Here is a 57671-nt window from a genome sequence, read left to right on the forward strand (position 1 = left end):
AGATAAAGATACTAATTCTTGCAGATATAAACAAGAAATAATCAAACTAATATATTGTCAATCAAATAAATGAAATGCTTTTAAGGATAGACTAAATAATGAAGATTTCGAAAAATGGATGCAAAAGTTATCCAAGAAATTGGACGATATAGGTCAAGACCTGAAATCGTTCATCAACACCAAAGAGGTATTTGACGGAGATGAGGAATGATTCTGCATTTTATGTTTTAAGCAGAATAAAGCAAATGATGAAGGCTTGCTTTTGGTTTACGCCTCTTGTAAATAGCTCCGCATTTAGAAGAAACTGGACTTCGTTCTGTTCTTCCTCTTACCCTGCGGGGCAAATTCTTTAGTAACTGAAACAATGCCATAAACTCCCACTTAAAGCCACTGGTCTCGATTTCTCAAAACCTCTCACTCCTTCATCTATATTTGTCGACAGAACGTATAAAACCGAATGAATATGGATATTATCGCAATAGAAAAAGAATCTTTTGATTCCTTCAAAAAGAAACTGGAACGGATAACCTCATTAGTTCCAAAGCAACCATCCAATAATACTCTGTGCATAGAACAGGAGTGGATAGAGGGCAAAGAACTGGCTGCTTCTCTTAATCTGCCGCCTCGCCGACTACAACATCTTCGGGAAAGTGGTACACTATCATTCTCTACCATCGGGAAGAAAATCTATTACCGAATTTCCGAAGTTAAACTCCTGTTGGAACAAGGCAAAATCAATTCTAAATAACTTTTCCATGCAACTATATACCAATCAAGATAGCCAGGAACTATTGCAAGCATTAAACAATGCTTTGCCTTATATCGAACACATCCTGAAAACGCATAAGCCGTTATTTGACGGTGAACGTTATCTAACAAGCGAGGAGCTCTGTTCTATTCTTAAAATATCTCGACGCACTTTACAGGATTACCGGAAGAACGGAGTTTTGCCATTTATCCAATTGCCGGGAAAGGTTCTGTTTCGTGAATCGGATATTCGAAAGGTTTTGGAAGAACGGTTTCGTCCCGCTTATGATGGTTCTTTATAAGCGTTGTTCTTAGGTTATCTGAACGGCTGAACATTCGTGAATGAGTCAGCCGTTTCTTCTTTCATATAACCTACTTCGCAAAACTTTCTTTTACCCCTTGCATATCCCGGAGAATACTTTGGTCTAATACCTTTGCATAACGTTGTGTCATTCGGGTATTCGTATGTCCAACCATTTTTGCGATGTTTTCCAACGAAACATTATTAGCCAGTGTAACCACTGAGCAGAACGTATGTCTCCCTGTGTGCGTGGAGAGATTCTTTTTAATTCCGCAGCAATCGGCAATTTCTTTCAAGTAAGCATTACACTTTTGATTGCTTAATACGGGTAGTAAAATACCTCTCTTTTGGCAAAGCGGATGATCTTTATATTTCTCAATAATCCCCAATGGAACATCAAGCAATGGTACGTTACACATGATTCCGGTTTTATGCCTTTCCTTTCGTATCCATAGGTTTCCGTCATTATCAGCAATGATATGTTCTTCTTTTAATTCGGATACATCTATGAAGGCGAGTCCAGTATAGCACTGCACTAAAAATACATCCCGCACCAATTCCAATCGTGGAATCTCAAATTCTTTTGTGCGAAGTGTTTCCAGCTCCTCTTTTGTAAGGAACTCTTTGTGTACTTCCTTCTCGTGGAAACGGATATTGCCGAATGGATTCTTTTGTATCCAATCGTAGTTTACCGCAATGTTTAATACCTTCTTTACTACCTTCATGTAACGAATAACTGTATTTTCTTGCAATCCCTTTTCGGCTTTTAGAAAGTGGATGTAATCATGAATCATGCCGTTGGTGACTTCTTTTAACGGAATATCTTTCCGCTGATATTGGGTTACACTCATTTCCCGAAAATACTTCAAACAAGTATCAAAACGGGAGATCGTTACTTTTGCATAATCCTTTCCGATCAACTCCCTACATTTGTCGTTATGCTCCTGAAATACCTGAAAGAACATTTTGTGCTCTTCATCCAGTCCGAGAAATTTCCGCTTGATTTCCATCGGATTGATTAGTTTGCCGTCTTCCTCCATCTTTCGGTGGATTTCAAATAGGCGAAGTTTCACCGATTCAAGGTAGCGGTTAATCTCTAAAGATGCAGAATCCTTACCTGTACAGCGCTCTTTCGCTTGATTCCAAAGGTTAGGCTTTACGTCACGTTTAAGTTGCATTTCGACCAACTGTCCTTCAATGGTGATGCGCAACATGATTGGTGTATCACCTGTTTTCTTCAACTTTGTTCTTCTCACAAAGAAAAGCACATTAAAAGTCTGTTTCATACTCTATAAATTAATGGTTTAAAGATACTTGAACCATGCTAAATAGAGAACATTGAACTCTAAGACAATCAGTGACTTACAGTGCTATTCGTGGTCATTTTTTTACGTGGATAAAATTGACCACGATTTAGCCCGAGGGAACTGCTTGATTTTGCTAAAAATGGAGGATTTCTTGGAAAAAGAAAATCCCTGAAATGTTTTATTTTCAGGGATTTACCAAATTTGAAGTCTTTTAAAAGTGGTGCCACCAGGAATCGTCATTTTGATTTAAGTGGCTGTATTTCTTATAGATATATTTTCAAAAAAGAAGTAATCTCCCGCTATTGCTCCACCAAATTTTTGCACTACTTTGCGGCGAAATTCTTCACATCACATTTCCTATTACAAATATACGAGGAATCGTCATAATTTGGAAATTTATGAGATTCTTTTTATGCGTTCAATATTGCAGACCTATTCTGAATAAGTTGCTTATACTCTTCTTTCATCTGTTCAGGCAAGAAAGATATATCTATAAAATCATACCATTGAGGTAGTATCTTCCTGAATTTCTCATATACATTTTCAATCGTCTTTTCATCTACTTTAAAGGATTTCAGAAGATTATCGAAGTCAGCCCTTTTCAGTTTCCGTTTTTTACCGTTCAAGGTCAAAGCCAGTTCTTCATTATCTTCCGGTATAACTAATTTAGTAGATAACAAATCATAAGCAGGAGCAAAGGTATATTCGCCTGTACCTTTGTAAAGAGAGAAATTTTTCAAGTGCATATCTGCATTTCCTGTCAAATAGCAAAATAGTAGAACTTCAAAATAATTAATCAAGTCCAATACAGGATAAGCTGAATACTCTATAATTTTTTTTGCTATTTGTTCGTGCGAACCTTTATATTTCTGTTCTGTTAGCTTCTCCGTCAACTGACACATATCTTCCATTGGTATTTTTTCACCTTCTTTATCTCGGTCTATCCGTTTTGTAATATAAGCCAATGAACCATCCTTGAACCGTATTAAGGAATGGGGAACGGTTTTTATCTTTGTCAACTCAGCCAAATGCATGGTTAAATCCTCATTTTCAGGAAGATTATCATATTCTTCGGTTTGAGGTTTTAGGATATAACCACCCCATAAACCGACTATTGTAAAACGCTTTTCTCCGCTTTTCTCTTTTTCCAAATCAACAGATAACTTCGGCTGTACTCCTGTAATCGTTATTTGCGAACGAACAACCTCTAAAGCTAACGATTCTATATCTGCTTTGCTATATGGAAGAACAGGAAGCGTTGCTGTTCCAAATATTTTCTTTGAACATTGCGGATGAAAATCAGTTTGCCCTTCGTCAAGCGACTGATAACAATATAAACACCTTTGCATAATACTCATGATTAAAGAGGTTGAACACTCACAGCACCGATACAATCTTTACAGCAGGCAAGCAGCAAAGACATTCTATCCCGATTGTTTATTTTCCAGTTCTTTTCGGCAATATCTAATAGCCACCCTTCGGGTATCAGTCCGTCAAAGAATGGATGCAATACATTACTTAGATAAGGCTTATCTGTCAGTGGTAAAGTTAAGCTGATAGCTTCTGCCTTTTCACTGGCTAAATAATCAGAATCATACTCAAACTTATATCCGTTTTCGTCTTCTGTCAGAATGCCTGCAAATGTACTGTACATGTAAATTTGGGCTTGTTTCATGCTTCTATCAAATTAGTTCTGTTCATTGGTATGGCACCGAGTTGCATACCAAACAGTTTTAATACTTGGTTTACTTTATCCATTTTCAGGGTTTCTTTCCCTTGTTCCAGTTCACGCAAGAAACGAAGCCCTACACCCGCTTTTTGTGCAAACTCTTCTCGTGATAGCCCAAGTGCTTTACGCTTGGTTTTCACATACTCATTCAATGGCAGATCATTCATATTCGATACCTTTTCGGGTACAAATATAAGAATATTATTCAATAAATACCCGAAAGGGTGCTAAAAAGGTAGGTAAAGCAAAATAATACCCGAAGAGGTGCTAACAATGAGGCTGCATAAAATATTTCTTGAAGTACAAAATTTGATTTTTGACTATTGAATATCAGGACTTTAAGAAAGGAAAATAAACAATAGGTAACGATTTAGAAATGAGCGAAAGACTTTGGTCTGCTTTGTATTTCCATTGTTTCAAATAACACCACAAAGATAGTGAAATATACATTATTAGAGAAAATAAATACAATTAAATCTCGGTTTTAATGTGTATGTTTGCCAAATATTCAATCCTTAGAAATAAAACCCATTAAGATGAAACAATTTGTATATAAAAAGATAAATGCTTTTTCTACAATCAAATCTGGCGGAAATCCGGCGGTTTGTCTTTATTTGGATAAAGAGCAGCAACTATCCGAGGTTGAAATGTTATCCATAGCTAAAGAACATAAAGGTTTTGCTTCGGAAGTTATTTATTGTACTCCTTTGTGCGAAAATTCATTTCGGCTCAAATACTACTCTTCAGAATGTGAAGTTGAATTTTGCGGACATGGCACAATTGCGTGTATGTATGAGTTGATAAAAAATAATGAAACGTTGATAGCCCTGCCAGTAATTACAATCTTTACCAATAAGGGCGAATTGATAGTTTATAACGAACTTGAACAGCTTAATGCTGTATTTATTACAGCACCTAAACCACAACATCTTATATTTTCTGCAAAACTGGATGATATTACAATTAGCCTGAATATTTCTAAAGATGAGATAAACTATAACTATCCCATTGAACTAATAGATGCAGGACTTCGAACATTGATTGTTCCTGTAAACAGCTTAGAAAATGTGATTGGAATGCATCCTGACGAAATAGAATTGAAAGAATTTTGCCTGACTAGTGGAATAGATATTATCCTTGTGTTTACAACATCTGTAACTGACATGAATAATATTGCAAGAACAAGAGTATTCGCACCTAAATTCGGCTACCTTGAAGACCCTGCTACTGGATCAGGTAATTCCGCATTTGGTTATTATATGATAAAACAACATCTTTGGCGTGGTAATCCTATTTCTATCGAACAAAATGCAGAACTTAACGATTATAATATTGTCAAGTTAAAAACCGTAGCAGAAAGAGTATTGTTCGGTGGAAGTGCGGTTGTTAAAATCGAAGGAAAATATTTCCTGTAAGAGTTTTCTATCTACATATAGACAGGTAATTTATGTCAAAATCAGACATTAGAAACGAAAATAAATACAGTTTTTCGCTTATATTTATGTGTAATTTTGCCTGAAACTATTAACAATGAATCATATGAATTTTTTGGAACTTATTAGAAAACGTAGAGCAATACGACAATTCGATTCTAAAGAAGTGGAGCAGGAAAAACTGGATTATATATTGGAATGTGCCAGATTTGCCCCTTCTGCTGTAAATATTCAACCTTGGCTTTTTTTCATCGTGAAAAGTGAAGAGAAAAAGAAAGATTTGCAAAAAGCATATCCCAATAGGTGGATAGATTCAGCTCCTTTTTATATTGTGGCTTGTGCTGATTCAGAACAGTCATGGAAACGCTCATATGATAGTAAAAACCATGTGGACGTTGATCTTTCTATTGCCATTGAGCATATTTGTCTTGCAGCAGCGGAACAAGGACTTGGAACTTGTTGGGTGTGTAACTTCGATCCAATTATTTGCTCTCAGGCATTGGAGTTATCAGAACATATACATCCTGTGGCAATAATACCCATAGGTTATCACAGTTCAGTAGTAAAGCCCCAAGTTCGGAAGCCAATTAAGGAAATCGTAAAAACAATATGATTAAAAAAGTGAGGGAAAGAAAGTGTAAATTCTAATCTTTCTTTTCTTCACTTTTATTCTGAACCAATCTAAAACTACCCGGACTAAGCCCTCTATACTTTTTGAATAGCTTATACAAATGGCTTTCATCAGTAAATCCAAATTCATTAGCTATCTCATTAATACGCATATCACTATACAATAGTCTGCTCTCAATCATGCTTAGTTTATAGTTGATTATATATTGTTGCAGTAATACGCCTGTATGTTTCTTAAAATAACGACCAAGATACAATTCAGAAATACTAAAGGAAGATGAAATATTTTTAGCAATTAGCTTTTCGGGATTATGGATGTTAGAGTGGATGTAGTGTATGATTTCCATTATTCTTGAATCAGAATAATTATTTATTGTTTCAGGTAAAGAGAGCGATAAATTTCGGGCAGCAATTATTATCAATGTGTTTACTAATTGTCGAATAAATTCTTTATCATATAAATCTGTTTTTTCATTCTCGTTAAGGATTGCTTCAACAATAGGTCTTATCAGCTGAATATCTGTTTTGTTTTTCAAGATACATCCACAATACTTGTCTGCATTGTTAAGGATAAATTTCAATCTTTTAGCACTCTCACTTGAAAGTGCATCAGAATTGATATGGTTTTCATGGAAGCGAACAATGAAAAATTCCGTCTTGGTCTCTACATCAAAAGCATGATGGTCTTTAGGTGTGATTAAAAAGAAATCCCCTTTACGATACCCGAACACATTACCATTTATGTTTTGTGTCCCTGAGCCTGAAAGAATATAAAGTAGTTCAAAGAAAGAGTGTCCATGTACATCCAATGGACATTGGTTTGTATTTAAGTAAACGATCTCGTAAGGTTGAAGCAGATTAACTTTTTTCATAGCACAAAAATACACTATTTCAACAAATAAATACAAGTTGAATATCTGTTTTATGTATATCTTTGCCTTAAAAATAGTTATTATGGATAAATATAAGCTATATCAAGTCGATGCATTTACAGAAAAGTTATTTGGAGGAAATCCTGCTGCGGTTTGTCCGCTGAATAAATGGTTAGATGATAGCCTGTTGCAAAAAATAGCAATGGAAAACAATCTTGCCGAAACAGCATTTTACGTTAAGCAGGATAACCAATACGAAATTCGTTGGTTTACTCCTAATGTCGAAGTCGATTTATGCGGACATGCTACATTGGCGGCAGCATACGTCCTGTTTTATCATGAAAACCATGCAGAAAACACTATCGTATTTCATTCTCCCAGAAGTGGTGAATTGAGGGTAAGTAAACAAGCGGATAGATTGATGCTTGATTTTCCTGTTGATGAATTTTGTGAAATACCGATATCAAGTGAAATAACAAGCTGTTTTGACAGAATGCCTATTGAAGTATATAAAGGCAAGACAGACTATATGTTGGTGTACGAAGAAGAAATAGACATCACCAATATTAAACCACAATTTGAATTTATTGCGAAGCTAAAAGCAAGAGGCGTTATCATTACAGCAAAAGGTAGAAGTGTCGATTTTGTTTCAAGATTTTTCGCTCCCCAATCAGGAATAATCGAAGATCCCGTAACAGGGTCAGCCCACACGACTTTAACTCCATACTGGGCAGGAAAACTAAATAAAACAGAATTGTCCGCCTTGCAATTATCTGAACGTAAGGGATATCTATATTGTGTACTCATAGGAAAAAGGGTAGAAATAAGTGGACAGGCTAAATTATATTTGAAAGGTGAAATTTTTATTTAGGAAAATTTCACTAATCATTCAGCATAAAACAGGACTTCGGTCTGATTATTAATATTCACTTTAAAATTTTATGCTCATGAATGAAATCTTAAAAACGAGGTTTTTCAGTCTATTGTCTGAATCCTCACAAGTCACAAACGAAGAAATGCAAAGTGCCTATGGAAACTTCATCCAACATGTAAAGGCGGTTAGTTCCGAAAATGATTACGCTGCAATCTATCGGAATTTGAGTAATACTCGTATTGAGTTATCAGCCTTAGAACTCCTAAATCGGTACGAGCAGGGGGGAAAATGCCCTGAAATTTGCCTATCTACAAAAGGCTTTAGCCATTGTCAATGCTGAATTAGAACTACTTAACCTCAAAATTCAACATCCGAAACAGTTTTATCAATCCAACCAACCAGCGTTTGAATCCGAACTATATATAATCCCTAAGTCAAAAGACTTCGGGATTGTTGCTTTAGCGGAAATCGTAATCACCCTTTTCTTTTCAAAGAAAGTATTCCAACGGAACGGAAAACCCGCACACCTGAACCAAATTGCAGATGCTTTTGAAAAGGTTTTTAATTGTAGTTTTGGCAGTATCTATGACCAACAGAAAAAGGTATTCGACCGTAAACCATTCAATCGGACAAAAGCCCTCGACTTCCTGCGTAACCTCATAATCCGAAAGGATAAAGAGGACAGAAATAAACAAGATGAAAAATAACCGTTTTGTAATATATTAAATACAAGTATGTTACAAAAAACTTTCGGGGGAGTAGTTAACTACTCCTCTTTTTCTGTTTCTCCATTCTGCCGAGCTTTGCTTCGTCAATGCATTGGATATAAGAAGTATTAATCTGTAAAACGAAGCAAATCATGTATATCAATAATGAAGATTTTGAAATGTGGATGCAAAAGCTATCCAAGAAATTGAACGATATAGGTCAAGACCTGAAATCGCTCATCAACACCAAAGAGGTATTTGACGAAGACGAGAAACTGCTCGATAATCAAGATTTAGCCTTTCTCCTAAAAGTATCTTACCGAACATTACAGCGGTATCGTTCCAGTAAAAAACTACCTTTCTTTATGATTGCCCACAAAACCTATTACCGCACTTCTGATGTTCGGGAGTTTGTGCGAGCGCACATGGATTTTCAAACCTATCAGGATTTTGAAAAGAAGCACCCAAAGCCCAAAGACAAGGATAAAAAAGACGAAAAAGAGGAATGATTCTACTTTCTATGATTTAAGCAGAATAGAGCAAATGAAAGAGGCTTGCTTTTGGTTTACGCCTCCTGTAAATAGCTCCGCATTTAGCAGAAACAACTTCGTCTCTCGGCTCTGCCTGTTTCGCTAAATTAAGCAAGAGGGAACTGGACTTCGTCCTGTTCTTCCTCTTGCCCTGCGGGTCAAAGCCTTCGGCTTTAGCGGTTTAACATAAACCGCTATAATTAGTCCAATAATTAGCCTTTTGTGTTTATCGCTAATTATCAGACTTTTAATGACATGAAATTCCATTAAAAAGTAATTATCATGAAAGATGAAGCCCCAAAGATTATATATACTACTGTTTCCATAGACAAGGAAACAGGACGTTTAGTAGAAAAGATATGTAAACGCTATTCGTTGAAAAAGAGCGAAGTTGTAAAGCTGGCATTCCTGTATCTGGATAAAGCACATATTAACCCTGCGGATGCTCCCGAATCGGTAAAATCAGAACTTGCCAAGATTAATAAACGGCAGGATGATATTATCCGCTTCATTCGCCACTACGAAGAAGAACAACTCAACCCGATGATACGAACAAGCCATTCAATAGCCGTTAAGTTCGATACGGCTGTCGGAATCCTGACGGAAAAAGTAAATTTAGAAATAAACACCTCAAAAGATAACCTTGTCAATGTACTGAAAAAGTTGGACGAACATTTCGGTAAAATAGCAGTAGTAATAAATAACCAGTCCGCAAGCCTTGATAAACTATCTGCTACTATTGACAATCATTCCAGGACGATTAATAGCTAAACCCAGGTACAACAAAGGAATAATCAGAAGCTATTGAAATTAATCTCCCTGTATTCGGAGCTTGCCACTTGTGGAGTAATGGACGGCAAGCGTAAAGAGAGCCTAAGAGCCGAGATTAACGACTTGATAAACGAGTAACCCATGAATATAGATTTCCCGCCACCGTCCAAAGGCACATACAACAATGCAGGCAGTAGCAGAAAGCTATGCAACTATTTAGAACATGAGGACTTAGAGCGCATGGAGCAGGGAATCTATACCGAAGGATTCTTCAACCTGACAGATGACAATATCTACAAATCACAGGTTATAAAAGATATAGACAGCAATATCGGGCAACTTATGAAAACGGATGCCAAGTTTTATGCTATCCATGTCAGCCCATCGGAAAAAGAACTTCGGGCAATGGGTAACACCGAACAAGAACAAACCGAAGCCATGAAACGGTATATCCGTGAAGTGGTTATTCCTGAATATGCCAAGAACTTCAATAAAGGACTATCGGCAGATGATATAAAGTTTTACGGCAAGATACATTTCAGCCGGGACAGGTCAAGTAACGAACTAAATATGCACTGTCATTTGATTGTCAGCCGTAAAGACCAATCCAACAAAAAGAAACTATCTCCACTTACCAATCACAAGAATACCACGAAAGGAACGGTTAAGGGTGGTTTTGACAGGAAGAACCTGTTCCAACAAGCAGAGCAAGGATTTGATAGGCTATTCGGCTACCAACGGCAATTAACCGAATCCTTTGAATACTACAATACCATGAAGAACGGAAGTATCTCTGACCAACTTAATATGCAGGAACGCCAGATTTTCGATGAAAGAAAAAATACAGATATGCAGACTGGCTTGTATGCAGATAAGCAAGGCGAACCGAATGAAAACAAGGTTGCATATAAACAAGACGACAACCTTTCAAACGATATTGAAAATAAGCAAAGTTTCAATCTCCCTGATTTGGGTTTATCCTCTGCATTAGGTTTGCTTACTCCTGAACCGAATAATACAGAAGAACAACAAATTCCCGTGAAAAGAAAAAAGAAGAAACCAAATAAGAGAATAAGAAGAGGATAAAAAACTATAAATGAATACTATGTGCGAATATGAAGAAATACGGGAAGCAATAGATAGCTACCTGATGGAGCAGTTCAGATACCGCCGTTCCTTTGTCCGGCTTACACCTGATAATATCGTAACCACCCGAAGAAATAGCCGGATAGACCTCTATTTGCGTATCAGGAGAATAGAAAGCCTATTTCCGCCCAATTGCCTTATTATAGCCCGAATCGGCTTTCAAAAAGAACGCATAGGGCATGGCTCTCATTTCGTCAGGTTTTTAGCAGAAATAGCCATAAAATATGGTTTTAAGTATATTGGAATTGAATCAACCAATGAGAAAAGCAGTTCATTTGCCAAGAAATTGGGTTTCTACTCAATAGACGGTTTAAACTATGCAATATCAGTGAAGAATCTCCTATCATATTTTCAAGATAAGAGATAGTATAATTCTTTATTTATTTGATTTACAAAAGTACATTCCGGTAATAGAACGCCAACACCAAGCCGCAAGCGGTTTTTAGAAATTTCTTCCTTTTCATGCTGAAAAGAGTAAATTTCTAAAAAGTGTTGTCTTATCTATTCCCTGCATGAATGAGATGTATATCAATTAAAAAAAGAAAAAAATATGTGTAGGGGATTAAGTATTTACGCCAGACACAGCCACTTTCAGCCATTGCACCCCATTTCGTAAAACCTGCCTGAAATCTACTTTCCTTTGCCTGAAAATCATTGCAATGAGAATAATTTCAGTAATCAGTAAAAACAGATTTTAATATGGATATAGTAGCAATCGAAAGCAAAACGTTCGAACAGATGAGAGGACGTTTTGAGGATTTTGCCCGACAGATAAAAATCCTTTGTGGGGAGAATCAGGATAAAGAACAATGGTTAGGCAACGATGATGTTTGTAGCCTTCTGCAAATATCGCCGAGAACATTACAGTCATACAGGGATAACGGTATTCTGCCTTATTCGCATATTGGGCGTAAATGTTATTACAAGGTATCGGATATTGAGAATTTAATCAGTCAGTCACAAAGAAGCAAAGAGCAAAAATGAAAACAGAAAATGTCAATTTAGATAGGTTGGTTGGTAATTGGGAGAGCATAAATTTGAATCCGACAGTTATTATATACCGAAGCGGAGAAAGCTATTTACTTAGTGTTATCCACATGAACGAAACAAGCAAACAGGCAAGCCCTGCTACCTACGAGATACAGAAAGATGAAGACGGCTTCTTTATCAACTATAACCTGAAACGGACGGCTATCAGCTATGATATAAAACTGGGTATATTAACTATCTCCGCATTGGGCGACTATATACGGAACTAAAAAAGATACAACAATGGAAATATTAGATAAGAAATCAACGGAAATAACTTCTTTCTTCACGGGATTGGATGAGTTACTGGATACTATCGGGCAAGCCCTTAAAAGCCGAACTCCACACCTGAATGGAGAAAAACTCCTGTCAAACCGTGATATCTGTCGGATGCTTCACGTTTCGTTCCGGACGTTACAGGATTGGCGGGATACTGGCAAAATCCCATTTATTCAGATTAAGGGAAAGATTTTGTATAAGGAATCGGAGATACTGAATTTGGTAGAAAATAATATCATTAAGTAAACAAAATCTATACTAATAAAGCAATTGAAAAGACCTGTAAGAAGTAGCTTGTAGGTCTTTTCTGTAACTATTTGAGAAGACTATTGTAGACTTTTCTTGCATTATTCCAGAATTCACTCGCTTTTTCTCGTTTAAATGAAGTAGTTGGTGCATAATATACTTTTTTATTACCTTTAGTACCTTCTATATTTCCTGTATTAATAACCGATACTTCAAATATTTTAGGACTACCTTTGAATTCTGCTTTTATAATTAGTAAAGCAGAAGTTCTAATGCTTTTGAATTCGTAGGTCATTGCAGTAAAGACACAACCGCTATTTTCTGCTTGCCGAACAAATGAATGTTCCCTTAAATTTCGACCATCCAAAACCGCTTGGCTAATTCCACCTAAGTCCTTTTCACTTACTTCCTCTAAGGTCTCTTCCTCTCCCTCTTCTTCTATCTCTAGAACATTTCCTCTTCTCTTAAATGTTAGCTGTTTGATATCTAACAAAGCCCATTCTTTTTTGTCAAAACCCTCTTTTGCTAATCTATCAAAAAAAGTAATAACATCTTGCTCTTGTAGGTCATCGATTTTCAATGTCGCTATTTCAGCAGATTTTGCTCCAATAACCATTTGCATGAGTTTTAGAACCTCTTTCCCGTCAGAAGAACTGGAACCATCAACTTCTACTTGCCAAGAACCATCAGGTAAATTAAAGAAAAAGAATTCTGTATTATATTTTTCGCCTTGTAAAAATTCAATTTTTCCCGACTTGTGTTTAGTATATTCAATTTCGCCTTTACAACATACTATTTCCTCGCTTCTTTTCTCTCTAGACAATGTCTTAAGTTGATAGCCTTTTGATTGCAATTGCCCATATTCTCTCAAACGATTATACAAAGATTCTAAATCAAAATCCGTGTCTTTAGGCTTAATAGTAAAACCACTTAGAGATTGCTTATTTGATGTTTGGTACGAGGCTTCCCTTATTTCCTCTAAATCAGACAATTCGTATAATAGGGATGAGAGTTCTTTTACTAAATCATCCTTACTGGCATTAGTTAAAATAAGACCTCTTGATTGAGCAAACTTATTGATAAAAGCTCTCGTTTGTGCACTAAGAACTTCATAAATATCATATGTGGGAGGGTATTTTGTTATCATTTTATATTCGTTATAAATGCAGGCAATTCTCGACAAGAATCCATATCTTTTATTTCAAAGTCAATATTATCTTCTTTATACAGTTTTATTATATCCGGTTCTATTTTACGGAATTCTTCATCTCTGTGATATTTATATATAATCAATTTCCGTGATTCATCTATAAATAAAAAGGAAAGCAAAACTGATTTTAATAGCCTAAATGACTGCGTGTTTAACTCTCCAAAGTAGAAGACTATATTCAATTCAGCTCCTGAATTATCTTTAGATTGTCCCAGTATGAATTTTGAAAAAATATAGTCTAAAGATAAAATAGACGTCCTTTGAACTGCTCTGTTATTTATAAATGAGGAAGGATAATAAAACTTAAATTCATTAAAATCTTTAATCACCGAATGTATTGAGCAAAGTTTAGATATTAAGTCATTATCAATTATATATATCTTATTAAAAATAGAACTTTTTAAAGGTTTGGTAGATACTGTAATATTTTCAACCATTTCTCGAAAACGAGGACGAAAAGATTTATATTCATCAGTGTTACTAAACCAAATGAATATTATACCAATTTTCAAATCTGATATTTCTTGAAATATAGGATGTCTATCAAAGAGTTCTTTAGAGCCTCTCAATGTTGATATCTTTAAATTCAATCTATCAACCCAAGCTTGTAATGCTGATTGACTAAGACTAGTTGTCAAATAACATTTAGCTTCAATTATCAGACTTTCTGGAATATCTTTAGCCGGATTTTTTATACTGTACAAACAGTCAATCCCATACTCCACGTTGTCAGTACCCTCAACATCCATACCACTGTCGCCAATTTTTTCCCATGAAAGCAGATTTAATAAGGCTATAGCCTGTTGAGTCCAAAGTTCTCCCTTATATTGTGAATCTTCACCCATGTATATTGTCTTTTATGTTTTCTAATATAGGATAAAAATCATCTTCTTCACATTTTATACTTAGTGTATTTGAAGAGATAATTAAATAATAATCTTTCTGGCTAACGATATTGATTGAAACTTTCAATACGTCATTTGCATAACTATTGATAAGCTCTTTACCTATAACTTGATTTGATATTTTTGCTATGTATTTTCCCAGAACTCCGTCACTATATTTAAAGTTTTTAATAATAATTTCTTCAATATTAAATGATTGATTATTACATGAGATCTTTCTCATAATATCAACAGGAGTAAAGCCAAAATCATTATAAGAGAGAGGGGTTTCAAGAGTACTTCTTAACGCACTTTTTATCTTATTATGATTTGCATTTGCTCCAAAAGAGTACAATAGGTTTTTATTAAAATCCATACAGAATGGAATTTTCTCATAAATAGGTATTTCAATTTTTTTTAAATCATTTATATCTGGATTAAAACCTAGAATAGACGTAATAGTCCGTTTTATTAAAGTAGAATATAAAATGCCTTCATTGATTTCAAGATCAGAATAACCAATACCATTGTCTTCTGTGTATTCTATATCTTTTAAGATATGAAATATGTCTTCCATAAGAGAATTGTCTTCTATAGAAAAACGACTGAACATTATGTTGGTTCTCTTTTTCATAACTCCTTGATTTTCTACAAAGATACAATCTTTATAGAAATATAAATAATTATTCCTAAAAAAATAGACATATATAGTCTTGACTTTCAGGCAAAACATTATATCTAAGACTCCTTATTGTCGATTTCTCCATATTGATTTCCTGCAAATAGCATTTTGAAGTAAAATAAAGGTACTAAATTTAAGAAAAAGCACCTTTCAACCCTTTTAATATAGGAATATTACAAGGATGTAGAAACGTTTCCAACTTTCTGCATATCGTTCAGAATACTTTGATCAAGTACTCGTGCATATCGTTTCGTCATACTGATATTGGAATGACCAAGCATTTTCGCAACATTCTCGATGCTTACACCGTTGGCTAGGCACACTGACGTAGCATAGCTATGGCGCGCTGTGTGTGTCGAAATTTCCTTCTTAATTCCGCACAAATCGGCGATTTCCTTCAAATAACTATTCATCTTTTGATTACAGGGTACAGGCAACAATACATTCCGTTTTTCACAAAGAGGACAGCCTTTATACTTCTCTATAATTGCTAAAGGTACATCCAACAGCGGGATATTACACATGTTTTTTGTCTTTTGCCGAGCCTTCCGAATCCAATAATTTCCCTCTCGGTCGTTTACTATATGCTCTGATGTCAGTTGCTTTACATCTATGAATGAGAGTCCAGTAAAAGCACAAAATATGAAAATATCACGAACCAAATCAATACGAGGCAACTCAAACTTTTTGTTTATAACTGTTTGCAGTTCATCCCAAGTAAGAAACTCCCGATTTACTTCTTTCTCATGAAATTTTATTCCCATAAACGGGTCTTTGCTTATCCACTCATTGGCAAGAGATAGATTAGTAATCTTTTTAAGGCACTTCATGTAGCGGATAACGGTATTTTGAGCACATTCTTTTTCAGTTTTCAAGTAGAAATCGAAAGCCCTAATGAATTCTCCGTTCACATCTTTAAGCGGAATATCTTCTTTGTCGAACTTTATTTTTATAAGTTCAACTAAATAACGTTTGCAACTTTCGTAACGGCGTACAGTTATTAAAGCGAAGTCTTTACCTACTAATTGCCGGCATTGGTCGTTATGCTCTTGAATGGTAGCTATAAGGGTTCTTGGTGCTTCCTTCTCTTCCAATCCAAAGAACTTATCCCGGAGAATAATTGCTGTAATGGGTAAACCTTCCTGCCTCAAATCGGAATGAATATTATACAACTTGATTCGAGCTTCTTCAATAAACTTGTTTAAGTCGTTTGACTTGCGGTCTTTGCCACGAGAACATTCTTTCGCCTGATTCCAGAGGGAAGGACTAATACTTTTACGAATGTTCGTTTCAGCGCGGACATTGTTTACTGTAATTCTCATACATACAGAGGCTTCACCATTCTTCAATAGTTTTGTTTTCTTTAAGAAAAACAAAACACTAAATGAATTTCTTTCCATCATTTTTCTACTTGTTTTAAGTGATACAAAATTATGAAAAAGTGGAGAGAGTTTCGCTACGCAACAGGCTGACAGTCAATGCCAATTAAGGTCAAAAGGTGGAGATAAATATCTCCTGAGTTTGCTCCACCTTTTGCTCCACCAGAGTAGGTCGAAATTTGCTGTTTTTTGCGTAGTGGGTAAAAATGAAAAACTCCCGATATTCGTTGAATATCAGGAGTTTACTTCTTTTTGCTTTCTCTAAAAGTGGTGCCACCAGAAAGAGAACTGTTATTGTATCTCTATTGATAGTCAACCTTTTATGTTTTCTTAAATTTGGAATCCCACACGATTTAGCACACGATTATTTTTCATCGTTCTGCTCGCTATGAGCATGGTGCTTGTACAAAGGTACAAATTATTATAAATTTAGAAGCCATTTCCATGCAGGAATAACTTCAATTGTGTTACCATCTATTTCCAACATCCGTTCGGTATCGCGGGTGATAATCATCAACTTTTTACACTCTAACACACTCGGAAGTTTCAATAATGCTTCAACCTCTCTATCAAATGTACCATCGCTATTGTCAAGGTCATAACACGCTTGAATAGCAATAGCTTCATCAGGGATATAAAAATCTACTTCAACTCCTTTATTGTAGAAAAAAACCGCATCATTGCGTCCATATTTACGCAACAGGTTAATAGCTATCAAATTTTCCAATAACGAAGTATTTCCATCCAATAAGAAAAGATTCAGAATACCATTGTCAGTAAAATAATACTTTGGATTCGTTTCCTTTTCAACCAGCTTGCCTGCTATATTTTGTAGCGAAGAAATCAGCCAAGCATCTTTTGCATATTCTATATAGTTGATTATAGTCGTTTTGCCTACTTTCGCTCCGGTCGATGACACGATGTTGGTTACTCTAGAAAATGACACAGGCTGTTTTACGCTTTCGGCCAGTTTTTTGAACATGATACGCAAGGCAAACGTGTTGTCTACTGAATGACGGGTAGCAATATCTCCCAAATATATTTTTTGATAAACACTTGTCAAATAATCTCGTTTGGCAGTGAATTCTGCACTCTCTGGGAATCCTCCGAAATAAAAATAATCATTGAATTTTCTTAGAACTTCAGCCTTCCCTTCCGTTGAAAGCAAAGATTCTTCATTGAACTTGATTTCATTTGCAGTCAGAAATTCCTTGAAATTATATGGAAAAACATCTATGGGAATGTAACGTCCCCCAAGAATGGTCTGGATATCCTGACTTAACATTTTGGCATTACTTCCGGTAATATAAACCCGATGTTTGGTATCAGCCATACGGCGGGCGAATTTTTCCCAACCGATAATGTTCTGTATCTCATCAAGAAAAAGTATCGGCTTCTTTCCATACATCTCTAAATGGACTTCTAAAAGCAAATTCAAATCTTCCAAAGACATACCAACCAGACGTTCATCCTCAAAATTAACATATAGCATCTCATCCCACTGTACGCCTTGCGCAAGTAACTGCTGCATTCGTTGATAGAGCAAGAAAGACTTTCCAGCTCTTCGAATACCCACAAAAACGTAATTACCAAATTCTTCAAAGATGAAATCTCTTGGAATTACCTTGTATTTAGGCACTTCTATCTGATTGTCTGCAATAACTGTTTTCAGTATGTTTTTATCCATAATTATTCCGTCTTGTCAACAGGACAAATATAGTACATTTTCGTCTTGCAAACAAGACGATTTGATGGTTTTTTTCTTCTAATTTAAAGTTGGTATGTCTTAAAAAGCAATTTCATTCTACAGAGAAGGGCTTTACTTTGGAACTTATCGCAATAGTCCATCAACAAATCTTTGTTCAAATCGTCATTCAGATAATCCTCGTCTAAGCGTAATTCTTCCAACTCCTGTCCACTATAAACGGATAAAGATACAGCAAATCAAGCAATGCTTTTTCGGGTGTAGCAAACTGTATGGTACGACTGTCTGCCATTGGTTTCAACTCGTATCCGAACATCAGGTTATCTTTGACCCTTAAATTCCAGAAAAGTCTTTTTCTATTTTGTTTCTATTATGCTGCAAGTATAGTGCGTTTTGGAAATAAAATAAAATTCTTGTGATAAACAAACCTCTTCACCAAAGTCTTTCAAATTAGAAAAATGTAACTTTGCAGAATAAGAATTATTATCATGAATACTATCTCCGCACCAATACTTGATGGACTTATTACTAAGGCTCAATCTTGCCCTGATTTATTGAGTCAGACGGATAAGGAAGTTTTGTTATGTATATTAGAGAAGATGCAATGTGTTGCTATTTGTGGAAATGACGAACGCAGAGAGCTTTGGCTTACCACTGATCATGGCTCTATCGAGGATTTTGGCGATTACGATGATTATTTGGAAAATGAGATAGTGGAAAACAGAGATGACTTCGAAAAGATATGGAAAGAAGAGTATCCTGATCTAATTAAATGGTATCTCTTTTCTGTTACTCACTATAACGGGGAGTATTTCTTCTTTGTTGACAATAGGCTCACTCTGCATATAAAAAAGGAAGAACCTTACTCTACTGAATCACTCAACACCCAGCTTATTTCATGGCTCGAACAAACTGTTGATAAGTGTCTTGACTGGCTCAAAAAAGATACAGCCGGATATAATGAATATACCAATCAGCATCTCCCATATACAAAACGTACAGGGCGCATCCTCCGCCAACAATATTGGGATATTGACCCAGAAGAAAAAGAGTGGATGTTGAAAGGACTAACTAAAGATGATATTGATACGCTAAAAGCAATAGTAGAGTTATCAGAAGGTGATGACATGCTTATTACATCTGATAAAATGACCTCCGGCTTCTTTTTTAATTGTTGCAAGCTGGGATATGACGCGAATGGTTATTCGTACGATGCAAATCTATCCTTGCCTGATTTATATCGTAAATTTGCTGATGGAAGAGATTTTGTGCTTACTGAACTTGATATTAACTCCCCAAAAGCTTTCAAAGAATGGTTCGATAAACGCGAATGGCAATTCGGCCATCCATGGGAAGTTTGCCGAGGTGGAAATTCTACGCATATTTCATTGTATGTAAATAAGAGGGGAAATGGTTGGCAGTTATCTCTTGCTGGGAAAAGCAGTAGCCGAGTTGCTGAAACCGTTCGGTTTGCCATAGCTCTGTATAAAAACAATATTCCGTTTAAACTATGGGATGCTAAAGAGATTCTGGCAATGGTGTCCGGAACTGATTATATCGGAATTGTGCCGGAAGGGGTTACGCCAGTTTATTGTCAGTCCTATTTCCCCCAAGAAGATCATATTATTGATTTTATGAATTTGCCAGTGGAGAATAGAAATAGGGTAATTGAGGAGGCTTATTGGTCTTCAGAGAACGTGGTCAGGTTAGCTGAAAATTGTGAGTCAAATAAGTAGGAGCTTTCTCACAAATTATTAACCGACATCTACCTTATTAAGGCTTCTTGATCTAACCCTTTTTTATATGAATGTATTATCCTGACTAACTCAAGTAGTTTTTCGTTAGTAATTTCTTTGGTGTCAAAATGAGTAATTTGATTATTATATCTTTTTGAATTACCGTATTTTTCAATCAAAGATTCTATATTTGGCGGGATAAAGAAATGCGCCTTATCCCCTAAATGCTGGAAATATTCAAAAAGGAAAATCCGGATTCCTGCCAAATCAAAATCTCCGAAGTGCAGATATGGATTGTCAATAATTTGTAACCAGCGAATTAAATCTTTGTATTGATTCTGCGGATAACGGCTCACGAAAAGTGGTTTTATATGTTCAAACAAATAATGCTGTTTTTCTATCTGTCTAAAGTTTTCGGCATTCTCAACTCCGACAACCGTTACGCCTTTATCAATCGTAAAAGTCTCAAAGTCGTAGATAAACTGAAATGTTCCGGATGCAGGGTGAATAACAATCTGTTCATTGTTCAATGTGGCTGAAATTGGCTCATAACTATTTACCAGAAAGCCTTTGAAGCTTCTTACTGTACGGGCTTTTGAATCGGATGAAGCAAGGACAAGTTCAGATTTTGTTATTTCTTCTTTTTTCAATGCATCAACATATACATATAAATCATGTATCCCAAAGCGATTAGATAAGTATGTATAAAAACTTTGAGGATTACGCAATTGATAAACGCTTTTCATTCGTCCTTGCCGAATTTCGGTCAGAATGTTTTCCGCAAGTAGTTCTTTTACTTCAGGATATTTCATCTGACTTGAAGGCATTTTTTCGCCCTCAAGTAAACGCAGAAGTTTTTTGGCAAGACCTAATCTCAGCATCTCAGCTTATTTTTTTGATTAAACGATGCACAGTCGTCACGCTTCGCGTGTCTTTGCCTAATTTGTATGTGTATTTGTAATCGGTGGCATTGTATGATGTTGGTGAACTGTTTATCAGTAAGATATTCCGGCTATTGGCAAAATCCAATATCCCCTTGATGTTGGTCGGATGTAATTTTCCAATTTCGTCCATCATGCAATGTAATTTGAAGTCGTTGAATCGCTTCGAAGCATGCTCTTTGAATACATTCAACAGCATAATGTTTATCATAGCTTTTACCAACACATCCGTTCCGTCGGAACCAACATTTGATAGTTTTTCCACCCAACCGCTATCGTTGTCGTTTTCCACAATTTTGAATTGCAGTTCGAACGAATCGGACAGGGTTATTTTATCTTCTTTGTAGATGCCGATTTCTCGCACAAGCAATTTCAGCAGTTCTACTGATTTTCGGTTCAGACTTTCTCGGTTACTTGAGCTGAAGAGATTGTCTTCGCCGATTTCAAACGAATGTTCATCATTGAATTTCTTTATCTGCATCATCCATTGCACCACTTTGTTTCCACTATCAACAACTCGCAGTTCAATACTTTTGATAACGCCTGTAAAAATTCGTTCGACAAAGTCATCATTGATATTTTTAATAATCCGCTGAATATCACCCGAACGAGAAATGAGTTCCGTCGTTTCTTTTCCAATTTGCCGTATAATATCGGTATAAAGTTGATTGACACGCTGCTTGAATGTCTCAATTTTATCTTCTTCAATAAATTCTTGCAACTCTTCTGCAAATCGGACAAATTCTTCACTCTCAATCAAATGAGTTTTAAAGTTGAATATATTGTCTTCTTTGAAATTGCCAAGAAAACGGTTGATAGACTCTTTTAGGTCTTCATATCGTTTAATGGTCGTATTGTTGTTAACATACATGAAATTAATTAATTCCGAACAATTTTTGTCGGTCTTTTCCTGTTTTGTTTGTCCTTCTACGAATGTCCAGCAATCGGTCAATTTGAAATTTTCAACATTCTGAAGGTCAGTTTGCAGTTTTTCAATATTTTTTCCAAGAAGAGCGATAAGGTCGTCTATTTCTGTTATTTCATGTTTGATTTTTTCTTTTTGCAGTTTGTATTTGTCGGCTTCCGTTTGTAGCTGACTCTCCAATAATTGCTTCTTTGTATTGAAATCATCCGTTTTGTCGAAAAGTTCACGTTTATCTTTTTGATAATCGGATACCGTATCACGATTTTCTTCGATGTATTTCAATTCTTCGCCAATTTGAGCCAAGGACATGTCAATAGTAGCCAATCGCTTGGTATCAACGCCTTTTCCTAATAAATCGCTTTGTTGCTTTGCCTTCGCTTCTGTGAATTTGGTTTGGAATACCGATTCATTTTGGCGAATGGCTTCTTCTATGCATTTTGTTTTTTGTCGGACAGCGTCTTCTTCTTCCTGAATTTTCTTCGTTTTTTCTTTGTGCTTTTTATCTAACTTCTTTTCTATATCTTCTTTTATTTTACGCAAATTCTCTTCTGATTTACGTTTTTCTTCTATTAACTGATTGATAGCAAGAGTCAATTGTTGCAAAGCAGTTGCCTTTTCTTCCTCGGCTTTTCGCTGCCAATCGACAAGCTTTATTTCTGACTCTTCCTGTTTCAGTTTTCCCTGTTCGACTAATATTTTGTTCGTATTTATCGTCTCTTTCAGCGTTCTGATCTTAGGATTATATTTCTGCTTGATTTTCTCTAAATTGATTAACTGCGTTTTGTTTAATTCGTTTTGTAGCGTTTTGTTTGCTGCAATCTCTTGTTTCAGATTATCCTTTTCGACTTCATAATCCGATACGGTTTTTACCTCCCGTTCGATTTCGGATAAATCCAGACGAATCCCGTAAAATTCCAAATCAGCACCTTGCACTTTTTGGGGACTTAGCCCACCATGAAAGAGAATATCCTCGTCAATCACTTTACCAATGGTATTTTCCCATTCAGGGTATTCTTTGTTGAGCCACTCATAAAACGAGTCTTTGCAATCTTCCAATTTTTTGTCGATAGCAGAAATTTTTCGGTTCAGTTTTTCCAGCTTTTCTTCTACTTTTTCTTTTGAGGCATCATACTCCAAATGACAACTTTTTGTTTCCAACTCCCATTGTTTCTGAAGTGTTCCGATTTCTCCTTCCGCTTTCGTTCGGATGTTTTCTGCCAAACGGATTTTTTCTTTCCACTTGTCCGCCTCCTGTTTGCAAGTATTAATTTCCGACAGAAGAAACGGTTTGTGTTTCGTTTCAGCTTCTTTTACCCGTAAATCCTGAATATTCCGTCCTTTTTCTTCCAACAAATCTTGTGCTGCATCAAGTTCCTGTTGATATTTTTTTCTGATTTCATCGAAATAGACTTCATATTGTCCTGCTAAATCTTCTTTAAACTTTAAGAAATCAGCCTTGATACTTATTTTTTCTTTATTTCTGATATTATTGAAATCATTTTTCTGATTTTCAAACTGTTTGAAAATGGCTTCGTATTTTTGATTGACCTCCTCGAACTTTGATGTCAGCAACCGTTGTTCTTCTTCCAGATTTTGCTTGTTTTTTTCTTGTGTTCCTTTTTGAGAAACTCGACGCAGTATTTCGGTAATATTTAATCCTTTGTAATATTTTTCTTTCTCTTTAATATCTTCTAATTTATTGGCTAAGACGCTGATTTCTCCGTTCAACTTGTCCTTTTTGGACTGAAAGCGAGCATCTACTACGCTCTCCTTTTTCTCAACCGTTTGTTTTCTCTCAATTTCCGACTCTTGCTTTTTCATCTCTTTTGGAAGCATAATGACTGCACCTTCCCATGCGAAATTGAATTCCGCAGTCAATTCCGTCATTTCATGTTCCAAAAAACGAATGGAAGAAAGCGCATTTGTTATCCGTTCCGCTTGTTTACGGATAATAATTTCACCTTTTGCATTTTTATCCGACCATTTTCCAATGTCATTCAGTTTAGCCTCAAAGTCTTTCAGGTGATTGGCGTAATTCGTCAAATCAACTTCCACATCCTCTTCATTCAACGATTTGATAATGGTCTGTTTGATAAACTCGGCATCTAATTTAGAATTGAGGAATACATTCTGAATCGTTCGTGGAACGTTCTGATAATTCTTGCTTTCCAGCAATGCATATTTTTTGAATTCGGAACGAAGTCCTGCATTATTGCCGTAAAGAATATCCTTGTATTCTTCATAACGGTCTATTTTTCTGGTTGAACGAATGTTTTTTCCTAACGATTCCCGAATATAGTCCCAACTGCCAAATACTTGTCCGCTACTGTCAATAAAATGTTTTTTATCGTAAACCGTATCAAAGAAACGGAAACAAACACGCCCTTGTTGTTTGTAAGCCAATACGCAATAAGCTTCCGTCTCCTTTTCTACTTCGTAAATAATATAAGAGTTAATATATGGGAAGTAATATTCGTCAAAATTTTTCTTTTCGCGCGAAATGCCTAACTTTAATTTATCTGCATTATAAAAGAACAGAATTGCACGTAATAATGTGCTTTTTCCAACTCCCTGCGTGCCGATAAAATGGACATTTCCATCCAGGCTTATTTCCGAATATTTTACGGAAGCGCTATTGATAAATATGATTTTATTCAGGTATCTCATATTTTACTTCCTCAGGTATATTGATAGATAAAACCAACTGCTCCAAATAATGGAAAGCGGCTGTTACTTTATACATTCGTGATATGGGATTTTCCTCCTCCACGAAACCTTCTTTTTTCAAGATTTCCATTATTTTTTCGATGCTTTCATCATATTTTTCTTTTTCGGTATATTTTTTCAATCCCATCAATTTATCTTTCAATTCGGCATCTAAATTAAGGCGCACAGAGATATCCGAAGATGTAAACCGAAAACCCGAGCCGAACGAACTATTGAAACTCTTTACAAAATCAAGAATATCAATCCATTTCATTGCTTGCCGAAGTTTTCGTTCAATATCCACTTTGTTTTCCATGCGGACAAAATAAAAGTATTCATCTCCTCTTGTCAGAAAAAAGCGAATAGCCATAAAATAATCATATAACTCATCGAAGTTCTCATCAATCACAAGATATAATCGACGCAAATTCTCATCAACACTATTGGACGAAATGAATTGTCCTTTACTTAGTATTTCGAATATTTCTGCGGTTTGTTTAATCATTGTTCTTTTTATTTAGGATAAACCATAGCATATTCAATATTTTCATGTACATTGAACGTTTCTGAAACAATCAGTTCGTTTTCATACTGTGAAATGAGTTGGCAATACAATGTTACTCTTTCGTTAAAATCCACTTCGTGTTGGAAATTATAGTTCAAAATAAAATCGAATAAATGATTTCCCGAAGCTGTAAAACGATTTTTTACTTCTTCGAGATTGATGAACATCATTTCTTCGGCTTCCACATCCAAATATTCATCCGAAATAATTTCGGCCATTTTTTGCCGAATGTTGGCTTGAATTTTAATGCTTTCAAATACTTTTTGAATTAAAGCCAATAACTCATCATCTGTTTGCAGTCGGTCAATGGATAATTTCAATGGATAAGCCGGATTTGATTCAAAAACAACAGCATTATTCTCTGATAGAATTTTTCGGATATCCGTTTTGCTCTCAAGCTCAAACTGGTCTTTCAGATATTTGATTTGCCTCAACTTTTCAAGGAACCGACTTTGATATTTTATTTGATTCAGATATTCGATAATCTGCTTCTGTATTTCTATCAGATTATGTCTGCATTCGTTTAACTGTCGTTTCAGCAATGTTTCAATACGATTCAGTTCTTCGTCGTAAGCAATTTTGAAGAATGTCAGCTCTTCTTCTGACAACAACCGCTCCGTAGCATGGATAAGCGTAGAAATATCCTCCCGCTTTTTATCCAAGAACTCCAGTTTGCTTTTTTTGTTTTTATAGTTTGGCTCGTTTTTGAAGGTATTATCTGTATTACGCTTCAAATCAATAACATTGCGCACTGTGATATTCCCGATTTTGCGAATAGAGTTTTTAATCGTTTTGAGGTAAGTGTATTTCCGAGTTTCATTATTCTCCTGTAGATAATAAAGAATATGCTGCTTTACATTTTGAATGCTTTCGTTGATATACGAAATGTTAATTTCTTCATTTATTGCTAACACTTGCTCAAAAAACTGAAGATATAAGTCGTCTAATTCCAAAAAACCTTCATTTTGACGAATTACAGCATGGTCTATCAGAAACTGAATGTGGTCTTCATCTGTAAATTCAAGAGCAAAATCATACTTATAAGCCATTGTTCGCTTCGCAAACATTTCCGCAAATAAATCCTTATGCCTGCTCAACGCATTAATAAGTTCTTTTATGGAATAGAAAGTATTCATTTACTGATATTCTTTATTGCATGAGAAAATATGATTTTTATTTATTTTACTGTTGCTTTATCTTTCCAAAAGTTTCAAGTTCAATATATTTTGAGCGGAATAGCCCTTTGGGCAGCTTTTTTTTCAATAGAAGATGAAAGTTTTCTTCGTGGGTAGATAAAATTAATTGTTTTTTATGATTGACAACTAAACTTCTCAACAAGTCTATTGTTGACAAAATATTTATGCTATCCATAGATTGGATAGGATCATCCAAAAAAATGCAATTCACAGCTCTTCCTTTATCATCTGTAGTATTCAATGCTTTTGCCAGAAAAATGCTAAGACTTAAAACATTAAGTTGCGCTGCGCTAAAATAAAGACTTGGAGAGATGTATTTTCCTTGCTCTCCCAATGATTTAACAAAAACTGTCAATTTGGGAGATGTGTCGTCAAAATTACAAGCGAAATCAATTTCCTTATAATCAGGATGAGGGTCTATTTTGGAATATATATCCACAATTAGGTCTTTATGAAAAAATGAGTTAATATGATTCTGAATATGGACAGCCAGACCTTTCCTCTCTTTTTCAAAGTCTTCTTTCAAGGTTGTATGTTTCTCTAAATCCTTTTTTGCACAAGATATGTCTTCTTGTGTTTTTTGTTGATTCAAATAAGGCAATATATACTCTTTTGATCTTTCTAATTTCTGATACTCTTCCCTCATTTTTTTTTGAAAAGAGATTTTATTATCAATATCAACGAGAAATTTATCAACAAAAATAATCAGGTGCTCTTTGTTCTCTGCATTATCTTCCGAAGTGTTAATTTTCTTTATGAATGCATCGAATTTTGACAAAAATCCAAGAACTTCCTGTAATTGTGTTTCTTTGTTTGTGATGTTATTTTCTATTTTTGAAATATCAATAGGCAAAAGAAGCTCGTTTAATTTGTCGATTTTAGAATTATGCTCTGTTATTTGGTCTTCTATCACTTTTATTTTATCCGACTCTTTAATTATTAAACTTTGAAGTAGTTCAGGGTTAAGACTTTCAAGATAATGTGTTACTTGAAAATTCAAAACTGTTTTATATTCCGGATTTTCTTTGGTAGATGAAATAATGTCGATAGAGACTTTATTTTTATCTATTAAAGCTTGAATTTCCTTATTGAGTAATGATTGCCTCTCAATCTCTTTAGCTAATTTTTCTCCTTCTTCCTGTTTTACTGTGATATTTATTTTTTTTTGGTTTTCTAATTTTAATTGAAATTCTTTTTCTTGGAGGTTTTCTGTCTTTTTAGTATAAGTTTCTAATTCTGTGATTTTATCACTTATTCCTTTTTCCAAAAATGATTTTTCTTGTACTGTTTCGCCTATGTTTTTTGTATTATTTAAAATTTCAACCTCTAACTTTTGTTGTTTGTCCAAGATTTCTTTTTTGATTTCACTTTTCAAGGAGTCAATTAAATCCTTATTTGTTTTCTGTTTTACTTCTTCTAATGATTTATTTTTTAACAATATACTTTCATTTTCAGAAAGAAGCGGATTGTCTGAAATTCTTTCCAGCAAATCTTGGAAAGAGTCGTGTTTTGTATTACATAATGGGCAAATTTCAGTCTGAGATTGTTCAATAATTCCAGTACCTATTCGCAGGAGGGATTTTACATCTTCTTTGATTTGAATTTCTTCTGAAATTCTTTTTTCGTAATCTTTTATGATTCTATTCGAATTTTCAATATCACGGAAAAGTTTTTCAATCTGAACAATATTCGCTTGCTTTTCTTCTGTTAGCCCCTCGATATTGTTAAATGAACCTTTTTCGAAATGAATGAGATTTTGCTCAGTTATCATTTTAAGATTTTTATGCTTATCTAAAAGTTGAGAATATTCCTGAAGTTTATTTTTTAAGTCTGAGACTTTTTCTTGCCTTTCTTTGATTTCTATATTTACCGAACTAATTTTTGCATATACATTTGGTATATCTTTAATTTTCGCATCTATTGTCAGTATATTCTCATTTAATCTTCCTACTTCATTTTGAATATTATTGATGATGTGTTTTAGTTTCTCGGTATCAGCAGTTTTTATTTCCAATGCTGATGCACATTCTAATTGGATTTTCTCTTCTTTCGATATTCTTTCTTTTGCCTGTAAATAAACTGGATAGATTTTAAGAATATCATCAATATGTTTTTTCTGAATATTATTTTTTTCGACTTCTCTTTTTAAATTATTGATTTGATTAGTTAAAGATTCTCTTTCTTGAACTCTTTTTTTGCTCTCTTTCAACAGATTGACTTCCGAAATTATGATGTTGTATTGCTCCTTTTTTTCGAAATAAAAATCAATTTTTGCACTTTGAATTTTGATTTCTTCTGATAATGAAATGAGATTTTCAGTAGTGTTTTCTATTTCAATAAATCTGTTATTAATAATATCTTCTAATCCTTTTTTTGTTTGTTCGTCAAAATAGATATCGATTTTCTTTAATTTTTCTCCCCAAGAAAGAAGAGTTTCTATCTGCGCATTTGTTGTTTCAATAATCTTATTATCTGCAATTTCAAATGGTATTTTTTCTAATTCGGAAATTTTCTTTTTTATCTCTGTGATCTGTGTTTCATTTTCTTTTATCAGACTAACTAAGTTCTTATAATACAAGTCTATTTCTTTATTACCAAAATATTCCATGAATTTCTCATACCTTTTTTCGGCAGTATCTTCTCTCAAAAAAGCATCAATCCAATCTTGCGACAAAATTACATCTCTGAAAAACTTCATATTTTCCAAAGTATCTTTTTCGTCGAAATTAAAATCAGTTCCTCCTTTTTTAGGGACAGGGGGAATAATTCTATAAGGACTATAATCCTCTTCTTGAAATGTAGTTTCGATTTTTACATAAGCATTCTTGCTTTCTCCAAAATCCCGATTTCTTAAAATAAACTGTTTTGTCTTATCTTTTTTCCGTTCTTCTTTTGCTATAATCTTATTTTCTTTTTCTCGTTTTAACAAGCGACTAATATTATTTGTCATCCCCCATTCTGTAGCATCATAAAAAGAGGTTTTACCAAAGCCATTAGGGGCATATATGGAAACAAAATCAGCACAATCTCCGTCGGCCAACATGAAATTATATGTGGAATTTTCAGCATTTTGATAAGCCCTGAAACCTTGTATTTCAACTTTCTTTATTTTCATAATTCTGTAAGATTTGCTTCAAGATTGTTTTAGTGTCGTTATTGTCTTTATTTTTACCGGAGGTAATTTGACTATTTTTTATAGTATCCCACAATGGAGTTTGACCCATATAATCGACAGAAGAGTTTGAGCCTGTATTTTCGACACTAATATCTTCCATTGTCACTTTTGATGAAATCAATGTTCTTTTTACCTGATCAGAAAAATCTTCCTTCAGAAAGTTCTCTATAACGATTTTCCTACAACAAAATTTATCATTCTCTATTTCATACTTGATCTCTTTGGAAACTCCTGTTTTGCAAAGCAATAGTAAATACAAGTTCCATTTTATAAATACATTATCAATTTGTCCTTGTATGCAGGCTACAATAGAACTTGTGATTTTTCCCCAATTATCTTTTAATAAATTTTCATCAGGGAAGAGAGCAAAAGTAACAATCGCGTTGTGCAAAGTGTCAACTTCAACAACACTTATGTTGAAATCTTTGAATTCGTTTTTTAAGACTTCTACTTCCGGTATTTTATCCAATAGAGAATGTGTCATTCATTTTATCTTTAAAGAAATTTGGTATTTTTAAAATATCATTAGGATATTCAAACTGTTTTTCTAATAAATCTTTTTGAAACTTGTAAATATGGAATAATCCAAAATCTGAGTATATGTCAATCCCTGAATCAATTTGTAATTTTTCATCATCTCGTTGAACTTTTGCTATATTAGGAATACTTGTTTTAGGAATGCTGACAACTGTTGGCATTTTGTCTTTATCTGTACTAATAATTATAGAGCCGCCTTTGCTTAAACCCTTTAGATTGGATTTGTAGATGTCTTTTATGAGATGCATCCAATTTTCGGATATTCCAAATAAAAATCTGTTTTTAGATAAATAGTTATTTATAGACTCAATAGAAATCTCATCATTTGAATCTTTCATTAAGTTGATTACTATAAACTCTAAAAATGTAATCCAAAGATGTTTATTAAATAAATTTGCTGATGAATGTCCTGAAATGAGTAAACTTTCATTATACTCTTTAAGCACTTGATGGGGAAAAATTGATTCGCACAGCTTTGATTTCACTTGATTTAGCAGGTAATCTCTTAAAGGAGTATTGTCAGGTGTAAGGTTGTTAAGAGGAAATATCGCATCTTTCAAATGTAAAAAACAAGTTAAATAAGATGGCATAAGAGGAGGTAATCCTTTTTTTTCTATTAATTCTTGAAAAGAGTCTAAAGGAATAAAATTTATACGACCTAAGATTTCATTTTCATCCTTCGCTACCATTTCCGATTGAATGCCAATTAGCTCAATATTACTCCCGAATTGCCGGAGAATACCACCGCCAGACATTCCATCTACCTCTTTAAACACTGGTTTTCCTTGAATTTCTGCCTCGATAAAATCATCAAGTTTATCATCTTTTAATTCTATATCATTTGAACGATAAGAATCTACATCATTTCTTCGTCTTAATGGATAACCACAAAGTTTATAAATGTGAGAAGGATCAAATTTTAATTCTGTTTTGTAAACAGGCAATATTTCTTCAATGCCATTTTTTTTTATTTTTATTATGGCTGCTCCATCTCTTGTTTTAACATTTTCATCATAATAGGGTGGGGCTATCAGTTCCAAAACTACAGGTTCTGTTCCTGTTTGTTGTTCTATCTTAATATCTTCAACAGACAAATCTTTAATAACATGCCGGGCAGTAAGAACATAAGAATATTCCGCAGTAAGAGGCTGAAATAAGCATCCGCTGCCATTATTCACTTTGACAGTCAATGCTCTGAATCTATTTGATATGTTGTCCGTCATTATTGTATTCAATAGAAGAAACAGGTTTTGCTATAAATTTATGTTCTTTATAATCGGTATCGTTGAATATTTCCGATATAAGTTTCGGATAGTTGAATAACAATGTCGGATTATCATTCAATTTTATAATTCTAGACAAGCATGTTTTATCCGGTAATCCATGCCTTTCTCCATTTGTTGATATAACATATGTGTCACAATTTATAAGTTCCAAAAGTTTAGGACTTGTGTTTGCCTTGCTACCATGATGCGATAATTTTACTAATTCAACAGAACATTTGTTCTTGGTCGTATATCCTAATTTTTCAAGACTCTCTGTTATTGTTTTGTCGAAAGCATCTCCCAAAAATAAAAAATTCTTTTCGTTCAATGTCAATAAAAATGCAATTGAACTTCCATTATGAATTGATTTATCAGGGGAAAATACATCATTTTTTATTAATTGAGTAAGCGTTTTATTGTAATCGGTTGATTTCCCAGAAGTTTGATTATTGTTCTTTTCAAATTCCCATTTAACAATTAACTTTTTAAGATTTTCTATATCTGGAGATAATATTTTAATTTCCATTCCAAAAAAATCAATAACATCTCCGGATTTTATAATTTTCTTTTCCCAACCAGCCTTATTTATTATATATTCAAATTTAACTCCTTGAGGAATTCCTGTTTGTGTGTTTGTATTTGTTCGTGGAGAAATGGGAATGAAATTCTCCTCAATCACCGGCTGATTAAAAAAATCTGAAATTACATTTCCGGAATTAAACCAAATATTTTTTACCAGATTTATATCGAAATTTTCATCTTCGAACCAGTTTAAAATTCCGTCTATGTGATCACAATCAACATGCGTAACAATAAGCAAGTCTATTTTTTGCCCATTTTCAGAGATCTCCTGTACAACATTTTTTAAATCTCCAGAAAGTTTTTGCTTAGTTCTCTTATCTATAGATTCATACGTAAATGCAGTACCTCCATCAATTAAGATATGCTTTATATCTTCCTTATAATTAAAAGATATGAGAATGGAATCTCCATAGTATGCCGAAAGAAATTTTATAATCATGCTTATTTACAATACTAGTTCTTTAGGAATGAGACCTTTTGCAAAAATACAAATAATATATAACATAAAAACATGAACTCCGAAGAATAATAGATATATATCCTTCGGGTCTAACTTGATTCTAAAGTTAATAGCTATATCGGATTACGCTCTCTGTTTTCCGGTTATACTCCTCAATCCTACTATGGCAATGTCCATGTACCATACAAGCTCCGTAATTTTTGCGACTTCATGAAACAAGCGGATAATGATAAAGTGCCAGAGAAAAATCTGTCTCCAAGAATGGGAATCGGAATGCTTTGAAAGTCAATTCCTTCATTTGTTGAACACTTTCAAAATAGTTGGGTAGTTTAACATTACTCGCATCATGATTGCCTACATTCAGATGCTTTATTTCATGCAATTTACCCGTATGAAGGAGTTTACAACTTTTTGATATATAAATAATTTGCAGAAACGGACACAATCTGTCCATCTCTGCAAATTATTTATTCTTTATTTCCGCTTACTCCCTAACAAATCTCCTAAAATCAAACCCCTCATCCCCATTGCCGGACAATGCTTGCCTGTTATCCTCAATCCGGTTCAGGATAGCCATAGCCCGCTCCTCCGCTCCATGAATCTGTTTGGTGAATTGGTTGTAAATATCCGTTCCTTCAATCTTGGGAATGATATGTTCAACTTGCACTTCCTCTTCTTTTGTAATCGGATTATCCTTCAGGGTTCTGACCACCAATTCAAATTCATCAAGGGTTGTCCCTGTGCTGAATTGTGACCGTTCCTTTTCTGTCAAAACTGGAATAGTTTCATCATCTATAGTGTCCGGATCAATGTCGGAAACTTCTTTTTTCTCCATCGGAATAGACATAAAAGGCTTATTCTCTTCTATCATTTTGGATTGTTGCAACACCAGCTCTTTTAATTCGGCAATTTCCTTTTTTAATGGATTTGCGGGTTCTATCAGTTCCTGTTCTGCCTGTTTAGAGATACTTTTTTCTTTCAGTTTAAATTTCGATTTTCCTACAATATCTGGAATCAGGTCTTTGGTTGGCGAACTTCTCTTTTTATCCTCTTGTCTTGACTGATACTTATTATCAAACCAATCTTTGAAGATATTCCAAAGGTTCAGGCATGCCATAAAGAAACATGCCGTCGCCAATAGAATTGCTTTTAACTTTTCCACTTCCATATTACAAGTTGATTATTTTGACAATCTCTTCCACCAGTAAATCCAATTTGCTGTCTTTCAGAAGCGGTTTATCGGGAGGAAAGATTGTAGAGAGGAATAAGTAATCATTTCCTTCTATGGATTGTTCCCTGTCATAACGGACACTTTGCGGAATACGGCTCTCCATAATAGAAATACCCAATCCTAAAATGGCTTCCTCATAGTAATTGAATAATTCCTTTCTTTCCCGATTTGTTACTTTGTTCCAGAACGGATAAATACCTTTTAGCCGGATTTGCGGGTTCATGGTTATCATTTCGTTAATGGAGATAATAAACGGTAGGGTGCTTTCCATGTTGATGCGTGAAGTTGTTACCGGGACAAACAGGTAATCCATTTGAAAAAATATCTCGACAACATTCTCATTGTTTACCGTTCCCGGCAGGTCGAATAACACCACATCGTATTTTTCCGCTTCGTTTTCCAAAAACGCTTTTGCCCTTGCAAGTGCCTGTTCCGGCTTGGTCGGAACGATAGGATAAGTTGGTTTGCCCAATTTTGCGAACAGTGCTTCTGCTTTCTTCTGATAGAAAGCGTTGCTTTGTAGTTGTTCCGCTTCCCGTTTCCGCATCTTCTGAATACTCCATTGCGGAAAATCACAATCTATTACGGCGACATTATACTCTTTTTGGTAATGTAGATAGCTTGCTACCAACGTTGTAAATACGGATTTGCCTGCTCCACCCTTTTGTGTGCAAAATGAGATATACACAGGTCTTGTTTGCTTTTGATTTTCTGAATTGTTCATGATGTTCTTTTTTAATTTATACTGTTTCTGAAATGTATTACCTACTGTTCCTTTTTATGGGTCTTTTGATGTTCTCTTCGTAGATACGGTTGATTTCGTCTTCGTAGAGTTCGATATGATGGCTGATAATGTTATCGACCAATCCGCTGATGCTAATCCGTTCATTGCGTATTGAGCGGACAAGGGTTTGAAGCACTTCGTAGTTATCTTTGCCAATATATAATCCCTGCCGGTTACGAAGTTCGTTTCGGGAAAGAAATACCGATTCATAATCTACCGCTTGTCCCCGCTTCTTTTTGGGCGGCTCTTTCGTTTTTTCTTCAATCGTTTTTTCCTCAATGCAGGTTCCTGCTTCGGGATTAGTATTGCTTACGACAGTCTCCGTCTGATTCTCTGCCAGTGTGGATTTAGGCATTTCTTCATTGCTGCCTGCAACTGCAACTTGACGAATAAATGCACTTGCGTCTATCTTCACACCTGCCTTTTTGTTTGCTTGATTCTCTTCTTTCATATATGAATATTTTTAGGATTACCTACATTTACGCAATTCTTCTTTTGCTCATTTAATCAGCCATTCAGTTATACGTTTCTGTCTACCTGAATATCTGCATACCTGCTTATCTGCACATTTATCAGCAGATAGGCAAATAGGTAGTTCGACTTGCATTCTGATTTGCATTTTTGTTTTTATATCACAAAGAAAATGATAAAAAATAGCTGATTTTGGAATCAGTTATAAGTGGCATCGGTTGTCTGTTTCTGTCCGCTTATCTTATTGTATATAAGCGAAGTTCATCCCCTATCTTTGTCTAACGGGACTGAAAAGTCGGGAGTCGTTTTCTGTTTTAAACTCCCGCTTAATGAGTAACCGTTCCGCTTACTATCAATGTCCGCCCTGAGTGCGGATTTTATTGTCGATAGACAATAGCAAGAAGTGTTTTTGTCAGCGAAAAATTCCATTTTCCTTCTTCCAAAAACATTTCTTGCCCAAACCTGAGAGTTTGGGGGCGGTTCTCCCAAGTCGAACCTTTTAAAAAATACATTCAAAGATTAATGAACATGGAACATGTCGATAATGGAGCCAGGCGGCTCAAAAAGAAAAGAGGGCGCAAGCCTAAAGCGGATAAGCAGACTTACCGCCACATGATACGCCTCAACAACAAGGATAACGAACGGTTTTTATCCTTGTACCATAAGTCGGGACACAAAAGTAAGTCCCGGTTTATAGCAGATTGTATATTGAACAATCCGGTAAAAATCGTTCCGATCAATAAATCGGCTATGGATTTTGCGATGTTGTTGTCCCAATTCTTTGCACAGTTCCGGGCGGTAAAGACCAATTACAATCAGGTTTTTCAGGTCTTGGTTAGGAATCTGGGCGAAGAAAAAGCACGCTCGATGATGAAGATTATTGAGAAACCGACACTGGATTTTGTCCTGATGAAAGCCCAGATAGAAGATTTATACACTCAAATCCGGGAAAGATGCTTGCCAAAATAAGTTCCGGAAAATCGGTATTCGGGGTATTAGCCTATAATAAAATCAAGGTGGAAGACAATCAGGCGGATGTGGTGTATAGCCAAAAAATGTTTGATTCTCCCGACGGCAAATTCTCTATCCGTAATTGTATGGATTCATTTGCTCCTTATTTGGCTATGAATAACCGAACTGAAAAAGTAGTATTCCATGCTTCGCTTAATCCCGATCCGAAAGATAAACTGTCGGATGAACGGTTGTCAGAAATAGCCCAATGCTATATGGAGAAGTTGGGCTATGGAAACCAACCCTATATTGTTTTTAAGCATACGGATATAGACCGGACGCATGCACATATCGTTTCCTTGCGGATTGATGAAACAGGCAAGAAGATAAATGACAGCTATGAAGTTGCCCGTTCCATGAAAATTTGTAAGGAGCTGGAACAGGAATTTAATCTTATCCCGCTAAAGAAAGGGAAACGGGAAAGTGAAGCTCCAACCAAGAAGATAGACTACAAAGCAGGAAATATAAAACATCAGGTGGGTAATATAGCTAAATCTGTGATGAATCATTTCTATTTCCAGTCATTTGGAGAATACCGCACATTATTGGAACAATTCAATGTAACGGTAGAAGAAGTGAAAGGAGAATATAAAGGCAAACCATATCTGGGATTGGTTTATTCGGTAATAGATAACAAAGGAGAAAAAATCGGTGTCCCGGTTAAATCTTCCAAGTTTGGAAAATCGGTTGGCTATGATGCGATGCAAAAGCATTTTGAGCACTCCAAATCGGCGATTGAGAGAAATAGGGTAAGGGAGAACCTTCGTCCAGTTATTGCTAAGGCCATGAAAGAAGCCAATAATATAGATGATTTTAAATTGCTATTGAAAGAAAAAAGTATCGGTGCCATTTTCCGGCAGAACGAACAAGGGCGTATTTATGGGGTTACATTTATTGACTATCAAAATCAGGCTATTCTCAACGGTTCGCGCTTAGGTAAAGAATTTTCCGCTAATCAATTTCAAGCCTTATCCAATGATTCTCCGGTGAAAGAAAAAGAAGAAAGACCGGAACAACAAGTCAGTTATAAGCCCCAACTGGAAAAGCTATCTTCTCCTTCGCTGAATTTATCAGGTGTTACAGATGCCACTTCAAGTCTATTCAGCATCTTTGATTTAGAACCGCAAGGAGATAATTATGAAGATATTGCTTTTGCCAAAGAAAAAGAATACGAGGAAAAGCAGCGGCAACGGAAAGCGAAAAGGAGAAAACCGGGTAGACAGATTTGAACTTAGCACTTATTGAAAGACAGAATAACTTTTTTAACGCTATGCTAAAAGTTATTTCCATCTTCCAACAAGTCATCATCATCATTTTTTATTTTTCTTGATAAATTTTCCACAATCTAATGACCGTTACCGTAGTAATAGCTACGAATACAAATCAATTTAAAAAGAAATATTTTCCTTTTCAAAGTCCCCCAAGGGGTTGGTGAGGGGACGTTCGAAAAGAAAAATATTTGCTGGGAGAGAGTTCCGGGTGAAATTTAGGTGCTTTTATCAGGATCATTCTGTTTCTCAAATTCCTGCCAAGTTTGGAAATCCATGTGGCTGCGGACAAATTCCCGTACATCGGAAATGCGGTAGTAGGTTTTGTGAGCGATCATGAAATAGGGTAATTTCTTACTCGTCCTATAGCGTTGGAGCGTTCTGTAACTCACTTTTAAGAGAAAAGCCAAATCTTGGTTATCCAACAGTTTTTCTTCTTCGCTGAATACTTCACTTGTATTAATCAGGGATGTTAAGTTCTGACCGATTTCATTCAGTTTTTTGGATAGCTTCTCCATCCATTTATCAAAATCTTCATTGTTTATATACATGATTCTACTTCGTTTTTCAAATTAATACTATTGGTGTCCAATGCATTGACGAAGCAAAGTTCGGACATATTTACACCGGTTATAACGAGGCCGGTATGACTTTTCTTGAAAATTTTTAGCAAAATGGCTATCCATAAGGGTTTACAGAGGGATTTTCCTGTAAAAACAGGAGAGGAAAAACAAGAAAAGGCCGGTATTTTTACGATATAGAGGAATTATAAATGAAAACACCCGGTTTTGACCTGAATCAGGTCAAAATCGGGTGTTTTTGAGTAAATACCGACCCCGGTATTTTTTATTTTCTACCCATACGTCGTAGCAAAGCGTTTTTTAGTTTATCCATAAAGGGTGTAGGGTTGTTTCTGGTCTTCAAATCATCTAAAATCCGTGAAAGATTGCTGTCTACTTGAATATTGAATACATTTTGCATATAGCTGTGAAGTTGTGTGAATGGTACATCGCCAAATGTAGCTGCATTATCCCATGATAAAACCTGCTCCTGAAATTCTGCTTTCGTTCCTTTCCATGTTATCTTAGTAGCTGGAAAACCGAAAGAGCTTATTATCATATTATTATTGTCGTTTAGTGCTTCTATTTCGCTTGATAGATAATCAGAAAGCATATCATTCGCCAGAATCTTTGCCACTTTAAAATCACAATTTGTGGAAAAATTGGGATCAAATTCATGAGAGAATGTTTCCATGTACTGTTCTGTATCAGCTTGTCCCCGTAAAAAATAAAGAGAGTCAAATATAGAAGACCCCGAACGATAATAACGAATAAAATCAAGCCGTTTGCAGTTGTATTTATTTATACCGTTCAATAGATCATTTAAGTACTCGCGTTGTTTCTCTGTGCCAGTGGGACGATCCATTTCAACATTATACAATTTACGATAAAAGATTAAACGAAAACATAGTCTTGGCTTAATTTCCTTAAAAAATAGAATTTCTTCCTCCTCGCTCTGAAATGTATATGACGAAATGAATGATTTTAATTCATTGTAAGCATCCCTGAGTAAACGGGATGCTTCTAATGATTTCGTCATTGAGCTGATCTCCGAGTTTTCTATTTTTTCAATTTCAGCATCTATTTCTTTTTTTAAACAAGAACAAAATTGAAGCATGATTGTTTTTTTTACTCCCCAATAGGCATCTGCAATTTGTAGAATCTTAACCCTAATCTACACAGTTTCTCAAGATACAACTACTATCACTACTCTTTATCGTTTTCACTTTTGAATCCTAAAGTTTAGAATGATTAGTTTAGAAATGTAGATTAAAAGTACGACAAACAGCATAATTATAAGGAATAAGAAAGCAACAGATAGTGAAGAGTGTTGTGCAATAAAACCTAATAATACAGGTCCAGCAAGTTGTCCAGAGTATCCAAGAGTAGTAATAACAGATAGTACCAATGATATTTTCATTTTTTCTATCTTACCTCCTTCACTAAATAACACAGGCACAGAATTGGCTACACCAATTCCTACAAAAGCAAAACCTCCTAAGATTAAAAATGTAGCATTAGAAAAAATAATGAGCAACAAACCTATAATAGCAACTATTCCTCCTCCAACAATAACCTGATGACTACTGATTTTGGCAATAACTTGTCCTCCAATAAGTCGCATTCCAGCCATAGCAACTGAAAATGCAGCATATCCCATTCCTGCAAGCTCGATAGGAATCCTTTTTACATCATTTAAAAAGATAGCACTCCAGTCTAACATTGCTCCTTCAACTAAAAAAAAAGAAAAACAAAAAAAACCTAATAGTAAGACTTTTCCACTAAGCCATGCATTTGTTCTCACTTCTTCTTTTTCTTCCTTAATCATGGAATTTCCGTTCTCATTCTTCTCAAAATCCAGAGAAAGTAAATTTCTTTGTTGATTGTATAATATAATTAATATGAAAGTTGAAAGAATGAGAGTTGCATAAAATGGGGTTAATCCCCATTTTATAAAAAAAGATACACACAGCGCTCCAACTAATGCCCCAACACTAAATAAACCATGCAAAAAAGAAAATATAGGTTTTTGATAATGTTTTTCTATTATTACACCATGTGTATTCATTGAAACGTCTACCATCCCAATTCCTCCACCGAAAAGGAATAAAGTTAGTGACATTATGAAAATAGAGGATGATATTGCGAGTATAGGAATAGTTAAAGCTATAATAATACTACCGAATAACATAATCTTCCGACTACCAAATTTCGAAGTCAACACCCCCGAAAGTGGCATCATTAACATACCACCTCCGCCAAGTAGCAAGAGTAATAAACCTAAATCACTATCAGTAAGGTCTAAACGTTCTTTTGCAAAAGGCACTAAAGGTGCCCAGCACGAGAGGCCTAATCCACAAATAAAGAAAAACCATTGATTTGCAATCTTGGCTTTTTTTATGTCTTTTGTAATATTCATATATGATAACAATCTTATTTTTTCTATATTTTATTAGCGGGAAGTTTTCTTCCTACAAAATAGGCATAGCTATAATAATCTCTATATTTCTCGAATAGATTTACAGCTAAATTTATGCTTCTTAAAAACGATTGAACATCTTTGTTATTTGCATATTTTTTTGATAAATTTTCCTTTTGCACATCTATCGAATAGAAAAAATTCCACCAACTGGTATCGGGTACAATAAAGTGAGAAACAGGAGCAAATCCCTTATTTTCCATTTCTTCTATCCGATTAGAGATGTGATCTATTTCTATACCACAGCTAAGGAAAAAATCAGAAACCTCCTTTGGTTTGTAAGGTGAATTCCAACAGTAAGCGCATATAACAATATATCCATTTCTCTTTATGAATTGAGACCAATTACTTAACACTCTTTTAAATGTAAATTCAGAAGGTAGATCACTTGACCACAAAATGTCAAGCTCCTCTTCATTAAAAGGCAGTTTATCTAATTTGCTGTATTTTGCAATAATATGATTATTTAATTTGTTAAATTTCAATTCGTTCTGAAATATTTCAATAAGCTCACTTCTATGATCAATTGCTATTATATCTGCATTCGTCAGCTCATATAATGCTATACTTAGGTTTCCATAGCCACAACTAATGTCTGCAATTCTTTCGATTTGAGGTAAATACGATAGCTCCTTTATAATAGTCTTTGTCAAAGATAGACATTCAGGCCCAAGACTATCCATATCGTATAAAAACTCAGAAAGCAGTACTTCAGGTAAGTTCTTTTTTTCATGTTTAATAAAGGATTATAATAGCTGTCCGCAATAGTGATAAAATTCATTTATTTTTTACAACAATCTTATGTCTGACAATATAAATGCTATTACTACACATTTAGGATATAAGTTGAATGCATATGGCCATATAGTAACTTGTCATAGAAATAATTCCATTAATTTTTCTATAAATGAATGGATTAAATTTGAGAAGAAAATTTAGCATTGTAAAAAAATGTGAGGAAAGATCCTACCTCACATTTTCCAGTTAGTTGGAGATGTTTTTTGTGTTGAGAACTTAATTATATATAAACTAATACCTCTTCTAAATAGAAACGCTTGATTAGATACCCATCCTAAAATCTGATACACTTTTTTCTTCTAAATGAATGTCCTCAAACACACTTTCATTTCCTTCGCCCATTGGACATTGAGAACTGATTCCAAGCCATATTTCATCAGGATAATTATTTTCATATAAACGAACCATTTGCCAATTTATGTTATCAAGAGAGTAATATGATGCTATAGTGCGAGTGTCAGATGATATCTTCATGTAGGCGTAGGGTAGTTCTACTATATCGTGATTACTGTCGTCTGATGTACCTACAGTTTGAACTGTAACTATTCTATGCTTACCTCTTTCATCTTGTTCAAAACAGTGTTTTTGAAAAAAGCTATCATTTGCATAGACATATAGCACGCCCGCATTATAAACATCCTGCTCATTAAAGCCAGGAGTTACTTTTGCTGTGAAAGTAAAAGGTTTAGTGTTGTCAACATCGGTTAATAGTATAGGAGCACTTGTATTCGACAACTTGCCATTTGGGTCACTAAAATAATCAGTCTTCTCTTTTGCAGTAAAAACAACTTTCCCGTCCTTTTGTACTTTAATTGAAGATGCTGCATCATTTATTGATTTTGTAAAGCGGATATTCCCAACTGTTAAATCACATGGAGTTCCACTCACTTTCCCATTAACTTGTGTAGAAGAGCTAAGCGGCAAATTTCCTGACTCTAATTGTTTTGAGGTATCCTTATTCGTACAATTGCAGAAAAGTATTCCAGACATAACCATAAAAATTAAAAAAACTTTTTTTTTCATTTTGAACAATTTTATAAGATTGAATATTATTGGTAACTTTGTGATGCAAAGATAGGTGTACTTTGTATCTGATGCAATACTCAAAATTAACCAATTATATTGTGGTATGACTATAGAAGCAATTCAAAAAGAGGTTAACGACGCTTTGATCGAGCAGGTCTCTATAGATTCGTTTCAAAAAGAAACTATCATTGACCACTATAAACAAACAGCACAATCATACGTTAAGGTTGAGCAGAGCGTTGCTGTACTTACAAATTATCAGGATAATTACAGCTATATCTTTGCTGGTGCATTTGGTTCCGTTTTTGGAATGAAATCGGGTAGCACTTATATAAACTCTGCTTTTGAGGATGATATTTTTAACAAAATTCATTCTGATGATTTGTTAGAACGGCATGTATTAGAACTACGTTACTTTCACTTCTTAAAGACTTTATCGCCAGAAGATAGATACAAATACAGCACTCACAGCTATATCAGAACTAGAAATGCAGACGGAATTTATAAATATATTACCCATCGGACGTATTTTCTTACAAGTTTGTCAAATGGTATTATCTGGTTAGCACTCTGTACTTATTCGCCTTGTCTGGAACAAAATCCACGAAAAGGGATTGAAGGTAAAATCGTAAATAACGAAAATGGTGAAATACTGCCAGCAGCTGAATATATTCACTGTGACAAAATGATATTAAGTGAGCGAGAAATAGAAATTCTAAGAGAAATTGCAGTAGGAAAAGGAAGTAAGGAAATAGCATCTGAGCTATACATTTCTCCTTATACTGTATACAGACATAGACAAAATCTGATAAGAAAATTAAAAGTTTCGAATAGCGCAGAAGCTGTAAAAACAGCCTTACTCATGGGATTAATTACTATCTAAACAGATATAAATGTAAACTTCAGGAGTTTATTGCTTTCATATTCCTTAATAGTATCAATACATTTAAAGTTTAACTTTTTCTACTATAAATTCTTTATGCTTTTCACCCCATTTTTCGAGCATTGACAAAATGGGGATTAGTTCTGCTCCTATCTTAGTAAGTTCATATTCTACGCGCGGAGGAACTTCTGCATAAACAGTACGAGTTACTAACTTATTTTGCTCCATCTTTCGTAGCTGCAAAGTTAACATTCGCTCAGTTATTCCGGGTAAACACTTGCGTAATTCACCAAATCTGAGTTTTCCATTTTGTAGATAACAACATATCGACAAAGTCCATTGACCACTTATTAAACTTGCACCATAAACGCTTGTACATTCATTTTTTAAGTTTGTTTTATTCTCAAAATTTGTCGATGTTTCCTTGATCTTACTCATTTTGTAATTATTGTTTCTAATACTTACATTTTTTATAGTACCCTACATTTAGTTGCAAATATACGAAATGGCATGAATTGAGCTATATTTGCAGCAAATAAAAAAATAAATTCTAATGAAAACTTTAATCATTGTTACTCATCCAAATTTGAGAGAATCTGTTGTAAACAAACGGTGGATAGAAGAGTTAAATAAGTATCCTGATAAATATCAGGTTCATGATTTATACAAAACTTATCCTGATGAAAAAATTGATGTAGAAAAAGAACAACAATTAATAGAATCTTTCGATAATATTGTATTCCAATTCCCTTTATACTGGTTTAGTTCACCTCCTTTGCTTAAAAAGTGGTTTGATGAAGTATTGACTTATGGTTGGGCATATGGTAGTAAAAGTGGATACAAAGTGGGTGGTAAAAAAATTGCTCTGGCTATATCAGCGGGAATTGACGAAGAAGATTATTCATCTACTGGTAAATATCGGTATACTTTAAAAGAATTAACAAAACCATTCGAAATCATATTCCAGTATGTGAAAGCAGATTACCAATTCTTCTATGCATTTTATGGAATAGAACAAAATCCATCAGTTGAAGATATTGAAAGTAGTGTAGATGAATATGTTAATTATTTAGAGTCGTTTAGCATATGAAATAAATACAGATAAAATAAATAAAGGTTCTGTTAGGAAATAAAGCCCCTTAAATCAAAATGACGATTTCAAGGAGTGTATATTTAAGAAATCATGTAGGTTCTATTTTGATAATAATCAAGAGGCTGTCCCAACAGGGTAGCCTCTTGATTATTATAGAATCTCTCAATAACATCTTCTCTGAATTAGCCCTTATAGTACATGACACATGGTAGTCATTACATATTGTGTCTGTCATTCTTACCTTGATATTTATATCTATAGATATCTTTCAGCATAGGAATTAGTATATTAGCTGTCAGAAGGCTACAAACTCCTAAGAATGATTTACTAGAAATATTAAGTAAATTATATATTCATATTGAGGCTTTTGACAGGCGTTAATCTTTCAGTTTGATATAGGATATTTTTACAACTCCATTTCCGTAACACATACTATGCCGCAACTCCCATCGGGATTCTTTCGGATTGTCAGGGAATAAGGGAATTCCCTGACCAAGAATAATAGGAATATAGGCAATCTGCATTTCATCTACCAAATCGGCGGCAAGAAGCATTGAAATCAACTCACCTCCGCCAAACAACCAAATATCTTTTCCTGGCTGATTACGCAGATCGAGAATGCGTTCAATCACATTTTCTGTAATGAATTTAATATTTCCTTTTTCACTCCAATCATTGCGGGAAACTACATAAACTGCCTTGTCGTCATACGCACCCATTGCATCCATATTTGATAATTCACGCCAAGAGCGACCACCCATGATGATAGTGTCAATAGAAGCCATAAATTCTTTATAACCATAATTCATTTTTTCTGTAATGGGAAATTCCGAAAGCCACTCGATATCACCGTCCGGTTCGGCAATTCGTCCGTCAATAGACGCAGCGATGTAGAGGATAATCTTTTTCATGTTTTCTATTTTTACGTATTATTAATTCTACTTTTTGATGTCAATAACACGCAAAAAAGAAGCGTGGAACCTACGACCGTCCCACCGCAAGGTACTGGAATACCCAAGAGGAAACGGAAGCAATCCCACGCTATACGATACACGTATAGCATGAACATTGCTGTTTTCCTCTTGCCTTGTAAATTTCCAGTTTTTGCGGCAGAATTCAGCGAACATCATGTTATATCTAATAAACGGACAAGTCCGTTATAAATTCTATTTAGCTGATGCAAAGGTAGTAATTTATTTCAAGTAACTGTATTTTCGCAATCAATGGAGTTCATCAGCACAGCTCTGCTCCAATCATTTTTTATAGTTTTCTGAACGTAGAATAAGGCTTCATGCACGGGTTCGCATTCAGCATATATTTACATATGACAACGCCAGAAGGGGGTGAGTGGTCTCCTAATTCGCCACCAGCTTGGTCACGAATTGTATCAATCTCTTTTATTCCGGGTAATTCACCAAGTTCCATAATATCCAACATCTGAAAACGGATGTTTGAGATATATTCTGTATGAGAATTATGGAAGAGATTCATAATTGCTGAAGTCGCTGTATATCTTCATTCTCTTCTTTAGAATAAAAATACCGTTTTTATAAATAGTCATGAGAAAAAGCCATCTACTTCCATGCAATGCCATTGACACCTATTTCCGAAAACCTCTCTATCTCTTATATATATTTGTTGGAAAAACAAAGTAACTCAAACAAATATGAATATTATAGGTGTAGAAAAAGAATCCTTTGATTCCTTCAAAAAGAAGCTGGAACAGATAGCTTCATTAGTTCCAAAACACCCCTCTGATAATGCACTGTTCATTGAACAGGAATGGATAGAGAACAAAGAACTTGCAGAGATCTTAAATCTATCTCCTCGTCGTTTGCAGTATCTTCGGGAAAGTGGAAAACTCTCATTCTCATCTCTTGGAAAGAAAGTTTATTATCGCATATCTGAGGTAAAATATTTATTGGAACAGGGCAAAATCAACTCAAAATAATATCTCATGCAACTATACACCAACCAAGATGGCAAAGAACTATTACAGGCATTGAATAATGCCCTGCCTTATATTGAACACATTTTGGAAACGCATAAGCCATTATTTGACGGTGAGCGCTACCTGACAAGTGAAGAGCTTTGTTCTATCTTGAAAATAAGCCGCCGCTGTCTACAGGATTATCGTAATAATGGCGTTTTACCATTTATCCAGTTGCCGGGAAAGGTTCTGTTTCGTGAATCTGATATTAAAAAGGTTTTGGAAGAACGATTTCGTCCGGCGTATTAATTCTATTGTTGGTTTTGCTTAAATTTGCGTCATAAACAGAACTGCAAATGTCCGATAAAACAGAAAATATGCTCCCTTTTGATATTCAGATAGAAAACCTGCAGAAAAGTGAATATGAGAAAGTATCCACTCTATTAACAGATGCTTTTGAATCGAACCCTGCTTATGCCTTAATATTTACGAAGAAAGAGAAATTACGGGATGGGTTACTCTGGCTATTCAGAACTAATTTATTTTTGATAAACCGAAGAATTTCAGTCAAAAAAGTCGTAAAAGAAAAGGAGTCTGGTAAAATAATAGGTGTATTTAGCTTGCTACCTCCCGGTGGAGCAAAAGCCAGGTTTAGCGATTACCTACAGATAGGATTGTCTCGATTTGTTTCAAAATTTGGTTTCCAAACTTTGCATAAAATGTTGGGAATGGATTCTTATAATAAAAAACTTCTTACCAAAGCTATGGGGACAAATGAATATTATTATTTATCGATGGTTGCCATAAAGGAAGAATACCGGGGAACTGGCATCGGCTCATTTATGATTACACACTCTTTAGATGAATTGAGACAGGCAAAGGGTAAAAGTCATATAGTCGGACTAACAACTCAACTGCCTGAAAATGTTACTTTTTATTCCCGGTTAGGGTTCCAAAAGTTGGATGAAGGAGAGGTTCAGTTTAAGCAGGAGCACTATTACAATTATAATATGAAGTTAGACTTATAGCTTAAAATTGTGTTGATAAAAAAACGGCTGAACATTCTTAGGAATGAATCAGCCGTTTTTTCGTTTGTTTACTTCGCAAAGTTTTCCCTTACCCCTTGCATATCCCTAAGGATGCTTTGATCCAACACTTTCGCATACCGCTGTGTCATTTTTGTATTGGTATGACCAAGCATTTTCGCCACGTTTTCTAGCGATACATTGTTGGCGAGGGCAACCACGGTCGAAAATGTATGTCGGCCAGAATGGCTCGAAATTTGCTTCTTAATCCCACAGAAATCGGCGATCTCTTTGAGGTAAGAATTTACCTTTTGGTTACTCATTACCGGAAGTAAAACACCTTTCTTCTGACAAAGCGGATGGTCTTTGTACTTTTCCAATATCTGCAATGGAATATCAAGCAACGGGATGTTACACATGATTTTAGTTTTCTGCCTGCTTTTACGAATCCACAAATTGCCTTCATTGTCAGAAACAATATGTTCTTCTTTCAATTCTGATACATCTATGAACGCTAACCCAGTCCAGCACTGGAAGAGAAAAACATCCCGCACCAAATCCAGTCGGGGAATATCAAATTCTTTCGTGCGAAGTATTTCCAATTCTTCTTTAGTCAGAAACTCTTTATGTACTTCCTGTTCGTGGAATTTGATATTAACAAATGGATTCTTTGTCATCCATTCATTTGCCAGTGCCATATTGGTGATTTTTTTGATTACTTTCATGTAGCGAATCAGTGTATTCTCTGATAAATTCTTTTCAACTTTTAGAAAATGGATATAATCTTGTATCAAAGCATGGTTGACTTCTCTAAGCGGAATGTCCTTCACCCGATATTGATTCAGCACCATTTCTTTGAAATATTTCAAGCAGGTGTCAAAACGGGAGATGGTTACCTTAGCATAATCCTTGCCGATCAACTCCCTACATTTGTCGTTATGCTCCTGAAATACTTTAAAGAACATTTTGTGTTCTTCATCCAATCCGAGGAACTTCCGTTTAATTTCCATTGGATTAATAAGTTTGCCTTCTTCTTCCATTTTTCGATGGATTTCAAACAAACGGAGTTTTACGGATTCCAGATAACGGTTAATTTCCAACGAAGCGGCATCTTTGCCCGTACATCGTTCTTTGTTCTGATTCCAAAGGTTTGGCTTTACATCACGTTTAAGTTGCATTTCGACTAACTGTCCTTCAATGGTGATACGCAACATGATTGGCGTATCACCTGTCTTTTTCAACTTTGTTCTTCTCACAAAGAAAAGCACATTAAATGTCTGTTTCATACTCTAAAAATTAATGGTTTAAAGATACTTGAACCATGCTTAATAGAGAGTTTTAAACGATAAGACAATCAGCGACTTACGGTGTCATTCGTGGTCAATTTTTCGTGGCTTAAAAAATGACCACGATTTAGCCCGAAGGAACTGCTTAGTTTTGCTAAAAATGGAGGATTTCTTGGAAAAAGAAAATCCCTGAAATGTTTTATTTTCAGGGATTTACCAAATTTGAAGTCTTTTAAAAGTGGTGCCACCAGGAATCGAACCGGGGACACAAGGATTTTCAGTCCTTTGCTCTACCAACTGAGCTATGGCACCATCGTTTTTGATTACGGGTGCAAAGATAGGGGGATTTTTTGAATTTGCAACTCATGTTGGTACTTTTTTTTATAATTGTTGAGTGATTTCTATTAGCCTACTGCTCATATCTGCTGTGGTAAAGGCACTTAGGCCTACTTTCATCAGGTAGTCTCCGGTGTATGTTTTTCCGTTGCTTTGCAGGCGCGAGCTTGTTCCGGGCATCAGGTTTATTTCTTCTACCTTGTATGTTTTTGCGGGATCGAGTCCTTGTAGCTTGACTGGCAGCAGCTTTTCGCCAAAGCGCGGATGGATGTCGTAGGCATACAGGAGAGCTTTATCTTGCCCTTTTGCTACGTGCATAACGGCTGTATGGTTGCTTTCGTAGGGGGACACCAAGCGATAGAAATCGCCATCCAGGATTACTTTCTTCAGACGATTATAATTGCTTACAGCTGTTTGGCAATAGGTTAGCTCTTTTTCATCCATTTCCTTCAGGCTGATATCGAAGCCTAATTTGCACATCATGGCTACATCTGTACGGAATTTGATACTGGCTCGTTTGTTCCAGCTTGTCACATGGGCAGCCATTGATTTAACAGGGAAGAAGTGCGAAAATCCCCATTGGATAAACAAACGCTCTACGGGATCGGTATTGTCGCTACACCAAAACTCTGTAAAGTACTTCAGCGCTTCGTAGTCGCAACGGGCTCCTCCGCCGGAGCAGAGCATCATCGGCAAGTCAGGATATTGCTCCTTTACTCTTCTGAAAACATTATAAACGCCACGTACATGATCGACATACAACTGGTTCTGCTTCTCTTTCAGGTAGGGAGAGTAGATATTGGTGATCGGGCTGTTGCAATCCCATTTAAAATAGGCCAAATCCAGGTTTTCTTTCATTATATTCTCTACTACTCCGAATACATAGTTTTGAACTGCTGGGTTACTCATATCCAACACCAATTGGTTCCTGTAGTAGTATGTTTCCCTGTTTGGCAAACGGATCGCCCAGTCGGGATGCTTCTCGAAAAGTTCGCTCTTGGGATTTACCATTTCAGGCTCTATCCAGATGCCGAACTTCACACCTGCCTCTTTAGCCGATTTTACCAGGTGGGGAACGCCGTTCGGCAACTTGCTTTTAGTCACTTCCCAATCGCCCAGCCCGGCCTTATCATTTTCGCGTGGATATTTATTGGCAAACCAGCCATCATCCAGCAGAAACATATCTACACCAAGGCTTTTGGCTTCTTTCATTAACTCTTCCAGCTTTTTCTCATCAAAGTCAAAGTAGGTTGCTTCCCAGTTGTTCAGAAGAGTCAAGCGGTCGCCCTTGCCGTCTTTCAACTGATAAGCTCTGGCCCAGTCGTGGAAGTTTCTACTCCCCTGCCCTGTTCCTTTATTGCTTAATGTAAAGATAAACTCAGGTGTTGCGAAAACCTCATCAGGCTTTAATTCATAGTTCGAGGCATACGGATTAATACCTGAAATAATGCGTAAGCTGCCGGCATTGTCCACTTCAAATGTAAATTGAAAATTACCGGTCCATCCCAATGTCCCCATCAATACATTACCTTCATTTTCAGAGGGAACAGCATCCAATCCTACTTCAAAAAACGGACTAACATGCATTGCCGCGCGTGAGCCTAACTTCGTGTCAAGTATTTTCTTCCCGTATTGCAGCTCTTGGGTACTCATATTTACTTCCTTCGCCCAGTCGCCGCTATATTCGGTCAGAAAGTAGCGGGAATTTTCAAAATACAACATATTAGACGCATAGCGCCAGACACTTACAGGCTTCTTCTCCTTATGTCTGATTTCGCTCCATGTCTTAATGACATTTTCTTTTTTATATGCAAGATAGTGCAGTGTCACGTCTACCGGATACACCTTATCTTTCAGACAAATAGTCGTTTCCGTTACATTATCGTCTATTTTCTTGCTTTCGGATGACACAAAGGAGAGAATGGTTGTCATATTGCCATCATTGTGGGTCAGGGCCAATGCTGGTTCAAAATAATCCTCAGCACCTGATGCCGGATACACCTCCCATCCCCTGGGGGCATTACTTCCGTCAGAGCCTGCCGATGCCCAATAAGACAAATGCGCCAGATCTGCCTCATACTGCAAGCGAGGACCCAAATACGCTTGATACAAGCGCCCGTTTGGAGCTACGGAGAAGATCAGGTCTGTTTCATTAGTGGAGATACGAATAGGCGCTTCTTTGGCTCGTAACTGCGTGAAACAAAAGAGCAGAAGCATACATAAAAATAATTCCTTTTTCATGGTGTGTTATTCTTTAATGGTTAAATAGCCCAATCCCTTTTCGGAACTGAGCTATTCAACAATTTATATAGATTAAAATCAAGTTTGTTCTTTCAGTATTACATCATGGGCTCCTCCTTCTACTATGCTGGTAGATGATACGAGGGTTATTTTGGAGAATTTCTGCAGTTCTTCTATCGTTACTGAACCGCAGCTACACATGGTTGCTTTTATTTTCCCCAAGGTGATATTCAGGTTGTCTTTCATCTTGCCGGCATAGGGTACATAGCTGTCTACGCCTTCTTCAAATTTAAGAGCTTCGGATCCACCCATGTCGTATCGTTGCCAGTTCTGCGCACGATTTGAGCCTTCGCCCCAATATTCTTTTACATAATTATTTCCGATCCTCAATTTCTTGGTAGGCGACTCGTCAAAACGGGCAAAATAACGTCCCATCATCAGGAAGTCTGCTCCCATTGCCAGCGCTAGTACCATGTGGTAATCATGTACCAGTCCGCCATCGCTACAAATCGGGACGTACATGCCTGTTTTCTCAAGGTGCTTTTTCCGGGCCTCTGCTACATCCATCAAGGCTGTAGCCTGTCCCCTTCCAATACCTTTTTGTTCGCGTGTGATACAAATGGAACCGCCGCCGATACCTACCTTTATAAAGTCTGCTCCAGCTTCAACCAAGTAATTAAAGCCATCCTGGTCTACTACATTTCCGGCTCCTACTAATACTTTATCGCCATATTTCTCTTTAATCCAGACAAGTGTATCACGTTGCCATTCGGAGTATCCGTCTGACGAGTCGATGCACAAAACATCCACTCCGGCATCCACCAAGGCTGGTACGCGTTCTTCGTAATCGCGGGTATTAATCCCGGCTCCTACCAGAAGTGTTTTATCTTCTCCCGACAATTCATGCGGGTTTTCACGATGATTGTCATAATCTTTTCGGAACACGAAATAGGCCAGGTTTTGATCCTTATCTATTATCGGTAACGTATTTAATTTGTTTTCCCACAAAATTTGATTTGCTTCAGACAAGCTTATACCCAACTGACCGACAATCAGCTTATCAAAAGGGGTCATAAAATCTTTGATCTTCGTATGCGGATTATCTTTTTCCACGCGAAAATCACGACTGGTTACCAATCCCAGCAGCTTACCGTTAGGGGTACCATCTTCTGTTATTCCGATTGTAGAGTGCCCCATTTCCTTTATTAAAGCCACTACATCAGACAACCTGTGCTCCGGAGTGAGGTTCGAATCGCTTACAACGAAACCTGCCTTGAATTTTTTCACCTTGCGCACCATTTCGGCCTGGCTCTCAATCGGCTGTGAGCCGAAAATAAAAGAAAGCCCGCCATTGCGAGCCAACTCTATTGCTAATTCAGGACCAGACACCGATTGCATAATAGCCGAAACGAACGGTATATTCAAGCGGATAGCCGGCTTCTCTCCTGCCTTATGCTTTACCAGCGGCGTACGTAATGAAATATTGGTTGGAACACATAGTTTGGTTGTTAATCCCGGAATAAGTAGATATTCCCCAAAGGTCCTTGAGACATCGTTTAAGTAGATCGCCATATTGATTAATTTTGCTAATGAAAGAATAATCGCACAAAATTAATCATTTCTCCTGAGATAATAAAATTCAATTTGTTTGTTTTTAGCAAACGTATTAAAAATGCCCGTATTTTTCCGTTACAGCCCCGTCAGGATGCAAGTTTCTTTGGGTTCTATGATTGTTGAATTGAAATCCCACATATGTTGAACTTATGTTCTACAACTGTTGAACATGAGTTCAACAGTTGTTGAATACATGTTCAACAGATGTAAAACATATATTTAATACCTATAAAACCTAATCCGGCAAACATATTTGCGGTTTTTTAGACAGATTTATTCTAAAAACACACTTTGTGTAGTTTTTTTATTTTAGTCCTTGACTTTATTAGAAATAAATATCTATTTTTGTGTCTTAAAATTAATGTAAATCATAGAAGATGACGGCATCGAAGCGAATGAGACACGCCTTGGTCTCTGTTTTCCATAAAGAAGGGTTAGATGAAATATTAAAAAAGCTTCATGAAGAGGGTGTCAGTTTTGTTTCTACTGGTGGAACACAAACCTTTATAGAATCACTGGGATTACCGTGTGAAGCTGTTGAAGAGCTTACCGGATATCCGTCTATTTTAGGAGGAAGAGTAAAAACACTTCATCCTAATGTGTTTGGAGGAATTCTTGCCCGTAGAGATAACGAAACGGATAAAGAACAGCTGGCAGAATATAGCATCCCGGAAATAGATCTGGTAATTGTAGATCTATATCCCTTTCAGGAAACAGTAGCCTCCGGGGCAGAGGAACAAGCAATTATTGAGAAAATAGATATCGGCGGCATATCACTGATACGTGCCGCTGCCAAGAACTACAAAGATGTGCTGATTGTGGCTTCAAAAGCACAATATACTCCGCTATTACATATACTAGAGGAAAAAGGAGCCGAAACAAGTCTGGAAGACCGCCGCTGGTTTGCCAAAGAAGCCTTTGCAGTTTCTTCGGGGTATGACTCGGCTATCTTCAACTATTTCGACGATCAGGAAGCCTCTGCACTTCGCATAGCGGTAGACGAGCCCATGCATTTACGTTATGGGGAAAATCCACATCAGCAAGCCAAATTTTTCGGTAAATTCGATGAGATGTTCGACCAGATACATGGTAAGGAAATCTCTTACAACAATCTGTTGGACATAGATGCAGCCGTGAATTTGATAGATGAATTTGATGAACTGACTTTTGCAATATTAAAACACAATAACGCCTGCGGCATTGCTTCACGTGATACAGTATTGGAAGCATGGACAGATGCACTAGCCGGCGATCCGGTTTCCGCCTTTGGGGGGATTCTTGTTACCAATGCTGCTATCAATAAGGAAGCAGCCGAAGAAATCAACAAGATATTCTTTGAGGTAATAATAGCCCCTGACTATGACACGGATGCTCTGGATGTGTTGATGCAAAAGAAAAACCGTATCATACTAATCCGCAAGAAGACTCAAACATCCTCTGTACAATTCCGCTCGTTACTGAATGGTGTACTAACGCAGGATAAAGATTTGAGTATTCAGACAAAAGAAGACCTGGAGCCAATGACAGTAAAACAGCCATCGCCTCAGGAAATTGAAGATTTACTGTTTGCCAATAAACTGGTAAAAAACAGCAAATCAAATGCCATTACACTGGTAAAAAACAAACAGCTTTGTGCCAGCGGAGTAGGTCAAACCTCCCGTGTGGATGCATTGAAGCAAGCCATCGAAAAGGCTCATTCGTTCCAGTTCGACCTGAATGGAGCGGTTATGGCTTCCGATGCTTTCTTCCCCTTCCCCGATTGTGTGGAAATAGCACATCAGACTGGTATTACGGCAGTTATCCAACCCGGGGGTTCCGTTAAGGACGAACTATCAGTGGAGTATTGCAATGATCACGGCTTAGCGATGGTAAAGACGGGTATCCGTCATTTTAAACATTAAGGAATTAAAATTCGAAACAAACAAATGGGATTATTTTCTTTCACTCAAGAAATAGCAATGGACCTGGGAACGGCCAACACCATTATCATCAGCAATGGTAAGGTAGTTGTAGACGAACCATCGGTTGTTGCCTTAGACAGACGTACAGACAAAGTATTGGCAGTAGGCGAAAAAGCACGCCAAATGCACGGTAAGACACACGAAAACATTCGTACAATCCGTCCGTTGCGCGACGGAGTGATTGCCGACTTCTTTGCTGCCGAACAAATGATTCGCGGGATGATCAAAATGATCGGATCGAAGAATCGCTGGTTCTCCCCTTCCCTACGCATCGTAGTATGTATCCCATCAGGCAGTACGGAAGTGGAACTTCGTGCCGTACGCGACTCGGCAGAGCATGCCGGAGGGCGCGACGTGTATATGATCTACGAACCGATGGCGGCTGCCATTGGTATAGGTATCGACGTAGAAGCCCCTGAAGGCAATATGGTGGTAGATATAGGTGGTGGTACTACAGAAATTGCCGTTATATCATTGGGAGGTATCGTATCGAACAAGTCTATCCGCATTGCCGGAGACGACCTGACAGCTGATATAATGGAATATATGCGCCGGCAGCACAACGTAAAAGTGGGCGAGCGCACAGCAGAGCAAATAAAAATAAACGTAGGATCGGCTCTAACCTTCCTGGATAATCCCCCGGAAGATTATGTAGTGCATGGACCTAATCAGATGACAGCTCTTCCTATGGAAGTTTCTGTGTCTTATCAGGAAATAGCACACTGCCTGGAAAAATCACTCTCCAAGATGGAGGCAGCTATCTTGAGTGCTTTGGAAACTACCCCTCCCGAACTATATGCAGATATTGTACGAAATGGTATATACCTGGCAGGTGGTGGCGCCTTGATGAGAGGTTTAGACAAACGTTTAACCGAGAAGATAAACATTCAGTTCCATGTGGCCGAAGACCCCTTGCACGCAGTAGCAAAAGGTACCGGTATTGCTTTAAAAAACATAGACAAATTTAATTTTCTTATACGATAATTCAATTGGAAATTATTCAATAGAATATGCGCAAACTGCTTGACTTTCTTATTAGAAAAAGGCATTGGTTTTTATTTATTTTATTGGAGCTCGTTTCTTTCGCGTTAATTTACCGTAACAGTGCTTATCAACAGAACATTATGTTCAGTACAGCAAATGTAGTAACGGCAAATATCGTATCAGTAACAGGTTCGGTAACTTCATATCTTAACTTGCGGGAAAAGAACAAGGAGCTACTGGAGCGAAACGGTCGGCTGGAACTGGAATTGCTGAAACTGCAAGATCTGGTAGAGACCATGAAAGCCGATACAGCTTCTTTCCGGGCATTTGTAATTGATACAGCCAGGCAGTTTCCTTACTCATTTACAACTGCAAAGGTTATCAATAACAGTGTGTCATACAACTCCAACTATATTACCTTAAATAAAGGTAGAAAAGACGGAGTTACTCCGGATATGGGAGTAGTATCCGAGAATGGCGCTATAGGTGTTGTATCTATGGCATCAGACTATTATTCGGTTGTTCTTCCCTTGCTCAACACTAAGTTCAAACTGAGTTGCAAGGTGTTAAGAAGTAGCCATATCGGATCACTAAGCTGGAATGGGCGCGAACCGCAGTATGCCAATTTGGATGAACTACCCAGACATGTGGAGTTCCAGATTGGCGATACTATTGTTACAAGTGGCTTTTCAGCCGTATTCCCCGAAGGAATACTGGTAGGATATGTTTCTTCGTTCGAAAGACAAAGGGATGATAACTTTAATTCGCTGAAAATAAAGTTGGCAACCGACTTCCAGAGGCTGAGTAATGTAATGGTTATCACCAATTACCGCCAGTCGGAGCAAAGAGAAATAGAAGAGGAGGCAAAAAGCAATGATTAATATCGTAAAAGGAAGCATCTATTTTGTTGTATTAGTCCTGGTTCAGGTATTAATACTAAACAACATACATTTCCTCAGACTGGCAACTCCCTTCCTGTATATCTACTTTATATTGAAACTTCCGATAGGTTTTACTTCAACAAGGGTTACCTTTTTTTCGTTTCTGATAGGCCTTGTTATAGATATATTTTCCAATACTCCGGGCATGCATGCTGCAACCTGTACATTAGTTGGATTTGCCCGAATGCCAATACTTAAAATTATCATAAAAGATGAGATGCAGGAATCTCTTTCTCCATCTCTTCATGCTTTTGGCTTCGGGGGATTTCTCAGATATGTACTTGCTTTGGTTGTACTACATCATGTTACTCTGTTTTTGTTGGAGTCGCTTACCTTGTTTGATCCCTTATTCCTTCTTATTCGTATCGTTGCCAGTATAGTAACGACAACGCTATTGGTCTGCATTGTAGAAGCCTTTAATATAGATGCCAAAAGAAATGCAGACTAACTCTAAATATGCGTTGGAAAACAGACGTTATATACTCTCCGGTGCAGTTATATTAGTTGTCCTTATTTTCATTATCCGCTTGTTTTACCTGCAGGTAATAGAAAATGAGTATAAGATGTGGGCAGACAGCAATGCCTTTCTAAAGAAAACACTTTACCCTTCGAGGGGAATGATATACGACCGGAACAATAAGCTGCTGGTTTTTAACCAACCAGCCTACGATGTAATGCTTATTATGCGTGAGGTAAAACCTTTTGACACATTAGACTTTTGTAATACAGTAAACATTACGAAAGAACAGTTTATCAAGCGTATAGCAGATATCAAAAACAAACGTTTGAACCCCGGCTACTCATCGTATGTTCCACAAGTGTTTATGAATCAGCTCTCGGCTAAAGACTATGGCGTACTACAGGAAAAACTTTATAAGTTTCCGGGATTCTACATCCAAAACCGTACCATCCGCGAGTATGAATACCCCTATGCCGCTCATATATTAGGCAATATAGGAGAGGTAAACAGGCGTGATATCGAGCAAGACAACTACTATGTGCAGGGAGATAACTCCGGACGTTCAGGCGTGGAACGTTCTTACGAAAAAGTGCTGAGAGGAGAAAAGGGCGTTGAAATCCTCTTACGGGATGCCCATGGAAGAATCAAAGGAAAATACGAAGAAGGCAGACATGATGTTGCTCCCGTCTCCGGCAAAAGCCTTACACTATCGCTGGATATGGATTTACAAGCATACGGAG

Annotated in this window: 58 protein-coding genes, 1 tRNA gene and 2 pseudogenes (1 of these 61 running past the window's edge); 27 read left to right on the forward strand and 34 right to left on the reverse strand. The window is 36.1% G+C overall.

Annotated elements, in window-relative coordinates; genetic code table 11:
* Positions 1–118: 118 nt before the first annotated feature.
* The 3 genes and pseudogenes from M2470_RS08850 to M2470_RS08860 form a co-directional block, all read left to right on the forward strand.
* Positions 119–208 (forward strand): annotated as a pseudogene (locus tag M2470_RS08850) (DNA-binding protein); the annotation flags it as partial.
* A gap of 255 nt (positions 209–463) precedes the next feature.
* Positions 464–748 carry a DNA-binding protein gene (locus M2470_RS08855; RefSeq protein WP_280746388.1) on the forward strand — a complete coding sequence of 95 codons (285 nt, stop codon included), beginning with the start codon at positions 464–466 and terminating at the stop codon, positions 746–748.
* A 7-nt stretch (positions 749–755) separates the two neighbouring features.
* Complete coding sequence (locus tag M2470_RS08860) at positions 756–1049, forward strand: helix-turn-helix domain-containing protein (RefSeq protein ID WP_280746387.1); 294 nt, start codon at positions 756–758, stop codon at positions 1047–1049.
* 70 nt (positions 1050–1119) lie between these two features.
* Here the strand turns inward: M2470_RS08860 and M2470_RS08865 are convergent, their stop codons facing one another.
* The 4 genes from M2470_RS08865 to M2470_RS08880 form a co-directional block, all read right to left on the reverse strand.
* Positions 1120–2334 (reverse strand): site-specific integrase, encoded by a 1215-nt coding sequence (locus tag M2470_RS08865; protein WP_280746386.1) that lies wholly within the window; start codon positions 2332–2334, stop codon positions 1120–1122.
* Between the two features lie 431 nt (positions 2335–2765).
* Positions 2766–3704, reverse strand: a complete 939-nt coding sequence (locus M2470_RS08870; RefSeq protein WP_280746385.1) for a HipA domain-containing protein — start codon at positions 3702–3704, stop codon at positions 2766–2768.
* A gap of 11 nt (positions 3705–3715) precedes the next feature.
* On the reverse strand, positions 3716–4030 hold the full coding sequence (locus tag M2470_RS08875) for a HipA N-terminal domain-containing protein (protein ID WP_163318898.1): 315 nt from the start codon (positions 4028–4030) through the stop codon (positions 3716–3718).
* Positions 4027–4251 (reverse strand): helix-turn-helix domain-containing protein, encoded by a 225-nt coding sequence (locus tag M2470_RS08880; RefSeq protein WP_280746384.1) that lies wholly within the window; start codon positions 4249–4251, stop codon positions 4027–4029. The genes M2470_RS08875 and M2470_RS08880 overlap by 4 nt, the downstream gene beginning before the upstream one ends.
* 369 nt (positions 4252–4620) lie before the next feature.
* On the opposite strand from M2470_RS08880, the gene M2470_RS08885 reads away from it, so the two are divergent.
* Together M2470_RS08885 and M2470_RS08890 are read left to right on the forward strand one after the other, a co-directional pair.
* Entirely contained in the window at positions 4621–5499 is an 879-nt protein-coding gene (locus M2470_RS08885) for a PhzF family phenazine biosynthesis isomerase (RefSeq protein WP_280746383.1), read from the forward strand.
* A 124-nt stretch (positions 5500–5623) separates the two neighbouring features.
* Positions 5624–6130, forward strand: a complete 507-nt coding sequence (locus tag M2470_RS08890; RefSeq protein WP_280746381.1) for a nitroreductase family protein — start codon at positions 5624–5626, stop codon at positions 6128–6130.
* Positions 6131–6161: 31 nt separating this feature from the next.
* Here the strand turns inward: M2470_RS08890 and M2470_RS08895 are convergent, their stop codons facing one another.
* Positions 6162–7019 (reverse strand): AraC family transcriptional regulator, encoded by an 858-nt coding sequence (locus M2470_RS08895; RefSeq protein ID WP_280746380.1) that lies wholly within the window; start codon positions 7017–7019, stop codon positions 6162–6164.
* Between the two features lie 82 nt (positions 7020–7101).
* On the opposite strand from M2470_RS08895, the gene M2470_RS08900 reads away from it, so the two are divergent.
* The 9 genes and pseudogenes from M2470_RS08900 to M2470_RS08945 all read left to right on the forward strand — a co-directional run bounded on the left by M2470_RS08900 (position 7102) and on the right by M2470_RS08945 (position 12601).
* Complete coding sequence (locus tag M2470_RS08900) at positions 7102–7890, forward strand: PhzF family phenazine biosynthesis protein (protein ID WP_280746379.1); 789 nt, start codon at positions 7102–7104, stop codon at positions 7888–7890.
* Between the two features lie 452 nt (positions 7891–8342).
* The gene (locus M2470_RS08910) at positions 8343–8600 is read left to right on the forward strand and encodes an RteC domain-containing protein (protein WP_280746391.1); all 258 of its coding nucleotides are present in this window, start codon (positions 8343–8345) and stop codon (positions 8598–8600) included.
* A 152-nt stretch (positions 8601–8752) separates the two neighbouring features.
* Positions 8753–9109, forward strand: a complete 357-nt coding sequence (locus tag M2470_RS08915; protein ID WP_280746377.1) for a helix-turn-helix domain-containing protein — start codon at positions 8753–8755, stop codon at positions 9107–9109.
* Positions 9110–9412: 303 nt separating this feature from the next.
* Positions 9413–10039: pseudogene (locus M2470_RS08920) on the forward strand (BfmA/BtgA family mobilization protein).
* Positions 10040–10042: 3 nt separating this feature from the next.
* Entirely contained in the window at positions 10043–10987 is a 945-nt protein-coding gene (locus M2470_RS08925) for a DUF5712 family protein (RefSeq protein ID WP_280746376.1), read from the forward strand.
* A gap of 19 nt (positions 10988–11006) precedes the next feature.
* The gene (locus M2470_RS08930; RefSeq protein ID WP_280746390.1) at positions 11007–11414 is read left to right on the forward strand and encodes a GNAT family N-acetyltransferase; all 408 of its coding nucleotides are present in this window, start codon (positions 11007–11009) and stop codon (positions 11412–11414) included.
* Between the two features lie 332 nt (positions 11415–11746).
* Complete coding sequence (locus M2470_RS08935) at positions 11747–12031, forward strand: helix-turn-helix domain-containing protein (protein ID WP_280746375.1); 285 nt, start codon at positions 11747–11749, stop codon at positions 12029–12031.
* The gene (locus tag M2470_RS08940) at positions 12028–12306 is read left to right on the forward strand and encodes a DUF3876 domain-containing protein (RefSeq protein ID WP_280746374.1); all 279 of its coding nucleotides are present in this window, start codon (positions 12028–12030) and stop codon (positions 12304–12306) included. The genes M2470_RS08935 and M2470_RS08940 overlap by 4 nt, the downstream gene beginning before the upstream one ends.
* Positions 12307–12319: 13 nt before the next feature.
* Positions 12320–12601 carry a helix-turn-helix domain-containing protein gene (locus tag M2470_RS08945; RefSeq protein WP_280746373.1) on the forward strand — a complete coding sequence of 94 codons (282 nt, stop codon included), beginning with the start codon at positions 12320–12322 and terminating at the stop codon, positions 12599–12601.
* 67 nt (positions 12602–12668) lie between these two features.
* On the opposite strand, the gene M2470_RS08950 is transcribed toward M2470_RS08945, so the two are convergent.
* The 6 genes from M2470_RS08950 to M2470_RS08975 form a co-directional block, all read right to left on the reverse strand.
* Positions 12669–13748, reverse strand: a complete 1080-nt coding sequence (locus M2470_RS08950; protein WP_280746372.1) for a hypothetical protein — start codon at positions 13746–13748, stop codon at positions 12669–12671.
* Positions 13745–14656 (reverse strand): hypothetical protein, encoded by a 912-nt coding sequence (locus tag M2470_RS08955; RefSeq protein ID WP_280746371.1) that lies wholly within the window; start codon positions 14654–14656, stop codon positions 13745–13747. The genes M2470_RS08950 and M2470_RS08955 overlap by 4 nt, the downstream gene beginning before the upstream one ends.
* Entirely contained in the window at positions 14649–15329 is a 681-nt protein-coding gene (locus tag M2470_RS08960) for a hypothetical protein (protein ID WP_280746370.1), read from the reverse strand. The genes M2470_RS08955 and M2470_RS08960 overlap by 8 nt, the downstream gene beginning before the upstream one ends.
* 221 nt (positions 15330–15550) lie before the next feature.
* Positions 15551–16777: a site-specific integrase gene (locus M2470_RS08965; RefSeq protein WP_280746389.1), complete on the reverse strand. Its 1227-nt coding sequence runs from the start codon at positions 16775–16777 to the stop codon at positions 15551–15553.
* A gap of 400 nt (positions 16778–17177) precedes the next feature.
* On the reverse strand, positions 17178–18443 hold the full coding sequence (locus tag M2470_RS08970) for an ATP-binding protein (protein ID WP_280744818.1): 1266 nt from the start codon (positions 18441–18443) through the stop codon (positions 17178–17180).
* Between the two features lie 202 nt (positions 18444–18645).
* Complete coding sequence (locus tag M2470_RS08975; RefSeq protein ID WP_255490626.1) at positions 18646–18777, reverse strand: hypothetical protein; 132 nt, start codon at positions 18775–18777, stop codon at positions 18646–18648.
* Positions 18778–18949: 172 nt separating this feature from the next.
* On the opposite strand from M2470_RS08975, the gene M2470_RS08980 reads away from it, so the two are divergent.
* Positions 18950–20197, forward strand: coding sequence for a hypothetical protein (locus tag M2470_RS08980; protein ID WP_163274255.1), 1248 nt, complete (start codon positions 18950–18952; stop codon positions 20195–20197).
* A 29-nt stretch (positions 20198–20226) separates the two neighbouring features.
* Here M2470_RS08980 and M2470_RS08985 read toward each other — a convergent pair whose 3' ends face one another.
* The 11 genes from M2470_RS08985 to M2470_RS09035 all read right to left on the reverse strand — a co-directional run bounded on the left by M2470_RS08985 (position 20227) and on the right by M2470_RS09035 (position 35015).
* Complete coding sequence (locus M2470_RS08985) at positions 20227–21078, reverse strand: hypothetical protein (RefSeq protein WP_280744817.1); 852 nt, start codon at positions 21076–21078, stop codon at positions 20227–20229.
* 1 nt (position 21079) lies between these two features.
* The gene (locus M2470_RS08990) at positions 21080–24730 is read right to left on the reverse strand and encodes an ATP-binding protein (protein ID WP_280744816.1); all 3651 of its coding nucleotides are present in this window, start codon (positions 24728–24730) and stop codon (positions 21080–21082) included.
* A complete protein-coding gene (locus M2470_RS08995; RefSeq protein ID WP_163274313.1) occupies positions 24714–25274 on the reverse strand; it encodes a hypothetical protein in 561 nt (186 codons plus the stop codon). Before M2470_RS08995 ends, M2470_RS08990 begins: the two co-directional genes overlap by 17 nt.
* A gap of 8 nt (positions 25275–25282) precedes the next feature.
* Positions 25283–26470, reverse strand: coding sequence for a hypothetical protein (locus tag M2470_RS09000; RefSeq protein ID WP_163274312.1), 1188 nt, complete (start codon positions 26468–26470; stop codon positions 25283–25285).
* Between the two features lie 46 nt (positions 26471–26516).
* Positions 26517–29645 carry an AAA family ATPase gene (locus M2470_RS09005; RefSeq protein WP_280744815.1) on the reverse strand — a complete coding sequence of 1043 codons (3129 nt, stop codon included), beginning with the start codon at positions 29643–29645 and terminating at the stop codon, positions 26517–26519.
* Positions 29626–30189, reverse strand: a complete 564-nt coding sequence (locus M2470_RS09010) for an ABC-three component system middle component 1 (RefSeq protein ID WP_280744814.1) — start codon at positions 30187–30189, stop codon at positions 29626–29628. Before M2470_RS09010 ends, M2470_RS09005 begins: the two co-directional genes overlap by 20 nt.
* Positions 30167–31465 carry an ABC-three component system protein gene (locus M2470_RS09015; RefSeq protein WP_280744813.1) on the reverse strand — a complete coding sequence of 433 codons (1299 nt, stop codon included), beginning with the start codon at positions 31463–31465 and terminating at the stop codon, positions 30167–30169. The genes M2470_RS09010 and M2470_RS09015 overlap by 23 nt, the downstream gene beginning before the upstream one ends.
* Positions 31443–32528, reverse strand: coding sequence for a hypothetical protein (locus M2470_RS09020; protein ID WP_280744812.1), 1086 nt, complete (start codon positions 32526–32528; stop codon positions 31443–31445). The genes M2470_RS09015 and M2470_RS09020 overlap by 23 nt, the downstream gene beginning before the upstream one ends.
* A 505-nt stretch (positions 32529–33033) precedes the next feature.
* Positions 33034–33717: a hypothetical protein gene (locus M2470_RS09025; RefSeq protein ID WP_280744811.1), complete on the reverse strand. Its 684-nt coding sequence runs from the start codon at positions 33715–33717 to the stop codon at positions 33034–33036.
* A 1-nt stretch (position 33718) separates the two neighbouring features.
* Complete coding sequence (locus M2470_RS09030; protein ID WP_280744810.1) at positions 33719–34504, reverse strand: AAA family ATPase; 786 nt, start codon at positions 34502–34504, stop codon at positions 33719–33721.
* Between the two features lie 37 nt (positions 34505–34541).
* Positions 34542–35015 (reverse strand): DUF3408 domain-containing protein, encoded by a 474-nt coding sequence (locus M2470_RS09035; RefSeq protein WP_280744809.1) that lies wholly within the window; start codon positions 35013–35015, stop codon positions 34542–34544.
* 548 nt (positions 35016–35563) lie between these two features.
* Between M2470_RS09035 and M2470_RS09040 the strand changes: the two genes are divergently transcribed.
* Positions 35564–36004: a hypothetical protein gene (locus tag M2470_RS09040; protein WP_280744808.1), complete on the forward strand. Its 441-nt coding sequence runs from the start codon at positions 35564–35566 to the stop codon at positions 36002–36004.
* On the forward strand, positions 35989–37275 hold the full coding sequence (gene mobB, locus M2470_RS09045; protein ID WP_280744807.1) for a conjugal transfer protein MobB: 1287 nt from the start codon (positions 35989–35991) through the stop codon (positions 37273–37275). Before M2470_RS09040 ends, mobB begins: the two co-directional genes overlap by 16 nt.
* Before the next feature lie 257 nt (positions 37276–37532).
* Here the strand turns inward: mobB and M2470_RS09050 are convergent, their stop codons facing one another.
* The 5 genes from M2470_RS09050 to M2470_RS09070 all read right to left on the reverse strand — a co-directional run bounded on the left by M2470_RS09050 (position 37533) and on the right by M2470_RS09070 (position 42174).
* Complete coding sequence (locus tag M2470_RS09050; RefSeq protein ID WP_280673670.1) at positions 37533–37865, reverse strand: helix-turn-helix domain-containing protein; 333 nt, start codon at positions 37863–37865, stop codon at positions 37533–37535.
* Positions 37866–38160: 295 nt separating this feature from the next.
* Positions 38161–38991: an RteC domain-containing protein gene (locus tag M2470_RS09055; protein WP_280673668.1), complete on the reverse strand. Its 831-nt coding sequence runs from the start codon at positions 38989–38991 to the stop codon at positions 38161–38163.
* A 105-nt stretch (positions 38992–39096) separates the two neighbouring features.
* A complete protein-coding gene (locus M2470_RS09060; protein WP_163631382.1) occupies positions 39097–40293 on the reverse strand; it encodes an MFS transporter in 1197 nt (398 codons plus the stop codon).
* A gap of 23 nt (positions 40294–40316) precedes the next feature.
* Positions 40317–41036 (reverse strand): class I SAM-dependent methyltransferase, encoded by a 720-nt coding sequence (locus M2470_RS09065; protein WP_280744806.1) that lies wholly within the window; start codon positions 41034–41036, stop codon positions 40317–40319.
* A 376-nt stretch (positions 41037–41412) separates the two neighbouring features.
* A complete protein-coding gene (locus M2470_RS09070) occupies positions 41413–42174 on the reverse strand; it encodes a DUF1349 domain-containing protein (RefSeq protein WP_239057060.1) in 762 nt (253 codons plus the stop codon).
* Between the two features lie 106 nt (positions 42175–42280).
* Here M2470_RS09070 and M2470_RS09075 point away from each other — a divergent pair, with 106 nt between their 5' ends.
* Positions 42281–43060, forward strand: coding sequence for a LuxR C-terminal-related transcriptional regulator (locus tag M2470_RS09075; protein WP_163631386.1), 780 nt, complete (start codon positions 42281–42283; stop codon positions 43058–43060).
* A 63-nt stretch (positions 43061–43123) separates the two neighbouring features.
* Here the strand turns inward: M2470_RS09075 and M2470_RS09080 are convergent, their stop codons facing one another.
* Positions 43124–43498, reverse strand: a complete 375-nt coding sequence (locus tag M2470_RS09080; protein ID WP_163631388.1) for a helix-turn-helix domain-containing protein — start codon at positions 43496–43498, stop codon at positions 43124–43126.
* Positions 43499–43613: 115 nt separating this feature from the next.
* Between M2470_RS09080 and M2470_RS09085 the strand changes: the two genes are divergently transcribed.
* Complete coding sequence (locus M2470_RS09085) at positions 43614–44150, forward strand: NAD(P)H-dependent oxidoreductase (protein ID WP_280673657.1); 537 nt, start codon at positions 43614–43616, stop codon at positions 44148–44150.
* Between the two features lie 380 nt (positions 44151–44530).
* Here the strand turns inward: M2470_RS09085 and M2470_RS09090 are convergent, their stop codons facing one another.
* Both M2470_RS09090 and M2470_RS09095 read right to left on the reverse strand, forming a co-directional pair.
* The gene (locus tag M2470_RS09090; protein WP_163631392.1) at positions 44531–45064 is read right to left on the reverse strand and encodes a dihydrofolate reductase family protein; all 534 of its coding nucleotides are present in this window, start codon (positions 45062–45064) and stop codon (positions 44531–44533) included.
* A 349-nt stretch (positions 45065–45413) separates the two neighbouring features.
* Positions 45414–45644, reverse strand: a complete 231-nt coding sequence (locus M2470_RS09095) for a hypothetical protein (RefSeq protein WP_280744805.1) — start codon at positions 45642–45644, stop codon at positions 45414–45416.
* A gap of 175 nt (positions 45645–45819) precedes the next feature.
* Between M2470_RS09095 and M2470_RS09100 the strand changes: the two genes are divergently transcribed.
* From M2470_RS09100 to M2470_RS09110, 3 genes are read left to right on the forward strand one after another with little or no spacing between them, the layout of a single operon-like run.
* Positions 45820–46104, forward strand: coding sequence for a helix-turn-helix domain-containing protein (locus M2470_RS09100; protein ID WP_163631394.1), 285 nt, complete (start codon positions 45820–45822; stop codon positions 46102–46104).
* A 6-nt stretch (positions 46105–46110) separates the two neighbouring features.
* The gene (locus M2470_RS09105; protein WP_163631396.1) at positions 46111–46392 is read left to right on the forward strand and encodes a helix-turn-helix domain-containing protein; all 282 of its coding nucleotides are present in this window, start codon (positions 46111–46113) and stop codon (positions 46390–46392) included.
* 47 nt (positions 46393–46439) lie between these two features.
* On the forward strand, positions 46440–47111 hold the full coding sequence (locus M2470_RS09110) for a GNAT family N-acetyltransferase (RefSeq protein WP_280744804.1): 672 nt from the start codon (positions 46440–46442) through the stop codon (positions 47109–47111).
* Positions 47112–47179: 68 nt separating this feature from the next.
* Here the strand turns inward: M2470_RS09110 and M2470_RS09115 are convergent, their stop codons facing one another.
* The 4 genes from M2470_RS09115 to M2470_RS09130 form a co-directional block, all read right to left on the reverse strand.
* A complete protein-coding gene (locus M2470_RS09115; protein WP_280744803.1) occupies positions 47180–48394 on the reverse strand; it encodes a site-specific integrase in 1215 nt (404 codons plus the stop codon).
* A gap of 239 nt (positions 48395–48633) precedes the next feature.
* A tRNA-Phe gene (locus M2470_RS09120) sits at positions 48634–48706 on the reverse strand.
* Positions 48707–48775: 69 nt separating this feature from the next.
* Positions 48776–50971 carry an alpha-galactosidase gene (locus M2470_RS09125; RefSeq protein ID WP_280744802.1) on the reverse strand — a complete coding sequence of 732 codons (2196 nt, stop codon included), beginning with the start codon at positions 50969–50971 and terminating at the stop codon, positions 48776–48778.
* Positions 50972–51049: 78 nt separating this feature from the next.
* Positions 51050–52543 (reverse strand): IMP dehydrogenase, encoded by a 1494-nt coding sequence (locus M2470_RS09130; RefSeq protein ID WP_280744801.1) that lies wholly within the window; start codon positions 52541–52543, stop codon positions 51050–51052.
* A 419-nt stretch (positions 52544–52962) separates the two neighbouring features.
* Between M2470_RS09130 and purH the strand changes: the two genes are divergently transcribed.
* The 5 genes in view from purH to mrdA are tightly spaced (at most 26 nt apart) and all read left to right on the forward strand, a layout consistent with a single transcriptional unit that may run on beyond the window.
* Complete coding sequence (purH, locus tag M2470_RS09135) at positions 52963–54486, forward strand: bifunctional phosphoribosylaminoimidazolecarboxamide formyltransferase/IMP cyclohydrolase (protein WP_280744800.1); 1524 nt, start codon at positions 52963–52965, stop codon at positions 54484–54486.
* A gap of 24 nt (positions 54487–54510) precedes the next feature.
* The gene (locus M2470_RS09140; RefSeq protein ID WP_280744799.1) at positions 54511–55530 is read left to right on the forward strand and encodes a rod shape-determining protein; all 1020 of its coding nucleotides are present in this window, start codon (positions 54511–54513) and stop codon (positions 55528–55530) included.
* 26 nt (positions 55531–55556) lie between these two features.
* Complete coding sequence (mreC, locus tag M2470_RS09145) at positions 55557–56411, forward strand: rod shape-determining protein MreC (RefSeq protein WP_280744798.1); 855 nt, start codon at positions 55557–55559, stop codon at positions 56409–56411.
* Positions 56404–56919 (forward strand): rod shape-determining protein MreD, encoded by a 516-nt coding sequence (mreD, locus tag M2470_RS09150; protein ID WP_280744797.1) that lies wholly within the window; start codon positions 56404–56406, stop codon positions 56917–56919. The genes mreC and mreD overlap by 8 nt, the downstream gene beginning before the upstream one ends.
* Positions 56909–57671: the 5' end (the start) of a penicillin-binding protein 2 gene (gene mrdA, locus M2470_RS09155; RefSeq protein ID WP_280744796.1), read on the forward strand. 1094 nt of this gene lie beyond the right edge of the window; 763 of the gene's 1857 nt are visible here — the first part of the coding sequence; the start codon lies at positions 56909–56911; its stop codon lies beyond the right edge, outside the window. Before mreD ends, mrdA begins: the two co-directional genes overlap by 11 nt.

The sequence above is a fragment of the Parabacteroides sp. PH5-46 genome (assembly GCF_029892785.1).
GTDB lineage: Bacteria > Bacteroidota > Bacteroidia > Bacteroidales > Tannerellaceae > DFXE01.

Coding starts and splice junctions, on each gene's coding strand:
- M2470_RS08940 (WP_280746374.1), top strand. CDS start 12,028: ATGAAAACAGAAAATGTCAATTTAGATAGGTTGGTTGGTAATTGGGAG.
- M2470_RS09130 (WP_280744801.1), bottom strand. CDS start 52,543: ATGGCGATCTACTTAAACGATGTCTCAAGGACCTTTGGGGAATATCTA.
- M2470_RS08915 (WP_280746377.1), top strand. CDS start 8,753: ATGTATATCAATAATGAAGATTTTGAAATGTGGATGCAAAAGCTATCC.
- M2470_RS08855 (WP_280746388.1), top strand. CDS start 464: ATGGATATTATCGCAATAGAAAAAGAATCTTTTGATTCCTTCAAAAAG.
- M2470_RS08870 (WP_280746385.1), bottom strand. CDS start 3,704: ATGCAAAGGTGTTTATATTGTTATCAGTCGCTTGACGAAGGGCAAACT.
- M2470_RS08895 (WP_280746380.1), bottom strand. CDS start 7,019: ATGAAAAAAGTTAATCTGCTTCAACCTTACGAGATCGTTTACTTAAAT.
- M2470_RS09055 (WP_280673668.1), bottom strand. CDS start 38,991: ATGCTTCAATTTTGTTCTTGTTTAAAAAAAGAAATAGATGCTGAAATT.
- M2470_RS09085 (WP_280673657.1), top strand. CDS start 43,614: ATGAAAACTTTAATCATTGTTACTCATCCAAATTTGAGAGAATCTGTT.
- M2470_RS08890 (WP_280746381.1), top strand. CDS start 5,624: ATGAATTTTTTGGAACTTATTAGAAAACGTAGAGCAATACGACAATTC.
- M2470_RS09095 (WP_280744805.1), bottom strand. CDS start 45,644: ATGAATCTCTTCCATAATTCTCATACAGAATATATCTCAAACATCCGT.
- M2470_RS08985 (WP_280744817.1), bottom strand. CDS start 21,078: ATGCTGAGATTAGGTCTTGCCAAAAAACTTCTGCGTTTACTTGAGGGC.
- M2470_RS08900 (WP_280746379.1), top strand. CDS start 7,102: ATGGATAAATATAAGCTATATCAAGTCGATGCATTTACAGAAAAGTTA.
- M2470_RS09070 (WP_239057060.1), bottom strand. CDS start 42,174: ATGAAAAAAAAAGTTTTTTTAATTTTTATGGTTATGTCTGGAATACTT.
- M2470_RS08955 (WP_280746371.1), bottom strand. CDS start 14,656: ATGGGTGAAGATTCACAATATAAGGGAGAACTTTGGACTCAACAGGCT.
- M2470_RS09090 (WP_163631392.1), bottom strand. CDS start 45,064: ATGAAAAAGATTATCCTCTACATCGCTGCGTCTATTGACGGACGAATT.
- M2470_RS08945 (WP_280746373.1), top strand. CDS start 12,320: ATGGAAATATTAGATAAGAAATCAACGGAAATAACTTCTTTCTTCACG.
- M2470_RS08995 (WP_163274313.1), bottom strand. CDS start 25,274: ATGATTAAACAAACCGCAGAAATATTCGAAATACTAAGTAAAGGACAA.
- M2470_RS09005 (WP_280744815.1), bottom strand. CDS start 29,645: ATGAAAATAAAGAAAGTTGAAATACAAGGTTTCAGGGCTTATCAAAAT.
- M2470_RS08860 (WP_280746387.1), top strand. CDS start 756: ATGCAACTATATACCAATCAAGATAGCCAGGAACTATTGCAAGCATTA.
- M2470_RS09065 (WP_280744806.1), bottom strand. CDS start 41,036: ATGGATAGTCTTGGGCCTGAATGTCTATCTTTGACAAAGACTATTATA.
- M2470_RS08925 (WP_280746376.1), top strand. CDS start 10,043: ATGAATATAGATTTCCCGCCACCGTCCAAAGGCACATACAACAATGCA.
- purH (WP_280744800.1), top strand. CDS start 52,963: ATGACGGCATCGAAGCGAATGAGACACGCCTTGGTCTCTGTTTTCCAT.
- M2470_RS08865 (WP_280746386.1), bottom strand. CDS start 2,334: ATGAAACAGACTTTTAATGTGCTTTTCTTTGTGAGAAGAACAAAGTTG.
- mreC (WP_280744798.1), top strand. CDS start 55,557: ATGCGCAAACTGCTTGACTTTCTTATTAGAAAAAGGCATTGGTTTTTA.
- M2470_RS09035 (WP_280744809.1), bottom strand. CDS start 35,015: ATGAAAGAAGAGAATCAAGCAAACAAAAAGGCAGGTGTGAAGATAGAC.
- mobB (WP_280744807.1), top strand. CDS start 35,989: ATGCTTGCCAAAATAAGTTCCGGAAAATCGGTATTCGGGGTATTAGCC.
- M2470_RS08960 (WP_280746370.1), bottom strand. CDS start 15,329: ATGAAAAAGAGAACCAACATAATGTTCAGTCGTTTTTCTATAGAAGAC.
- M2470_RS09115 (WP_280744803.1), bottom strand. CDS start 48,394: ATGAAACAGACATTTAATGTGCTTTTCTTTGTGAGAAGAACAAAGTTG.
- M2470_RS09060 (WP_163631382.1), bottom strand. CDS start 40,293: ATGAATATTACAAAAGACATAAAAAAAGCCAAGATTGCAAATCAATGG.
- M2470_RS08880 (WP_280746384.1), bottom strand. CDS start 4,251: ATGAATGATCTGCCATTGAATGAGTATGTGAAAACCAAGCGTAAAGCA.
- M2470_RS09050 (WP_280673670.1), bottom strand. CDS start 37,865: ATGTATATAAACAATGAAGATTTTGATAAATGGATGGAGAAGCTATCC.
- M2470_RS09105 (WP_163631396.1), top strand. CDS start 46,111: ATGCAACTATACACCAACCAAGATGGCAAAGAACTATTACAGGCATTG.
- M2470_RS08980 (WP_163274255.1), top strand. CDS start 18,950: ATGAATACTATCTCCGCACCAATACTTGATGGACTTATTACTAAGGCT.
- M2470_RS09010 (WP_280744814.1), bottom strand. CDS start 30,189: ATGACACATTCTCTATTGGATAAAATACCGGAAGTAGAAGTCTTAAAA.
- M2470_RS09140 (WP_280744799.1), top strand. CDS start 54,511: ATGGGATTATTTTCTTTCACTCAAGAAATAGCAATGGACCTGGGAACG.
- M2470_RS09125 (WP_280744802.1), bottom strand. CDS start 50,971: ATGAAAAAGGAATTATTTTTATGTATGCTTCTGCTCTTTTGTTTCACG.
- M2470_RS09000 (WP_163274312.1), bottom strand. CDS start 26,470: ATGAATACTTTCTATTCCATAAAAGAACTTATTAATGCGTTGAGCAGG.
- M2470_RS09015 (WP_280744813.1), bottom strand. CDS start 31,465: ATGACGGACAACATATCAAATAGATTCAGAGCATTGACTGTCAAAGTG.
- M2470_RS09080 (WP_163631388.1), bottom strand. CDS start 43,498: ATGAGTAAGATCAAGGAAACATCGACAAATTTTGAGAATAAAACAAAC.
- M2470_RS09100 (WP_163631394.1), top strand. CDS start 45,820: ATGAATATTATAGGTGTAGAAAAAGAATCCTTTGATTCCTTCAAAAAG.
- M2470_RS09110 (WP_280744804.1), top strand. CDS start 46,440: ATGTCCGATAAAACAGAAAATATGCTCCCTTTTGATATTCAGATAGAA.
- M2470_RS08970 (WP_280744818.1), bottom strand. CDS start 18,443: ATGGATAAAAACATACTGAAAACAGTTATTGCAGACAATCAGATAGAA.
- M2470_RS09025 (WP_280744811.1), bottom strand. CDS start 33,717: ATGGAAGTGGAAAAGTTAAAAGCAATTCTATTGGCGACGGCATGTTTC.
- M2470_RS09020 (WP_280744812.1), bottom strand. CDS start 32,528: ATGATTATAAAATTTCTTTCGGCATACTATGGAGATTCCATTCTCATA.
- M2470_RS08990 (WP_280744816.1), bottom strand. CDS start 24,730: ATGAGATACCTGAATAAAATCATATTTATCAATAGCGCTTCCGTAAAA.
- M2470_RS08965 (WP_280746389.1), bottom strand. CDS start 16,777: ATGGAAAGAAATTCATTTAGTGTTTTGTTTTTCTTAAAGAAAACAAAA.
- M2470_RS08875 (WP_163318898.1), bottom strand. CDS start 4,030: ATGAAACAAGCCCAAATTTACATGTACAGTACATTTGCAGGCATTCTG.
- M2470_RS08950 (WP_280746372.1), bottom strand. CDS start 13,748: ATGATAACAAAATACCCTCCCACATATGATATTTATGAAGTTCTTAGT.
- mreD (WP_280744797.1), top strand. CDS start 56,404: ATGATTAATATCGTAAAAGGAAGCATCTATTTTGTTGTATTAGTCCTG.
- M2470_RS08930 (WP_280746390.1), top strand. CDS start 11,007: ATGTGCGAATATGAAGAAATACGGGAAGCAATAGATAGCTACCTGATG.
- M2470_RS08935 (WP_280746375.1), top strand. CDS start 11,747: ATGGATATAGTAGCAATCGAAAGCAAAACGTTCGAACAGATGAGAGGA.
- M2470_RS08975 (WP_255490626.1), bottom strand. CDS start 18,777: ATGTTCGGATACGAGTTGAAACCAATGGCAGACAGTCGTACCATACAG.
- M2470_RS09030 (WP_280744810.1), bottom strand. CDS start 34,504: ATGAACAATTCAGAAAATCAAAAGCAAACAAGACCTGTGTATATCTCA.
- M2470_RS08885 (WP_280746383.1), top strand. CDS start 4,621: ATGAAACAATTTGTATATAAAAAGATAAATGCTTTTTCTACAATCAAA.
- M2470_RS09075 (WP_163631386.1), top strand. CDS start 42,281: ATGACTATAGAAGCAATTCAAAAAGAGGTTAACGACGCTTTGATCGAG.
- M2470_RS09040 (WP_280744808.1), top strand. CDS start 35,564: ATGGAACATGTCGATAATGGAGCCAGGCGGCTCAAAAAGAAAAGAGGG.